39 protein-coding genes and 1 tRNA gene (1 of these 40 running past the window's edge) are annotated in these 46969 nt (G+C 45.5%); 4 read left to right on the top strand and 36 right to left on the bottom strand.

Translation table 11 applies throughout. The annotated features are described in order from the left end of the window. The 6 genes from GPL15_RS04565 to GPL15_RS04540 form a co-directional block, all read right to left on the bottom strand. On the bottom strand, positions 1-1360 hold a 1360-nt coding region (locus tag GPL15_RS04565; protein WP_215696442.1), incomplete at its 3' end, for a hypothetical protein. Positions 1361-2126: 766 nt separating this feature from the next. Further along, positions 2127-3044, bottom strand: a complete 918-nt coding sequence (gene metA, locus GPL15_RS04560) for a homoserine O-succinyltransferase (protein ID WP_215696440.1) — start codon at positions 3042-3044, stop codon at positions 2127-2129. Between the two features lie 50 nt (positions 3045-3094). Further along, positions 3095-5062 (bottom strand): NAD-dependent DNA ligase LigA, encoded by a 1968-nt coding sequence (gene ligA, locus GPL15_RS04555; RefSeq protein ID WP_215696439.1) that lies wholly within the window; start codon positions 5060-5062, stop codon positions 3095-3097. After that, positions 5043-5807, bottom strand: a complete 765-nt coding sequence (rluF, locus tag GPL15_RS04550) for a 23S rRNA pseudouridine(2604) synthase RluF (RefSeq protein ID WP_215696437.1) — start codon at positions 5805-5807, stop codon at positions 5043-5045. The genes ligA and rluF overlap by 20 nt, the downstream gene beginning before the upstream one ends. A 14-nt stretch (positions 5808-5821) precedes the next feature. Continuing rightward, entirely contained in the window at positions 5822-6856 is a 1035-nt protein-coding gene (gene queA / locus GPL15_RS04545; protein ID WP_215696434.1) for a tRNA preQ1(34) S-adenosylmethionine ribosyltransferase-isomerase QueA, read from the bottom strand. 119 nt (positions 6857-6975) lie between these two features. Continuing rightward, positions 6976-7869 carry a hypothetical protein gene (locus tag GPL15_RS04540; RefSeq protein ID WP_215696432.1) on the bottom strand — a complete coding sequence of 298 codons (894 nt, stop codon included), beginning with the start codon at positions 7867-7869 and terminating at the stop codon, positions 6976-6978. Positions 7870-8066: 197 nt separating this feature from the next. Here GPL15_RS04540 and GPL15_RS04535 point away from each other — a divergent pair. Beyond that, positions 8067-8138 (top strand) — tRNA-Arg (locus tag GPL15_RS04535). An 18-nt stretch (positions 8139-8156) separates the two neighbouring features. Here the strand turns inward: GPL15_RS04535 and GPL15_RS04530 are convergent. The 12 genes from GPL15_RS04530 to GPL15_RS04475 form a co-directional block, all read right to left on the bottom strand. Next, positions 8157-8903 (bottom strand): hypothetical protein, encoded by a 747-nt coding sequence (locus tag GPL15_RS04530; RefSeq protein WP_215696430.1) that lies wholly within the window; start codon positions 8901-8903, stop codon positions 8157-8159. Between the two features lie 13 nt (positions 8904-8916). Further along, complete coding sequence (locus tag GPL15_RS04525) at positions 8917-9864, bottom strand: hypothetical protein (protein ID WP_215696428.1); 948 nt, start codon at positions 9862-9864, stop codon at positions 8917-8919. Positions 9865-9876: 12 nt separating this feature from the next. Further along, on the bottom strand, positions 9877-11055 hold the full coding sequence (locus tag GPL15_RS04520) for a hypothetical protein (protein ID WP_215696426.1): 1179 nt from the start codon (positions 11053-11055) through the stop codon (positions 9877-9879). A 300-nt stretch (positions 11056-11355) separates the two neighbouring features. Continuing rightward, positions 11356-12309 carry a (4Fe-4S)-binding protein gene (locus GPL15_RS04515; protein ID WP_215696424.1) on the bottom strand — a complete coding sequence of 318 codons (954 nt, stop codon included), beginning with the start codon at positions 12307-12309 and terminating at the stop codon, positions 11356-11358. Next, positions 12310-13953, bottom strand: coding sequence for an FAD-dependent oxidoreductase (locus tag GPL15_RS04510; protein WP_215696422.1), 1644 nt, complete (start codon positions 13951-13953; stop codon positions 12310-12312). It abuts the gene before it with no gap. Positions 13954-13994: 41 nt separating this feature from the next. Continuing rightward, the gene (locus GPL15_RS04505) at positions 13995-15431 is read right to left on the bottom strand and encodes an aldehyde dehydrogenase family protein (protein WP_215696420.1); all 1437 of its coding nucleotides are present in this window, start codon (positions 15429-15431) and stop codon (positions 13995-13997) included. 21 nt (positions 15432-15452) lie between these two features. Further along, positions 15453-16502 (bottom strand): tripartite tricarboxylate transporter substrate binding protein, encoded by a 1050-nt coding sequence (locus tag GPL15_RS04500; RefSeq protein ID WP_215696418.1) that lies wholly within the window; start codon positions 16500-16502, stop codon positions 15453-15455. 25 nt (positions 16503-16527) lie between these two features. Beyond that, positions 16528-18006, bottom strand: a complete 1479-nt coding sequence (locus GPL15_RS04495; protein WP_215696416.1) for a tripartite tricarboxylate transporter permease — start codon at positions 18004-18006, stop codon at positions 16528-16530. A 23-nt stretch (positions 18007-18029) separates the two neighbouring features. Further along, complete coding sequence (locus GPL15_RS04490; protein WP_215696414.1) at positions 18030-18533, bottom strand: tripartite tricarboxylate transporter TctB family protein; 504 nt, start codon at positions 18531-18533, stop codon at positions 18030-18032. Positions 18534-18551: 18 nt separating this feature from the next. Beyond that, positions 18552-19025: a heme-binding protein gene (locus tag GPL15_RS04485; protein WP_215696413.1), complete on the bottom strand. Its 474-nt coding sequence runs from the start codon at positions 19023-19025 to the stop codon at positions 18552-18554. A gap of 380 nt (positions 19026-19405) precedes the next feature. Continuing rightward, positions 19406-20296, bottom strand: coding sequence for a dihydrodipicolinate synthase family protein (locus GPL15_RS04480; protein ID WP_215696411.1), 891 nt, complete (start codon positions 20294-20296; stop codon positions 19406-19408). Between the two features lie 121 nt (positions 20297-20417). Then, on the bottom strand, positions 20418-21392 hold the full coding sequence (locus GPL15_RS04475; RefSeq protein ID WP_215696409.1) for a sugar kinase: 975 nt from the start codon (positions 21390-21392) through the stop codon (positions 20418-20420). Between the two features lie 245 nt (positions 21393-21637). Between GPL15_RS04475 and GPL15_RS04470 the strand changes: the two genes are divergently transcribed. Further along, positions 21638-22546: a LysR family transcriptional regulator gene (locus tag GPL15_RS04470; RefSeq protein ID WP_215696407.1), complete on the top strand. Its 909-nt coding sequence runs from the start codon at positions 21638-21640 to the stop codon at positions 22544-22546. Positions 22547-22613: 67 nt separating this feature from the next. Here GPL15_RS04470 and GPL15_RS04465 read toward each other — a convergent pair whose 3' ends face one another. Both GPL15_RS04465 and GPL15_RS04460 read right to left on the bottom strand, forming a co-directional pair. Beyond that, entirely contained in the window at positions 22614-24722 is a 2109-nt protein-coding gene (locus GPL15_RS04465; RefSeq protein WP_252198089.1) for a hypothetical protein, read from the bottom strand. Continuing rightward, positions 24703-26862, bottom strand: coding sequence for an MMPL family transporter (locus GPL15_RS04460; protein WP_252198088.1), 2160 nt, complete (start codon positions 26860-26862; stop codon positions 24703-24705). The genes GPL15_RS04465 and GPL15_RS04460 overlap by 20 nt, the downstream gene beginning before the upstream one ends. A gap of 399 nt (positions 26863-27261) precedes the next feature. Here GPL15_RS04460 and GPL15_RS04455 point away from each other — a divergent pair, with 399 nt between their 5' ends. Continuing rightward, positions 27262-28218, top strand: a complete 957-nt coding sequence (locus GPL15_RS04455; protein ID WP_215696403.1) for a DUF5688 family protein — start codon at positions 27262-27264, stop codon at positions 28216-28218. On the opposite strand, the gene GPL15_RS04450 is transcribed toward GPL15_RS04455, so the two are convergent. The 6 genes from GPL15_RS04450 to GPL15_RS04425 form a co-directional block, all read right to left on the bottom strand. After that, on the bottom strand, positions 28181-28600 hold the full coding sequence (locus GPL15_RS04450; RefSeq protein ID WP_215696401.1) for a threonine/serine exporter family protein: 420 nt from the start codon (positions 28598-28600) through the stop codon (positions 28181-28183). The genes GPL15_RS04455 and GPL15_RS04450 overlap by 38 nt on opposite strands. After that, a complete protein-coding gene (locus GPL15_RS04445; RefSeq protein WP_215696399.1) occupies positions 28594-29373 on the bottom strand; it encodes a threonine/serine exporter family protein in 780 nt (259 codons plus the stop codon). The genes GPL15_RS04450 and GPL15_RS04445 overlap by 7 nt, the downstream gene beginning before the upstream one ends. 21 nt (positions 29374-29394) lie before the next feature. Beyond that, positions 29395-31395 carry a ferrous iron transport protein B gene (gene feoB / locus GPL15_RS04440; protein WP_215696397.1) on the bottom strand — a complete coding sequence of 667 codons (2001 nt, stop codon included), beginning with the start codon at positions 31393-31395 and terminating at the stop codon, positions 29395-29397. Then, complete coding sequence (locus tag GPL15_RS04435) at positions 31376-31621, bottom strand: FeoA family protein (protein WP_215696395.1); 246 nt, start codon at positions 31619-31621, stop codon at positions 31376-31378. Before GPL15_RS04435 ends, feoB begins: the two co-directional genes overlap by 20 nt. A 90-nt stretch (positions 31622-31711) precedes the next feature. Beyond that, a complete protein-coding gene (uvrB, locus tag GPL15_RS04430) occupies positions 31712-33697 on the bottom strand; it encodes an excinuclease ABC subunit UvrB (protein WP_346344893.1) in 1986 nt (661 codons plus the stop codon). A gap of 485 nt (positions 33698-34182) precedes the next feature. Further along, complete coding sequence (locus tag GPL15_RS04425; protein ID WP_215696391.1) at positions 34183-36153, bottom strand: bifunctional diguanylate cyclase/phosphodiesterase; 1971 nt, start codon at positions 36151-36153, stop codon at positions 34183-34185. A gap of 275 nt (positions 36154-36428) precedes the next feature. Here GPL15_RS04425 and GPL15_RS04420 point away from each other — a divergent pair, with 275 nt between their 5' ends. Continuing rightward, a complete protein-coding gene (locus GPL15_RS04420; protein WP_215696389.1) occupies positions 36429-37463 on the top strand; it encodes an aminotransferase class I/II-fold pyridoxal phosphate-dependent enzyme in 1035 nt (344 codons plus the stop codon). 182 nt (positions 37464-37645) lie between these two features. On the opposite strand, the gene GPL15_RS04415 is transcribed toward GPL15_RS04420, so the two are convergent. The 10 genes from GPL15_RS04415 to GPL15_RS04370 all read right to left on the bottom strand — a co-directional run. After that, on the bottom strand, positions 37646-38908 hold the full coding sequence (locus tag GPL15_RS04415; protein ID WP_215696387.1) for a S41 family peptidase: 1263 nt from the start codon (positions 38906-38908) through the stop codon (positions 37646-37648). 21 nt (positions 38909-38929) lie between these two features. Continuing rightward, complete coding sequence (locus GPL15_RS04410) at positions 38930-40132, bottom strand: peptidoglycan DD-metalloendopeptidase family protein (RefSeq protein WP_346344892.1); 1203 nt, start codon at positions 40130-40132, stop codon at positions 38930-38932. 11 nt (positions 40133-40143) lie between these two features. Next, a complete protein-coding gene (ftsX, locus tag GPL15_RS04405; RefSeq protein WP_215696385.1) occupies positions 40144-41052 on the bottom strand; it encodes a permease-like cell division protein FtsX in 909 nt (302 codons plus the stop codon). Beyond that, positions 41042-41728, bottom strand: coding sequence for a cell division ATP-binding protein FtsE (gene ftsE / locus GPL15_RS04400; protein ID WP_215696384.1), 687 nt, complete (start codon positions 41726-41728; stop codon positions 41042-41044). Before ftsE ends, ftsX begins: the two co-directional genes overlap by 11 nt. A 12-nt stretch (positions 41729-41740) precedes the next feature. Continuing rightward, entirely contained in the window at positions 41741-42829 is a 1089-nt protein-coding gene (locus tag GPL15_RS04395) for a helix-turn-helix domain-containing protein (protein ID WP_215696382.1), read from the bottom strand. Between the two features lie 107 nt (positions 42830-42936). Then, a complete protein-coding gene (gene ugpC, locus GPL15_RS04390; protein WP_215696380.1) occupies positions 42937-44049 on the bottom strand; it encodes a sn-glycerol-3-phosphate ABC transporter ATP-binding protein UgpC in 1113 nt (370 codons plus the stop codon). A 229-nt stretch (positions 44050-44278) separates the two neighbouring features. Then, positions 44279-45121 (bottom strand): YitT family protein, encoded by an 843-nt coding sequence (locus GPL15_RS04385; RefSeq protein WP_215696378.1) that lies wholly within the window; start codon positions 45119-45121, stop codon positions 44279-44281. A gap of 21 nt (positions 45122-45142) precedes the next feature. Then, entirely contained in the window at positions 45143-45727 is a 585-nt protein-coding gene (locus GPL15_RS04380) for a class I SAM-dependent methyltransferase (RefSeq protein WP_215696377.1), read from the bottom strand. A gap of 10 nt (positions 45728-45737) precedes the next feature. After that, positions 45738-46571 carry a S1-like domain-containing RNA-binding protein gene (locus GPL15_RS04375; protein ID WP_215696375.1) on the bottom strand — a complete coding sequence of 278 codons (834 nt, stop codon included), beginning with the start codon at positions 46569-46571 and terminating at the stop codon, positions 45738-45740. A gap of 13 nt (positions 46572-46584) precedes the next feature. After that, positions 46585-46969: the 3' portion of an acyl-ACP thioesterase domain-containing protein gene (locus GPL15_RS04370; RefSeq protein ID WP_215696374.1), read on the bottom strand. It continues 332 nt past the right edge of the window; the window shows 385 of its 717 coding nt (coding positions 333-717); its start codon lies off the right edge, out of view; the stop codon is at positions 46585-46587.

Below are 46969 nucleotides of genomic sequence, written 5' to 3'. Positions count from 1 at the left end.
TTATGGCTTCAGCAATATATTCTATAACACATTCCATTAGTTTAGATGTAAGTTCAGAGTTAATACTACTTCTATTTGTGGATTGGCTTTCACTTAATCTCAATGTTTCTGGTCTAATTAAATCCATAGAAATATACTTATTGTATACATTTTCAGATACAATATTGTCAATCTTCTTTGTAATCTCATTTGCAATATCGTCAATGGATTTTTTCAATAAGTTATCCGTTGATTTTGTGATATTATCCTTTATCCACCTGCATAAACAGACATTATCCTTTAAAACTGTATGTAACTCAATATATTTACTTTCAATATCCTTTATCTCAGTGTCATACATAGACCTCCATATTTCCCTTGTATCAACACCTTTGTAATATGCCAACACGGCTATTGATTCTGAAATATTATCGTTTTTTAAATTATTCTTGCAATAATCCTCAATAATACTAAGTAAAATATCATTCTGATAGAAATGTTGTGCAGTTTTGAATGTGTCCATATCACACATCCCATATAAAAGAACTTGCTGGTATATGTCAGGATTGTATGGGCAGTTCCTAAACGCTTGAACCAATACGCTCTTTTTATTATCCACTAAAGATAGATTCTTCAATAATTCAGTTGATCTTTTTATATCATATATTTCAACCTTTGAATAATTAAAAATAGAATTCTCTTGTAGCTTAGTAAAAAAAACATGCATTAACTCAGATATAAACATACTAACTGCATCTGCAATATCTGAATATGCTTTTATCATAACTGCCATATCCTTTCGTTCGCGTTCACTGGCAGTTCTTTTAGACATTTCATCCATTGCTCTTTCATATTCTCTATCAGCTTTTTCGCATTGCATTTTGACTGTACTGGTTTCAAAAGCTGCTAATGTCATATGTGCAATGATACTACTGGAATACATAGATATACCGGTTCCTGTAATTTGTGAATAAGCCGATTGTTGAGCATTATCAAAACCTTCCAAAAAACTATCCAATTCATCAATAAGATTTTGTTTTATTTGGGCAAAACACTTTTTATAAACATCTGCATAATAGAGATAACCTTTATTATTATCTACTAAATCACTTTCTGTAATATCAAAGATATTATGTTTTGAAAGCATGGAGATTACCTGCTTTCCTTCTTGTCTCATTTTATCTTTAAATTTAGTTTCTAAATACCCAAGTTGATCTGGTTCATCATTTTCTGACAATATTGGCATTTTCATTGTAACGAGCAGTGAATCAGACAACCTATTATTTATCTTCTCAAACTCATTACAATAATTAATGTATTCCCTCAATTCCTCTGGAAAAATATATTCTTCTCCAAGAAACATTACCTTTTCTTCTGCCATTTTATTAACCTCCCGTAATGATATGATAATATTATACTCCTGATCACAAGCAACAACAATCTCTTTCATATTGCGATTATTACAATAAAAATAAACGCATACCAGAATTAATCCGATATGTCTTCTCATTAAATTTTTTATCTCTATATGCTATTCCATTTTTCAACTATATCTTTAGACTCATGTATCGCATTCCTCGTACGCGACAATTCTTACAACAAATTCTAAAAATATATAGGTTTGAGCACATGTGCAGAAAATGTCATCCTGAGCACTGCCCCACTTAATCTGCCCGGTAAACTCCCGGACACTATGAAGCCCAGCAAATAAATTTGAAAGAGTTCATCTATAAATAGTGATTTAAAGTGCGAAACCTAATTCCTGTAATATTCATAGTATATGTAATTCAGTCGATCGTTCTCTAAATCAAATTTAATCCCTTTAACACCATGCCCATTATTCACGAAAACGCTCGTTATGGGCTGAGTCTAAAAAGCAGATCATCGATTTAAAACAATAAATATATAAGCACAATTTAAAGCACTAAAATAAGCCCATTATCAATCATATTAATAGAACTGATAATGGACTTATTCAGATGTCTTAATAATAAATTTCATTATACTTTTCCTGAATTTCAAACTATTTGACACCAATCAGGCTCCAAATTACTCTAAATCACTCCAAATTATGTCAGCTATATGCCTATATCATTTTTCCGCAAACTGCCTTAAACTCAGGGATGCCCCCGTTTTTACAAGCTTTTTTACTCAGCCACATCCAACAAGTAAGGCGTTACCTGATAAACGTAGAAATTCAGCCAGTTACTGTATAAAGTATTAGACATATTCCTCCAGGTAAGTACCGGTATGGAAAACGGATCATTATCCTCATAATAATTGCAGGGAAGTTCCGGCTGGAGGCCCTTTTTCAAATCCCTGTGATACTCATTATTAAGCGTCATCCTGTCATATTCCGGATGTCCCTGGACAAACACCTGTTTTCCGTCTCTGCTCATCACCAGAAAGATTCCCGCCTCCTTAGATTCCGCCAGAATCATGAGTTCCGGCTGTTTCACCACATCTTCCCTGCGCACTTCCGTATATCTGGAATGAGGAGCCATAATATAGTCGTCCATACTCCGAACCAGCGGTACTTTGCGGTTCAGCACCTTATGGCGGTAAATCCCTGATAACTTGGTTTTTCTTTCATATTTTGGAATGCCGTAATGGTAATACAGGCCGGCCTGGGCCCCCCAGCAGATATGCAGGGTGGAGGTCACATGGGTTTTAGACCATTCCATAATCATGGTCAGTTCATCCCAGTAGTTCACCTCTTCATAGGGCAGATTCTCCACCGGCGCCCCGGTAATGATCATGCCGTCATACTTCTTCTTTTTAATCTCCGAAAATGGCACATAAAATTTATTTAAATGGCTGGCCGAAGTATTTTTAGAAATATGGGTGGAAAGCATTAAAAAGCTGCAGTCCACCTGAAGCGGAGTGTTGGAAAGCGCCCGCAGAAGCTGGGTTTCCGTATCCTCTTTGATCGGCATTAAATTTAAAATCAGGATTTGAAGGGGGCGGATGTCCTGGCTGACCGCCCTGTCCTCATCCATAATAAATATATTCTCTGACTCGAGTATGGCCTTGGCCGGTAAATCTTTCTGTATTTTAATTGGCATATTTTTCTCTCCTGTACTCTATCCCTGCCAGAGTGTATTTGAAAGCAATTTTAAGACACACCCTGGTTCATCATTTTTATAAAATCTTCTTCTGAAATGATCGGCACACCCAGTTCCTTGGCTTTTTTATTCTTGGAAGAATTGGAAGCCGTATCATTGTTAATCAGATATGTGGTTTTCGAAGTGACCGAACCGGTGGCCTTCCCGCCTCTGGCTTCTATTTCCCGCTGAAGCTCTTTGCGGTTGGCAAACTGTTCCACCGAGCCGGTTATGACAAATGTCATGCCGTCAAAGATCTGGTTTTCCGTCTCCACCTGTTCTGCCTCAATATCCAGTTCATCCAGCAGGTGATCCACAATCCTGTTATTCTTTGTATCGGCAAAATAAGCAGTCCAGGCCTCCGCCAGAACCCCGCCGATCCCGTCCACATCAATCAGCTCTTCCGCCCCAGCCCGGCGCATGGCGTCAAAATCATATTTGAACGCCCTGCACAGCATTTTGGCATTAGCTAAACCGATGCCGGTAATTCCAAGGCCATAAATCACCCTGGGCAGCGTGGTGTGGGATGCCGTTTTAATGGCTTCCACCAGGTTATCATAGGACTTCTGGCCAAAGCCGTCCATCTCCACAATCGCTTCTTTATGCTGGTCCAAATGAAAGATGTCCGCATACTCATGGATAAAACCGGAAGCGATGAACTTTTCCAGCGTAGCCTCCGACAATCCGTCGATATTGAGCGCGTCCCGGCTCACCAGCAGGGAAAAGCTTTTGATCTTTTTGGCCTGACAGTCCGGGTTGGTACAGTACAGGGATTTTACATCCACAACCTGGCGGATCTCCGTATTTCCGCCGCATACCGGACAAATCTTAGGAATCTGTACCTTACCGCTCCGGGTCAGATTCTCCGCGATCTGCGGTATGATCATGTTAGCCTTATAAACGGTAATGGAATCGCCTTCCCCCAGCTCCAGCGCCTCCAGGATACTGATATTGTGCACGCTGGCCCGGCTGACCGTGGTCCCCTCCAGTTCCACCGGTTCAAATATGGCCACCGGATTGATCAGCCCTGTTCTGGACGGGCTCCATTCAATCTCTTTCAATGTGGTTTCCCGAATCTCATCCGCCCATTTAAATGCGATGGAATTTCTGGGGAATTTCGCGGTCCGTCCCAGGGATTCACCATATGCGATGTCGTCATAGGTGAGAACCAGCCCGTCGGACGGTATATCGTAATCTTCCACGGCTTTGGCGAATTCGGCAACGGTTTCAGGAAGGGTATCTTTCGTCACTTCTCTGTATTCCACCACATCAAATCCCAGTTTGCGAAGCCACTCAAACTGCTCCTTTCTGGAATTATGGAAATCCACCCCATCCGCGCTCACCAGAGCAAATGCTTCAAAATTTACATTCCTCTGAGCTGTGATCTCGTTGTTAAGCTGGCGGACGGACCCGCTGCAAAGGTTTCTGGGATTTTTGTATTTGGCATCCACATCTCCGATTTCGTCATTGATCCGGTTAAAATCCGAATATTTGATGACAGCCTCGCCCCTTAAAACCAACTGGCCGTCATATGCGATGTTTAAAGGGATATTGGAAAATACTCTGGCATTATTGGTGATCACCTCCCCAATTTCTCCATTTCCCCGGGTAACCGCTTTTGAGAGCGTGCCGTTTTCATAAGTCAGCACAATGGTCAGACCATCCAGCTTCCATGACAAAAGCCCCTTCTGGTCACCGATCCATTCCTGAAGAGCGGACACCTCCTTTGTCTTGTCCAGCGAAAGCATGGGAGAACTGTGGGCCTCTTTGGGCAGTTCGCTGAGTACCTGATATCCCACGTTTTGAGTTGGACTGAGTGACAGCACCACCCCCGTCTCCCTTTCAAGGCTCACCAGCTCATCATATAGTTTATCATATTCGAAGTTGCTCATCAGTTCCCGGCTCTCCTGATAATAGGCTTTGCCGGCCTCTGATAAAATACCAACTAATTCTTTCATTCTAAGAATTTTTTCGTCCATCCTGTTTCTCCTTATAGGGCAGATTCGTGGAATCCTTTATTATTTCCAATAACGTTTCATATTCTGCGGGAGTCACGTTCCGGTAATCCCCTGTTTTTAAATTGCCCAGTTGGATATTCATTATACGCGTCCGCTTTAATTCCAGCACCCGGTATCCCAGATATTCGCACATTCTTCTGATCTGGCGGTTCAGCCCCTGAGTTAAAATAATCCGGAAACGGTCTTTTCCCACGGTTTCCACAAAACAAGGTCTGGTAATTGTACCGAGAACCGGCACTCCCTCTCCCATGGCCTTTATAAACTCCTTTGTAACCGGTTTATTGACCTTAACCAGATACTCTTTTTCGTGTTCATTTCCCGCTCTCATAATCCGGTTGACCAGGTCTCCCTGATTGGTCAGCAGCAGCAGCCCTTCTGAATCCTTATCCAGACGGCCTATGGGATAAATCCGGACCGGATAATTCATAAATTCCACAATATTTTCCGCCCTGTCTTTATCCGATGTGGTACAGACGATGCCCCGGGGCTTATTGACCGCCAGAAGGACCGGTTTGTCCTTCTTTTTTCCCGCCTGTCCTCCGACCACTTTCCCGTCGCAGACCACGGTCTGGCCATCTTCAATTTTCATTCCGGTAACGGCAGCGCGGCCGTCTACCAGCACTTTGCCGCTTTCAATCAGACGGTCTGCCTCCCGGCGGGAGCAGACTCCCATCTCACTCAGATATTTATTCAGTCTAACCGGCATTTATGACCTCCCCGTCATTTCAGATTGGTAAAAAAGCAGGCGTCCCCGAAACTGAAGAACCTGTATTTTTCCTTAATCGCTTCTTCATAAGCATGAAGAACGTGTTCCCGTCCGGCCAGGGCGGAAACCAGCATGACCAGAGTGGACTCAGGCAGGTGGAAATTGGTAATCAGGCAGTCCAGAATTTTAAACTGGTAGCCCGGATAGATGAAGATGTCCGTCCAGCCGCTTCCGGCCTTTAACACACCGTCTTCTCCTGCTGCGGATTCTATGGTACGGCAGCTTGTGGTTCCCACACAGATCACACGTCCGCCGTTTTTCTTGGTATCATTGATCTTTTTTGCCTCTTCTTCTTCCACAATGTAGAACTCAGAATGCATATGATGATCCAGAATATCGTCCACTTTCACAGGCCGGAAGGTTCCCAGTCCCACATGAAGCGTCACATGGGCGATTTTCACCCCCATATCCTCAATTTCTTTTAACAGCTCATTGGTAAAATGAAGGCCGGCGGTGGGGGCAGCGGCCGAACCGTCGTGTTTTGCGTAAACCGTCTGATAACGGTTCTTATCCTTCAACTGATGAGTGATATAAGGCGGCAGCGGCATCTGTCCCAGCCGGTCTAAGATTTCCTCAAAAATGCCTTCGTAATGAAACTGGATCAGACGGTTTCCCTCTTCCACCACATCCACCACAGTTCCTGTCAGCAGGCCGTCTCCAAAGGATAAGACTGTGCCCGGCCTGCACTTTTTCCCCGGTTTTACCAGGGTTTCCCAGATATCGTTTTCCTTCCTTTTCAGGAGCAGCACCTCAATCTTCGCCTGTGTATCCTCTTTCACGCCGAAAAGACGGGCCGGAATCACTTTGGTATCATTGATTACAAGGCAGTCCCCCGGATTTAAATACGATACAATATCACGGAATATTCTGTGTTCTATCTCTCCCGTTTTTTTATCCATAACAAGCAGTCTGGATGCAGAACGATCCTCCAGCGGATCCTGTGCAATCAGCTCCTGGGGCAAATCAAAATAAAAATCTTTAACGTTCATACCTGTCTCCATTCCTCCGCTGCCAGCGGTTTTTTCACAAAAATACTTTTGTATGTAAAGTGCAAAAAGCTTTTCCATCCATAAAGCTGTTTTATGGAAAGAAAAGCATCTGCATGCAGCTATTGCGCTGCTGTAGTTTCGATTTGTATATCCATCTCGGTCACAGGCTCTGTCTGGGCTTCTGTCTCTCCCTCTGTCTCCTGTCCGCCCTCTGCCTGTCCCTCCGGTGCGGAAGTTTCATCTTCTCCCCCGGTTTGGCTTTCCTCCTCAGATGGCGATCCCGATTCAATCCCATTATAAATGCTGTTCAGGGCCGGATCATTGGCAATGGCTTCCTGTACCTGGGCGTCCACCTGGGATGACAGAAGCCGCACATCTTCAGAAACATTGACCTTGGAAATGTAATCGGCCACGGAATCGTCAAAATCCAGTGTCATCACATACTGTCCCTCTGCATTCTTCTGCACATAACACATGGTTAATACAGGAAGGGGCGTCTCAGCATCTTTAAACTTAATCTCATAATAGGGATAGACCACATAGGTATCTTCCGTCAGCCCATTTTTCGTGTAAGAAATTATATTTTCATAACCTTCTACCACCTGGGCTGTCTTTTCCAGTTTGGCCCGCTCCTGCTCTAATTCCTCTGGTGACAGGGTTTGTCCGAAAACTCTGGCCAGGGCTTCCGGGTCACATTCTGTCTTGGCCTGGCAGTACGCCTCAATCAGGGCCTTAATTTCCGGAATTTCGTCCTTTTTCAGTTCGTATTCCTCGAAATTCTGTACATACTCTTTGGTATCCGGTTCTACGGGCTGGGTTGTTTCGTCTGCTGCTGATATGGAAGTTGTGGCGGACTCCGCAGTTGTCTCTTTTTCAGTCTTTGACGATTTGTCAGTTAATACAATGACTATAATTAATAATATAACGATAAACGGAATTATCATGAATTTAAGATACCTGCGCATCTCGTCATCCGATAAGCCCCTGTTTTTCCTGTTTCTTGACCTTCCCATGGCATATCCTCCTGCAAGCTTAGTCTTGCTATATTCTAACAAAAACAAAGGCAAAAAGCAATAACAGGATAAACTTATAAAAGTTTATCGCCCTATGTCTAAAATAACGGCCATTCAGACGGCTAAACTTCCTGACCGATAAAACTGGTCAAAAAGCACTTGCAGTTTTTATAAAAATATAGTAAGATATAGAAGATGCGTCTGTAGCTCAGTGGATAGAGCAGTGGCCTCCGGAGCCGCGTGCGGAGGTTCGATTCCTCTCAGACGCATTCTTTTTTACCCATTTTTCAGCTTTCTGCCTTTGATATCAAGGTCTCAACCAGCTTTTGAAGTTCTTCATCCTCAATCAGATTTCCCTGTTCAGAATAGATTTCTCCATCCGGCCCGATTCCAAGAGACAATTGTAACCGTTGGTCTTCATCATATAATTCCAGTATAAACCGGATCATTTTTTCAGACGCCCCGGCTTCATTTTTCCCAGAAATTCCCTGCAGCAGTTCCATAATCCTGGCGGTTTCATCCTCATTTAAATCATAATCAATTCCGGGATGAAATTCATTTTCCGTGATTTCATAAAGATTTCCGCTCACAATCCTGTCTGATGCGCTGCTGTGCCCCGTTTTCCTCTCCTCAAGTAATCTGGTCACCGCATTCTGTATTTCCTCATCTTCCCAGAACCATTTAAACCTGCAGCGTTCCTCCTTTGAATCTGCGCTCCAGTAAGCTTTCATCGTATAACCGTCTCCCTTCCAGACACGGATATTGGAATATCCGGGCTGGTCCGTGATGATATCTGTGAGTTTTGCCTGTTTTGGATACTTTTGTTTCATATAGCACAGATAATCCGCATAAGCCGGATAATATCTGCTCTCCCGGTCCACCTTCATATCCTGCGCAGCCTCATCATAGTCCGGGGACGGCTGCTCCTTGGCCGCCGTCTCTTGTACCCCTGCTTCCATATTCAAAAGCAGAAAGAATGTCCATGAAAAAAACAACAGTCCTGTTAACACCAAAATTTTTCTCTTTTTACCCATCCCATTCATCCTCTCAGATTTCTGTGATCACAACAACTTCTATATTCAGCGCATTTGAAAGGATTGTTTCCAACTGCTTTCCAACCGAATAAAGGGTACGGATTCGTTTTTGATCCTCTTCTTCATCCGCCAGCATGCCGCTGCCGTCATAATCAGCCATGCTTTTAAGCCCGATCAGAACCGCCGCTCCCCTGACAATCCCTTCTCCATAAACAGATGGATAGATTTCAAACTGCCTGTCCGGGTGCTCACTGCTGACTGCCAAAACCTTCTTAAAAGTCTCTTCCACCAGCCGGGCCGCCGCTCTTATATCCGCCTCTTTTCTATCTGTCACTCTTATGTGTGACGCTCTTATATCCGTCTCTCTTTTTTCAGACGCACACTCATCAGTCTCATACTCATCAGTCTCATGCCCATCAGCCTCACGCTCATCGGTCTCATGCCCATCGGTCTCATACTCATCAGCCTCACTCTCATCGGTCTCATGCTCATCAGCCCCACGCTCATCAGCCTCACTCTCATCAGCCTCACTCTCATCAGCCCCACGCTCACCACTTTCTCCCAGCTCCTGTTCCCTTTTGCCTTCCCCAATCAAAGGCCGCAGCAATTCAATCTGCTCTGTTGTCAAACGTTCAATATGGACATAACTCCTGAGGTAAAGATAATCCATTCCCATATAATCATATCTCTGATAATAGTCCATATCATCTTCCCCGGCTTTTAAAAATCCCCTCTCCTTCAGCCTCTCATCCAGACGTCCCAATCCGCTTTGGGATCTCAGGTAAACGCCGAACAGATACCGGTAAACAGCCTGAAGTTTCAAATACTGGCCTGTAATCTGTCCGGACCGGAAAAGAACCGGATTACCGTTTTTTTCAGCCAGATTCAGTCGTTCCGTTTCCTTTAGAGAAGGCAGGCTGATATTGTCAATCTCATTCCATATTTCAGTTAAAAATTCCATATTTTCACCTCATCAATATTTATAATATTCATAGTGCATCGTCGTAGGCCTGCCGTTTTCATTTACAATCTGGCCGGGGTCAATATAATACTTTTCCCCCCAGGAAGACACGATGTATCTTCCGTCCGAGGTAGTCCCTGTGATCGTCATCGCATGGCCTCCATTGATAAACTGCACCGTATTTCCATTTATATCCTGCAGATTGCCGTCGTGGTAAGATATCACCACATAACCGTCTTTGCATAGGTCATTGACATTTTCAGGGCTGACATCTATGTACTTCGTGATCTTTACATCGACGCCCTTTTCCTTTAAGTATAGCTGTGTCCTGTATTCACGGTCTTCTGTGCTGGTTCCTTTTCCCGAATTGTCCTTGAGATAATCATAATTTGCTTCCGCCCCATCCACTTCTTCCTTGTAATCTTCCATGAAATTAATCGTATCCGAACCGCCGGAAGAATTGTGGTTATCCGTTGCGGAGTACAGGTCAACCAGCATTTCATTGTAGTTCAAATCCCCGTTTTTATACATTGAGAATCCGAAAGTCTTTTCAAAATCGGCCTCCCGCCCTTCATAGGCCGCGAATATGGTATTCATAACCGCTACATACCCGCATCCCTCGCTGTTCAGCTTTTTAAGAAATGTATTGATCTGTTTATCCGTCATATCCGGATAGTACTCTCTTACTATATTATATAAATCTTTCTTCTCAGACCAAAATCCCCATTGGCTTTTCGGGCCTCCCTGGTCGCCGCCGTAGGCGCCGTCCTCATCAAAGACAATGGAATCGATCTCATGTTCTTCTATAGGCGTGCCCCAGCCAAACCACTGCATGAGTTTTGCCCACCAGGACGAATCCTTTACATACTTTCCGTTCTCACTGTTTTCAGCATTCGCTTTTTCTGCCGAATCTGCATGGCCTGTGATTTGATCTTCTGCTTTTTGGTACAGGTCTGTAATCTGTTCCAATGCGCGCCCCATGGCGGAACTGCCGCTTTTCGCATTTTCCGCATCCTTTGCCAGACGCCTCAGGCTGGTTTTAACCCGGTCATAGGATCTGGTATCTTCCAGGCTGCGGGAGGCATTTAATATAATTTCCCTTATGCGCTCCAATTCATCTGCCGTTCTGCTGAAATTACCGGCTGTATTTTTGCACGCGGATAGTTTAATGCTGAAACTGCCGTCACTCATAATCCTGTCTCCTTTATATCAATTTATTCCTCTCCCTTTGTTCAATGCAGCGGTTCCATCGGGTGTCTGAACTGTTGCTGTTTAACCTCATTATACAGCAAAAATGCCGCACTGGCCCTGCATTTCTGATAAACGGCAGCCTGAGTATGACAAATGGCCTTTTTGAATCTGTTATTCACCTTTTTCCTGCAGCCTCCATACAATAAAAAATGCTGTATCCCAGCATTTTTTCTGAAATGTCCGCCTGACAGCGGCATTCAAAAACAGCTCAGCATACAGCATTTTATTACTACTTCCCGGTCAGCAGGTCGCGCCTCCGGTTTCATGCAGTTTCGCATCCAGAATTTCCTGTTTTCTGGCCATAACTGCATCACTTAAAATTTCTTTTTCCACTTGCTCAAAACCGATTCTCTGGATCGTCTGCGCAAAACGTTCCCCTGTCTTCCCCTGTTCCCGGTAAAACAGAATCACTTTTTCAATCGTATCCAGCGCCTCTTCTTCCGACGTGAATATCTTTTTCAGCTCTCTTCCATGCTGGACCCGTTTCCCCCACATACCGCCCAGATAAATCTTGTATCCTGTAATTCCATCTTCAACCGCATCAAAATGGCATGTTCCGATGCATCGGCCGCAGTTATTACACATATCCTGGTCAATGTTCAGCAGATCGCCGGTCAGATTTGCCGCCTGAATCGGGCATGCCTCCTCTACCGAACATTTTAAGCATCCATTGCAGCTTTCCTCATCAAACTTGGGGATTCTCTGTCCAATAATTCCCAGATCATTTAAATTCGGCTTTACACAGTTATTCGGGCATCCTCCCACCGCAATCTTAAATTTGTGGGGTAGTTTTACCTGATTATAGCCTTTATAAAATCTCTTATGGATTTCTTCAGATAAGGCGAACGTATCGATTAATCCATACTGGCAGGTCGTGCCTTTGCAGGATACTACCGGTCGGACCTTAGAACCAGTTCCCCCCGTCTCCAGTCCCGCTTCTGCTATATAGGCGCGGAAATCTTCTATCTTATCATATGCCACCCCCTGGACTTCCAGGGTCAGACGGGTGGTAAATGTAATCGTTCCATTGCCGTATAAACGGGCCGCTTCCGCAATACACTGCTGCTGGTCAGCCGTAATCTTACCGTTTACCGTAATAATTCTGGCCGAAAAATTATCTGTGCCTCTGTTATTTAAAAACCCCAGGGCTTTCACCCTCTTTTCGTCCGCTGCACTCACCGTTAATGTAGCCATTTACGAAACCTCCCGTTTTAATTCATTAAATGTTAATCCGCCTTCCAATACCTTCGTATGCCTATAGCCGTAATATTTCAGACGGTTCTGCAGCATATAGGCCCGCTTGCCTTTTGCGCATACCAGGAGCAGCTTTTCATCCAGACCGAATCCCGTCATAATTCCCGATACTGCTGATAAGTTTACATAATCTGCCCCTTCTATAGAAGGCTGCAGGGATACGTCTATCACCCGGTAACCCGCTGCTTCTCCATCCATGTATCCGGCCGGCGTGATGGTCTCAAATTCCCCCTCCATCTTATTCAGAAGTATATTTACCATATGCTCAAATGGATGAATGGCGGTTGAAAATGGCGGCGCGTAAGCCAGATCCAAATTCGCAGTCTGATCTAAACCGGCATTGAATGAGATGGCGGTTGCAGCGATGTCTGTTATCTTATCCACTGCCCCCTTTCCCAAAACCTGTACTCCCAAAAGCCGTTTCGTATCCCTGTCCGCTGTCATCTTCATGATAAAAAATGACGCGTCAGGATAATAATGGGCCTTATCATCCACCACTCCGATCACGCTCACCGCGTCAAAACCTGCTTTTTCAGCCTGAAGTTCTGTCATACCGGTACGTCCTGCATTTAAATCAGGAAGTCTGCATACAGCAGTTCCTATAACGCCCCCATAACTGCCGTCTTTTCCGGCAATCAGCCTGGCGGCCAGCCTTCCTTCTATGTTGGCTGAAGACCCCATGGGGGACCATTGGGCATAGCCCGTGATTAAATTAACCACACAGGCGCAGTCTCCTACGGCATAGATATCCGGATCATTGGTTTTCATCTGCCTGTCCACTTTAATCGTTTGATCCGGCATCCGTTCAATGCCTGTTCCTTCCAGAAATCCGGTATTGGCCTTAATGCCCACAGAAAGGATCACCGCATCCGCTTTCATAGCCCTTTTTTCAGTCTGAACCTTTTCCACCCGTCCGTTTCCAAGAATCCCTGTCACTTTCGTTCTGGTAAAAGCCATAATTCCCTTATCTGCCAGATGGCGTTCCACATAAGAAGCCATCTCCGGGTCAAACCCCGGCAGGATGTGATCCGCCATTTCCAGAACGGATACACGCACTCCACGGGCGGCCAGATTTTCTGCGGTTTCAAGGCCAATATAACCGCCGCCGACTACCACAGCCCGTTTCATCCCGCCTTCTTCCACAGCATCTTTCAATGCAGCCGCGTCATCCGGCGTCCGCATAAAGTACACCCCAGGCAGATCAATTCCGTCTATGGGCGGCCGGACAGGGGAGGCCCCCGACGCGATCACCAGGTTATCGTATTCGAATGTCCGTCTTTCCCCTGTTTCCACAGATACGGCTTCGATTGATTTCAGTTCCCGGTTCACCGATACGGCTTCCATGCCGGTAAGAACCTTCACCCCGGTCAGGCCGGAAAAGCTTTCAGGAGTATTTACAATCAACTGCTCTTTCCGATGTATAACATCGCCCACATAATAAGGAAGGCCGCATCCGGCATAGGAAATATCTTTTCCTTTCGTTATGATGGTAACTTCGGCGCTTCTGTCCTCTCGTTTCAGTTTTGCCGCCGTTTTGGTTCCGGCGGCTACGCCTCCGATAATTAAAATCCTTTTATTTTTCACAATTATCCCTCTTTCTCACGTCATACCGGAAAAACCGCCCCTTATGGCGTGATGGTAATACGCTTCACATCATAATACTCCATCAGCGAGAAGACAGACCAGTCTTTGCCCACACCGCTCTCCTTCACGCCGCCATGGGCATAGGGCAGCGGCGATCCTCCTCCCCAGACATTGACGATGATTTCACCCGCTTCCAGTTTCTCCGTCAACAAAAACGCGTCATGCAGATTCTGGGTATATGCATAGGCGGAAAGCCCATATTCCGTATCATTTGCGATTTCTACCGCCTCTTCCAGAGTTTTAAATGTAATAACAGGAAGTGCGGGTCCGAAAATCTCTTTTCTGCAGATTTCCATCTGGTTGTTGCAGCCGGTGAGCAGCGCCGGAGTCATATAGTTGCCCGCCGTCTTATCCTTGGGGATTTCTCCCCCACATACCAGTTTTGCACCGTGGGCGACAGCATCGGCAATTAACCCCAGCACCCGGTCCCGGTCTCCCCTTGTGATTAATGGGCCCATGGTAATATCCTCTTCCCGGCCCCATCCCAGCCGGCATGCCTCAAACTGTTTTTTTACCAGTTCAACAAACTCTTCTGCTATATCCTGGTGGACCAGGGCCCGGTTTACACAGGTGCAGATCTGCCCGCAGTTATTCATTTTAAGCCCGGCAAGGAAAGCTGCCGCCTTTTCCAAATCTGCATCCGGCATCACGATGGCAGGGGCATTTCCCCCCAATTCCAGAGAGTAAGACTTAATTGTATTACAGGAATCCCGGATCACCTGTTTCCCTGTTTCCGAGGAACCGATCAGAGTGATGAGCCTGGGAACCGGACTGGAATTCAACACTTCTGCCACGTCATTTACCGGCCCTGTCACGATGTTGAATACTCCCTTTGGAAAATGAATCGATTCCGCAATTTCACCGACTTTCAAAGCTGACAGAGGCGTAAGGGAGGCCGGCTTTAACACGCAGGTACAGCCTGACGCCAGGGCAGGGCCGAGTTTTGCTCCGATATTTAACAGAGGCATGTTCCAGGAAAGGTGGCCGGCCATAACGCCCTTAGGGCGGTACGCATTCATATGATAGGATGCGTTGCAGCTATTATAATCGGGTACTGTCGTTCCATTTAAACGTTTTGCTTCCTCGTAATAATAATCCAGCGCGTCTACCAAAACATTAAACCCTCTGGCAGCAGCAAACAAAGGTTTGCCCGTTTCCATGGACAGGATATCCACCAGTTCCTCTTTTTGGGCATAAAGAGCCTGTTTTAATTTGGTTATCCACTGTCCCCGGTCAGTTAAGGACATGCGGGACCACGTTTTAAATGCTTCCTGGGCCCCGGCAAGGGCTTCCAGCGTCTGTTCTTTGTCGGCGCATCGGATGACTGCGGCCGCCTCTCCGGTACCCGGATTCCAGATAGTCCTCTCCACACCTTTCCCTTCAGCTAACTGCCCGTTAATATACAATTTAAAACTCATATTTCCCACCATCCCTTTTTCTTATTTTGCCAGCCCCGCCTCTTCCAGAATCGGAACATAGATATCCACTTCTTCTTTCATCCATTCCTCATATTCTTTGGCGTCTTTCCACATAATGTTGGACTGCTGGTTCTTTATGAACGCTTGAAACTCATCACTTTCCACCGCTTTTTTAAAAGAAGCTTCCAATACGGCAATCACATCTTCCGGAGTCCCCTTAGGCGCTATAAAACCTCTGGTCGAATATACGGAACAGTCCCATCCCAGTTCCACAGATGTGGGCACATCAGAATAGCTCTCCATACGCGTATCCGTCAACGCTGCGATGGGCACAATTTCGCCGGAATCGATCTGTGAGATACAGTCCACAGGGCTGAATACCGCCACATCGATATCTCCGTTTGCCAATGTCAGTCCAACTCCGGTTCCGCCGCCTGCATTCGGCACCACATTCACTTCAATATCCGCCGCTTTACAGAATTTCAATATGGCCATATGCCACATTCCGCCTGCGGCTCCTGTACCCCAGCTCAGCTCTCCCGGATGGGCTTTCGTGTATTCAACCAGCCCCGGCAAATCGTTAAACCGGTCATCATTGCTGCGGATCATGACGGTGGGCGCATCAAAATTCGCTCCGCATATGGAGGTGAAATCTTCATATGTAAGTTCTGAATAGCCCAGAGACTTCAGCGTTGCCAGATTAGTCATCGTCATGGCGATGGTATATCCATCCGGTTCAGAATCGGCCAGCTGCTGTAAGCCGAGGGAGGTAGAGCCTCCTTCCACATTGGTACATACCACCGGAACACCCAGGTCTTTCTCAACTTGGGCGGCCAGCACACGGGCGATTAAGTCACTTCCTCCGCCCACACCCTGAGGTATGATCAACTCTATTTTGCTTTTCGGATAATCGGATTTTGCCGGTTCTGTCTTTTCCTGAGATGCGGCGGCTGTATTGCCCGCCGTACTGCCTGCTGTGGGAGCGGCTGTCTCCGGAGCCTTAGAACATCCGGACATCAATCCTATTGCCGCTGCCATAAAACCTATTGCTAAACCAATACTTTTCTTCATTTTTTTCCTCCAATGCGCTGTTTTATCACTCTTTTTTTCTGTTTTTCATTGTTTTTTTAATCTTGGGAACCACTACCATGGCTGCTGTCAAAATCCAGAATACCATTGGAATCGGCCGGAAGAAGATCTTATAGCTTCCTTTAGACAAGGTCAGCGCCGACCGGAAATTGACTTCTGCCAGCGATCCCAGCACCTGTCCCAGGATAAATGCGGATGTGGATATACCGGCTTTATCCATCAAAAATCCCAGGATTCCAAAAAAGGTCATAACATAGATATCAAAGACTTTGTTGGAAGATGCAAAAGAACCCACAACACATGCCATCAAAATAATGGGAATCAATATCTTTTTATCGGTGTTGATCAGCCTTGCGAAATATTTGGCGGCCAGCAATCCCACAATCAGCATGAATATATTAGCGATAATTGTATACACGTAAACGCTGTACACGATGTCAGGCGTTTCTTTAAAAATCATCGGCCCAAGGCGCAGGCCGTGAATGGCAAATGCCCCCATAATAATTGCCGTTACGCCGTCCCCTGGAACCCCTAAAGCCAGCATTGGTATCAAGGCCCCTCCAACCGTGGCATTGTTGGCACATTCAGGAGCCGCGATGCCCTCCGGTATGCCCGTACCGTATTTTTCAGGTTCCTTCGAACCGTTCTTTGCGCTGTTATAAGCTACAAAGGCGGCAATTGGTCCCCCCGCTCCCGGAAGTGCGCCGATCAGAGTTCCGATAACGGATGATTTCACCAAAATAAACTTAATCCTTTTTATCACATCCCATCCCGGGAATATTCTGCCGATCTCCTGGTGTTTCACCTCATTTTTCTTCATATTGAACAACTGGTTCAGAATCTCTGAAACTCCGAACAATCCGATCAGCGCCGGAACCATGCCCACTCCGCTGATCAAATTCCTGGATCCCATGGTGAAACGGGTGATGCCGGTCAGATTGTCCATCCCTACAGTTGTAATGAATATTCCCAGTATCGCCCCTAAAAGCCCTTTCAGCAGGGAATCAGAAGACACATTGGATATTACGCACAGGCCGAAGACCGCGATCACAAAGTATTCCGGATAGGAGAATTTGGCGGCCACGCCAGCGATAGCCGAACATCCGATGATCAGGAAAATACAGCTCACAATCCCTCCGAAAAAGGAGGATACCGTGGAGATGCCGATTGCTTTTCCTCCTTCCCCTCTCTTTGCCATCGGATATCCGTCCAAAGCCGTCATAACAGCAGAAGACGTCCCTGGTATTTTCATCAAAATAGCGGAGATGGAACCGCCATAAACGCCGCCCACAAAAATCCCCAGAAGCATGGCTATGGCCTTTGAAGATTCCATGCCGAATGTAAAAGAGGTTAAAACCGCTACCGCCATCGTGGCAGTCAGCCCCGGTATGGAACCTACGACAATTCCCAGCACAACGCCTACAAAGGTCAGGACAATCGTAGAAAATGAGATCGTCGATAAACACATCATTATATTTGCAGCCATAATCGTTTCTCCTTTCTAGGCGTCTATAGAAAGCTGGTAGGGATCGCCACCCTGAGGAATTTAATAAACAGCAGATACACGACAATAATCGCCAAAACGGGAACCAGCAGCAGCCTCTTTAGACTTCTCTCTCCGCATACAATCATACTGGCTGTCAGAAATACAAAGGTGGAGATTTCAAATCCGATACCTCTTAACGAAATTCCGTACAATACCATTAAAACAGGAATCACTGTCATTCTGAAAACGCCGGATATATTATTTATTATGGCTTCTTTTAAATCAACGGCTTTTTTTAACTCCGCCCTGACATAAGTTGTACCACCTGTTTTTACCGTAATGATCTTGTACACTTCCTGTATAATGAGAACCACGGCGGCAAATGTAAAGAATGCGGCGCAGCATTTTGGAAAAAATCCGGGACCTGCCAGCGTCATTCCCCCCAGATTGGGCATCTCCTTACTTTCCGCATAGATAAACCCCGACAAGATCAGCAATAAAACCGATGTGATAAAGTTTCCAATCATTCCGCTACCTCCGTAAACTCACAAACTTCCGGCCAAATATTCTTCTATGCACTCCACAACAAACCGGTGGTCTTCAAAATGGCTCATACCGGAAACACAAATGGTTCCTATCATCCCCGCCTGTTCCACATAAACAGGGACCGCGCCCCCCAGCGCCAGATATTCCATCGGATCCCGCCCCCTGTCCTTAATCGTCAATCCGCTCTCCCGGAGCTCATAAAAAATTTTCAGAGACGGGCAGCGGAACGCTTGGGATACGTTCGATTTTCTGATTACCGCCCGTTCATGATTCAAATCCGTTCCGTCAAAAGCGAAATAAAACAGCATTTTTTGATTCACCTGGATCATCATGGCCAGATCAATCCCTCTGACCTTCGCCTTTTGTACCATCTGATTCCCCAGTTGATAGGCGTCTTCTGCCAGAAACCGTTTAAAATGAATCTTTTCCATCTGTTCCCTTAGCTCAGACAATCTGCCTTCGTATTCTTCCATATCCTTCTCCTCACATCTGACACTGGCTCCGCACACCACTTTTTGTTTATTTTGTACATATTTCATCTTATAAATCTTTATTATTATACATATCGTACTATATATATTCTGAATCTTCCAATACCTAAATGTTATCACCCACATAACCATTCAGTTACCAATCCCGGTTTCTCACTCCCAAACCGGTTTAAAAAAGCCTTGAAGGTTCAGCGTAAATACCTCAAATGACATCATTTGCTGTGGACAGGGTATTCTATGCCAACCTCCAAGGCATTTATAGACGGTTTGCGCTAAGCGCTCACTGCGTCAGCCTCAGATAAAGGTAAAAACAAGGTATATAAATCGATGTGGCCGAAGAACCACGGCTGTTTTGTGATCAGTTATCCAATAATCATCTGAGTTTCAACCAGGGCTTTTCTGATTCTCTCAACTTCTGCTTCACTCCGGGGAAGGAACGGTTTTTTCGGAACTCCTATATCCACTCCCAGCATCGGCAGCACCGCATGATAGAACGGAACCGGAATCCCGTCTCCGGTTACGGAACGAAGGAGGTTGGCCTTTAACTGCATGTCTCTCGCCTTCTGGAAATTTCCGCATTTACAGTTCTCATAAATTTCCTTTATAAATCCGGGAAACGCATTGGATAATCCTGATACCACCCCATGGGCTCCGCCCACTACCGCAGGCACCAAATGGGTCTGGGAACCGATCAGGAACAAAAAGCCTTCATTATCTACCTTTGCCATGTAATCATAGAACAGCGCAATGTCCGCCGAACTGTCTTTCACTCCCTGCAGGCCGATATCCGCCAGCTCCTTCAACAAGTCGCCGGTGATGCAGAAATTGGAGTATTTCGGATTGTTATACGCGATCACCGGAAGGCTGGTGGCTTCGATTAAATCCTTATAATACTGGATGATCACATCCTTTGTATGGCGGTAATAGCAGGGGGTTACCGCAGCTACGGCATCCGCACCGACAGATTCTGCATGTTTCGCCAGCTCTATAGTGCTGTTGGTATCCGTACAGCCGATCATGAAGATCACCGGAACCTTTCCTTTGGCCTCCTTCATGACCGTTTCCGCAACCGTCTTTCTCTCACTCACCGTCATGATGGGACCTGATCCGTATGATCCTCCCACAAACAGCCCGTCCACCTTATCCACAAGATATTTGATGTAGTTGGTAAGTTTCTCTACATCCACCGCGCCTTCTTTCGTAAATGGGGTGATAACCGCCGGGTAAACTCCTGAAAATTTTTTGATATCCATTTCTCTTTTCCTCCTTATATGTTTATTGCATATTGTATTATGTATTCACTTCAAAAAAAAATGTCCTTCACTCATTCCCCCCTTTCTTTCTCCTTAAATGCTCATATTCATTTATATCTTGTTATCGATTAATTCCCGCACTGCCGCTGATAAAATCCTTCACTTCTTTCCTCGTCGGGAATGCCTCAATATTACCCTTCACTGCAACCGTCATCGCGCCCACCGCATTGGCTAATCTCATCCTTTCTCCGATTGTCAGCCCTTCCAGAGTACCTGCCAGAATTCCTGCTGCAAATGCGTCACCGGCCCCAAACGCGTCAACCACCTTTTTTACTTTGAATCCACAGGACATTTCCCTGACGCCGTCTTCATAGCCGATACAGCCGTCAGCTCCAATTTTTACAATAACCGTCTTGACGCCGTAACCCTGGATAATCTCCGCAATCTGATCCGGATCGGAAGTCCCATATAAAAGACTGCCTTCTTCCAATCCCGGAAGCGCAATATCCACATATTTCATCAGCCGGTCAATGGTTTTTCCCGCATCCTCTAAACTCCATACTTTCAACCTGAGATTTGGATCAAATGATACTAAAATATCATTTTCTTTGGCAATCTGCATGGCCCGCTCCACTGTTTTGGCCGCACTTTCGCTGATTGCTGGAGTGATTCCAGTTATATGCATAATTTTCGAACTCTTTATGTAGTCAACGTTCAGTATTTCCGGCGTCATCGTGCTGGCCGCCGAGCCTTTCCGGTAATAGAAGTTTTTACTCTCTCCGTTATCAAGCCTCTGGCGGAAGAAAATGCCGGTCATCGCTTCATCCGTCATCTGAACCTGGCTTACATCCACCCCTTCGCCCCTAATCTGGTTTAAAATCCTGTGACCGAACTCATCTTCTCCTAATCTGCTGATCCATCCGGCAGTATGTCCCAGCCGGGTCAGCGCGACCGCCGTATTGGTTTCAGCTCCGCCGGTATGGCATTCAAAGTTGTAACTGTATCTCAGCCTGCCCGCATTCAGACTGTCGAACACTACCATAGTTTCCCCAATCGTTACTACTTCCGGCATCATCCTGCCTCCTTTTCTTTTCATCTCCGCCTCTCAGCTTATGATTTTATTATAAACACCGGATTGTTCTTTGTAAAATACATAAACCGAATCGGGCTGATAACCAATTGGTTATTAAAGTGAAATTAAATCACTAAAACGAGGGTTTTTTATACAAAATGCTGGTTTTGAATGTTGTTTTTCCATTATTTGCCACCTTGAAAAGCGATATTTATTGTAATATAATTTTTATAATATTTCCCGCCAATCAAATACCAGGAGGTTTTATAATGACAATCCGACACTTTCGTGTTTTCAATGAAGTTTGCAGACATATGAATATGACACAGGCATCGAAAGTCCTTCACGTATCCCAGCCGTCTATCAGCAAAACAATCGGAGAGCTTGAAGACTGGTATGGCGTTAAGCTGTTTGAAAGGCTTGACAAGAAGCTTTATCTGACAGAGGCGGGGAAAACCATTTACCACCACTCCATCTATCTGGTGGATACATACGACAAAATTGATAGTGAAATACGCCATACTGCCACCAATGATTTAATCAGAATTGGAGCCAGCGTTACCGTTGGAACCAGTATATTAAGCGACATCATCTCTTCCTTTAAACTTCTATATCCTGATATTCAATATCGTGTTTATATCGAAAATACCCAGCGCGTACAAAGTCTGTTATTAAATAATGATATCGATATCGCTCTGATCGAGGGCTGTATCGACAATCCGGTCCTGATTACGGAACAGTTTATGGAGGCTGATGTGGTGGCGGTCTACAGCCAAAACCATCCGTTTTACCAACTGGATTCCATTACAGTGAGAGATCTTGAAACAGCAGATTTTATCATCCGCGAGCCGGGAAGCGGTACCAGGATACAATTCGAGAAAGTGACAAAAGAACTGGGGATACACTGGACGCCCACCTGGATCTGCCATAACACACAGGCGATTAAAAATGCAGTGGCCGCAGGCCACGGCGTAGGGGTCCTCTCCAAACTATCTGTCCGGAAAAGGCTGAAAAACGGCGAATTTAAGGCGATTCCATACTTAAATATGAAACAGGATTTTTATATCGTTTACCACAAAGAAAAATTCATGCCAAAGATGCTTCTCACATTTAAAAAACATATTATTAACAGCTTTAATAAGCTGGAACTGGATCTGATAAACCCGGCTGGCAGATAATTGATTCCGTGAATAAAAAGAGGGAGTTATGCTCATGTGAGTCATAACTCCCCGGTATCGTCTCCGCCTAACTGAAAATAGACATAACCGCTTCCCATATCTTCTTAAACACGTTCACAATCTTAGCCCAAATCCCCACTTCCACCTCTGCCGGTTCTATATCAATGGCATTGGTATTTAAGCTCTCTTCCGAGATTTCCTGGGTTCTGAGAATCACCTGTATGCTGTCCGGCGCCGGATTTTTGTCCGATGTAAATGATATCATTTCCTCTTCCACATCCAGATTCAGCAAATTTGTCTCGTCTTCCACCTTGTCGATTTCATTTTTCACGCTGTCTTTCAGCTCATGAGTGGCGTCTTTCACTTTATCCCTGGAAGAAGGTTCCGCCGCCTTCTCAAAGATATCAATCAGGCCGTCCAGGGTCTTATCCGTTCCCGATTCTACCGCTTCCCGGTTATTTTTAGCCGTCTGCTGAACCACACGGAGCGCGTTTACAAGGCTATTGCTGCCTTCACTCATCAGCACAGCCGTCTCTGCCGCGTGGTCGAGCATGGCGTGGAAGCTGTCTTTATTCTCATTTACCGTCTTATTCAGATCATAGACATTGGAAATCAGACTGTCCATATCGTCCAGCACATCGCTCAGCTTTCCCGCCACGCTGCTGGTATCTCCCACCGCCGAACGTCCGCCGGCTTTCACATCTTTTGTGATCTCTTTTACGCGGTCCATCAGATTTCTCGCGCTGCTTATGGCTTCCCGGTACAGGTCGAATATGTCGTTGATCTGGCTGAGATCGCTGGGGATATAATCGGGATCCAGACTTCCAAGCTGGGCCATGATCACGGCCAGCTGGTCCGGATCCACGTAGCCGCCAAGCTGGTCTGAAAGCTGGGCCATAATATCATTCAGCTTTTCCACCGCTTCTCCGGCCGCCGCACCATCTAACTCTTCCCCGCTTCCGGACATGCCTTCCTCAAGCTGGTCCAGGGTATTTTCCAGTTCATCCAGTTTTCCGTTGATGATATCAGCGATGGAATCCGCCTTATCCGAATTGGAATGGCCGATTTCATACTTGAGTTCATCCAGATTCTCGTGAAGGTCATCCAATTGAGCGGATAATCCGCCCACCCCGTCACTGGCATCGGTCAGTGTATCCACCATATGATCCAGGTCGGTACTGATCTGATCTAAGGTTTCCTTACTGTTATTGATGTCAGGGGCCAGCTCTCCGATCTTGCCGCTGAGAGCCTGCAGCTCATCCAGCCCCTGATCCGCATTGGCATAGAAATTATCCTTGGCCGCGTCAAAATTCTCTTTGGCTTTTTTAAGCTCGGCCAGACCCTCTTTCGTCGAATCCATGCCGGAAGTCACCCGGTCCAGTTTATCCAGTATTTCATCCATTCCATCCAGCAGCTCATCGGTGGAATCGGAAACCGTATCCTTGACTTCTTTGATATCTTTGATCTCCTTCATCTGGTCTAATGTTCCCGGAATCATCAGCATGATGATCCCCATGGTTTCAAAATTGCTGGTTCCGATCTCAATATGGAACGTCTTCTCCTGCCCCGGAACCGCCGCAAATATAATGGCTTTATATGTTCCGATGGACTGGGTCTGTGATCCGGGCGCCGAAACGCTGTTCACGTCTTCCATATCCACCAGGGTTCCTACCTGAAGAATCATATTATTCTTATAATAATCGTCTGCGGCTTCATTGGGGATACATTCCACATCGATTTCCACCAATCCGTCCGCGCCCACAAGTTTCTGGGCTTCTATGGGCACGCCGTTCAATTTATATGAAATGTCAAATGTCCAGGGCAGGATCACGCTGTCATTGTCCAACTGGCATTCGTAATAGAAACGCTCCTTTACATCCTGCTCCAGTTCCCAGCTCACCCCATCCTGGGTCACAACCGGCTGGGCGTAATTTGACATGTTGGTCACATCATTATAGGTCCCATAATCGGTAAAGGAACGTATTCCATTTAAACTGCATCCCTTTACAATGCTGGTCTCCTGAGGGCTTCCGTAATAATCCAGGTTTACATATAACGCCTCATCCGTATCCACTGCAGGCGGTCCCGCCAATACTTCCGCCGCCGTTGTGCAGCTAAGAAGCGCGGCGCTGAGTAATGACGCTGCTATCCGTTTTCTATTCTTCCACATTTTCATCCTCTTCTACCTCCTTCTCCTTCAACTGCTTTTTCATTTTAATCTCGCGCATCTCCTCTTTCAGCAGATTCCACCTCTGTTTCAGGCTCTTTTTGGGATGTGCGCTGTCTTTTACGATCCAGCGGTCCGCCAGCGTCAGCAGATAGGGCAGCAAAAACAGCACCATCACCACGCTGATCAAAGCCCCTCTTCCGATCAAATGGCCCAGATCCGCGATGGCGGCAACGGAAGAGATCATATAAAGCCCATATCCCACAATTGTGAGAATGGATCCGGAAGTCAGTATGGACAGGGCGCTTCTGGATACGGTATGTTTTACCGCCCTGCCCTTTTCCTTATATTCCTTACGGCTCTCCACATAATTGTTGGTCATCAGGATGGAATAATCCACCGTCGCTCCAAGCTGCAGGCAGCTCACTATGATATACCCTAAATAGAGCATTTTCTCCCCTTTAAAATAAGGCAGCGCCATATTAAAGAAAATGGCCACTTCAATGGGGATCAGCACGATTAACGGCACCATCACCGATCTGAACGTGATCAGGATCACCACTGCCACACCCAGAATGGACAGGATATTTACAAAATTGTAATCCGCCGTTATGGTCTTTTTTATATCCTGGGTAGACGGGGTAACGCCTGTCACATATGCCCCTTCCGGGTAATATTTTTTAACAATGCTTTCGATTTCATCCGCACATTGAAATGCGAAATCACTCTCATCAGACGTCTTTATGTACATCATAATCCTGCTGTATTGGTCCGTATGCAGCAGGCTGGTTGCGCTTTTGGGAAGAATGCTTTCCGGTATTCCCTCGGGTATGGTCCCTGCCAGAGATGTGACGGATCTCGTATAGTACAAATCATCCAGCTCATCCGTAAGCGCCTTTTCCGTCACCATATTGGTATTGGGCACTATGGCCAGGATCAGATTGCTCTTTCCGAATTTCCCGTTGATTTTCTGCTCATCTTCATATACCTTTGTTCCCGGGCTGGATCCGAGAGCGCTGTTTCCGAATGTAAATGAATTCATATTCTGCGCAGCATACATCGGGATCACTAAAATCACAACGGCTGCCAGCACAACATAGCGCACCCGGTATACAAATGTCCCCAATTGATGAAATGCCGGCATAAAGGAACGGTGGGCGGTTCTCTCCACCAGCTTTCCCCACCGGAGCAGCAGCGCCGGCATCAAAAACATGACGGTCAGAAGGCTGATCACAATTCCCTTAGCCAAAACAAAACCCAAATCCTTTCCAATCGAAAACCGCATCAGCATCAGCACGATAAATCCCACAATCGTGGTAGCTCCGCTGGAGAGAATGGAAGACATGGAACTGCGCAGCGCATTAGCCAAAGCCGGTTCCGGATCAAGCCCTTTATTTTTTTCCTTAATGAAGGAATGCAGAAGAAAAACGGAGTAATCCATGGCGATTGCCAATTGCAGGATCGACGCCACGCTGAAGGTCAAAAATGAGATCCGGCCGATGATAATATTGGTTCCCATATTGATGATGATCGCAATTCCCATAACCATTAAAAACATCACCGGTTCAAACCAGGAGGTGGTAGTCAGGCAGAGGATCACCGCAATCATTACCACCCCTAAAACCATGGCTATGGATATTTCCCGCATCAGGGTCTCGCTTAATGATTTGCTCTGCACCGCCGATCCCATAAAATATCCTTTGTCCCCGGTTATTTTCTTCATCTCATTGATGGCAGACTTGGTCAGGGCGTCGCTGTCCCCTTCCTCAAAGATAATATCCATCACCGCATAGCTGTCCTTATAATAATCCTGGATATTATCATATTTTATAAAAATGTTGGCCCGGTACACATCTGTGGCCGTATCCGCCCACATCACCATATCCACGCCGTCCACATCTGCGATTCTGTCCTTATAGATTTTAGCCTCATACAGGGAAACCGGCCCTACCATCACTCTGGCCGTACCCGGGTATCCGAATTCCTCCTCCATCAGGTTTAATCCCTGCTTCGACGCCACATCATCCGGCAGGTATTCGCTCAGATCATAATTCACCTGTACAAAGCAGGCCGCAATGACAGAAAATATCACCGCCGCCGCAAAAATTTTCTCAATCAGTCTGCCCTTTTTAATAATAAAATCTATCATTCTGTCATCATCCTCTTTTCCATCTCCGCAATATAACATAATACGATTCTATTTCTTTGTAATTATACAAATGCTGCCAGTTGGTTGATTTTTAGACAAAATTGTAAAACTGTCTAAAAAGCAGGATGCGGGATAAGGGGCAACGGCCTTGTTTGTATTGCTTCTGAGGCTATCGTGTTGCATTTCATATTTTTACGAAAATCCTCTTGTAAAAAAGTTTGCCATCAGTTATAATAGCTCTAAATCTTAAATTTTCTATATCCTGATTTCCGTTTCGGAAAATACTCCAATCATTTTATACTATATTTTCTTTTATAATTGTGATCACATCTATTATATTTATATGTTTCTGCGCCCATTGCAGTTTACATAAAAACCATTTCTCAAGGAGGTATACGCATGGTATACACGTCATTTCTAAATGCAGTCAAACAACAGGTGGAAGATGCCCTGGGAGGTTCCTATTCCATTCAGATCCGCCAGGTATCCAAGAATAACGGCCTCGTTCTGGACGGGATCTGTATCAGCCCGCCGGACGGCCAGGTAGCGCCTACCATTTATCTGAATCCCTATTTCCCCCTGTATGAAAAAGGCATGTCTCTCCAGGAGATCGCCCAGGACATCCTGTCCATCTATAAGGATAATTCCAATCTGCCTGTGATCGATACCCAGGCCATGACCGACTTCTCCAAACTGAGTACCAAAGTGATTTATAAATTAGTCCAAACCGCCTCCAACCAGGAATTGTTAAAGGATATACCACATATCCCTTATTTGGATCTTTCCATCGTTTTCTATCTGTTTCTGGAAGAAACCGCTTCCGGGCAGATGACCGCCATGATACACAATGACCACCAGACACTCTGGAATGTAACTACCACCCAGCTCTATGAGCTGGCAAAGGCCAACACCCCAATCCTTCTGCCGCCCACCATCAAAAGCATGCCGGATGTGATGAAGGAGATTGCCGCAGATTGGCTGGGCGACGACTACCAGGAAGAATATATGGAGCAGTTGGAAGAGGAAGACCGGCTTTCGCCTCTCTACGTGCTTTCCAACCGTTCCAATATAAACGGCTCCGCCGCAATCCTGTATCACGGAGTATTAAAAAACTTCGCAGACCGCCTGGGACAGGATTTAATAATCCTGCCTTCCAGCGTCCACGAAGTCCTGCTGCTTCCATATGACAAAACCACGGATATCACTTCACTGAATGAAATGGTCATTTCCATAAACCAGTCGGAAGTCCCTGCTGAAGACCAGCTTTCCAACCAGATCTATCTGTATACACGTTCTGATAATCAAATCTCATTAATCACTAACTCTTCTGTCCCAATCGGAACAAGGAATCCATAATAAACACCGCCATTGCTATGGCTCCCGCTATCTGCAGGGTCTCCATCAGGTAGAAATCGGATAAATCCGACGCGCTCCTGATCATATAATACACGCACCGGTAAATCGACGCGCCGGGTACGGAAGGCAGGATTCCCGCCACCAAAAACACGGTGACCGGAACTTTAAACATCCTGGCAAATATATGGCTGATCAAAGCCACCACCAAAGTGGAGACGAAGGCCGCAAAAATCACCGAATCCGTATAATTCAGTGAGATCATATAGATTGCCCAGCAGACCGCCCCCACAAAACCGGCATGAAAGATATACTTAGGCGGCACTTCCAGAATCAAAGCAAAACTGAGAACAGCGAAAAACGCACCTATCGTTTGAACTACCATACGGAAATCCCTCCTGCAATGCGGCTGAAAAACGCCATGCCGATACCCACGCCTGCTGCTACCGCAAGAGCGATTACAACCGCCTCCAGCATTCTGGCGGCTCCCGCAGAATAATCCCCATTCAGCGTATCCCGGATAGCCGTTGTGAAGATCACGCCCGGCACCAGGGGCATAATACATCCGATTATGATAATATCCCGGTGAAGCTCCGGAACGATCCACTGTTTCAGCACCAAAGCCGCCACTGCGATGGTAAACGCCCCCAGTGAAGTCTGGCAGAAGGCATTTAACCTGATCCTGCCGGATAACCATAGCACACCTGCCAGCAGACCGCCTACAAAGGCCGCAGCCAGACAGTCCGCCAGCCCGCCTCCCAGCAAGATAGCGAAAAACATGGAGGCGCCCACCACCCCTACGTTCTTCAGCCACGGCCTGTACTGCTGCATCGTCTCAGCCTGCCGCAGTTTCTCATAAGCCTCTTCCACAGTGACCTGGCCATTGCAGAACTGCCTGGACACATTATTTACCAAATATACTTTATTCAAATTCGTTGACCGGTCCGTCACCCGTCTGGCAACTGTAATCGGCTCAATCGCCGGATCATTCAATGTTACAAAGATCCCGGTGGACAGTACGATCGCTTCTGAAGTCTGCCTGTCTGCTTTTCTCAGCATACGGTTGATCGTATCTTCCACCCGGTATATTTCTGCTCCGCTCACCAGCATAATCTCACCTGCTAAAACCGCAGTCTCTACAAGCAGTTTATCATTCATCACCAATATCTCCCTGTGACTTTAGAAAATCATGGTTCCCACCTGGAAAACCAGCACAGACATGCTCCATGCCAGTACCAGTTGGAAAACAACCATCCCCATTGTCCATCTCATTGATTTTGTCTCTCTTTTAATCGTGCCGATTGCCGCCACACAAGGGGTATACAGCAGGCAGAAGATCATGAGCGCATAGGCGTTCAGCCCGCCGAATCCGGAAGCGCCCAGCGCCTGGGACAGCGCAGCCATCCCCGCCTGGGAATTAACATTGCTAATTCCATATAGTACGGAAAAGCTGGATACCACCACCTCTTTCGCGGAAAGCCCGGAGATAAGCGCCACCGCAATCTGCCAGCTCCCCAGCCCGGCCGGTTTCAATACCGGAACGACGGCATGGCCGAACATTGATGCAAAGCTCTCCGTCACATCTGTCACAAAGCCCGATGGCCCGGTATTCAGCACAAACCACAATATAATTGACGCCACAAATATGGTAGTCCCTGCTTTTGTAAGATAGTCCTTAACTTTATCCCAGACATAGATGGCCACTGTCCTGCCGTTTGGCGTCTTATATTCCGGAAGCTCAATCAGCAGTGTGTCCTCTTCTGTGGATTTCGAGGTTTTATGTACAACGAATGCTATGATAATCGCCACCGCCAATCCGATGATATAGAGGGAATAGGCCACCATCAAAGCGTGGTTTGGAAAAAACATCTCCGCAAACAGCACATAGATTGGCAGTCTGGCGGAACATGACATAAAAGGGGTGATGAGTATGGTCCTCAGCCGGTCCCTCTGAGTTGCCAGCGCCCTGGCTGCCATAACAGCCGGAACCGTACAGCCAAAGCCCAGCAGCATGGGTAAAAACGCCTTCCCCGACAATCCTACCATGCTCATGGTCTCATTCATCACATAGGCCACCCTGGCCATATACCCGCTGTCCTCCAAAAAGGCCAGCGCCAGAAACAGAATAAAGATATTGGGCAGGAATGTTAGAATTCCTCCCACACCTGCGATAATTCCGTCCACCACCAAAGAGATCATCCAGCCTGACACATTGAGATTGGAAAGCAGCGTAAGCGTGCCCGCCGAAACCCAGTCCAGTCCAATCTGGAAATACTCTTTCAAAAAGTCCCCCACTGTAAATGTAAAGAAAAATACCAAAGCCATAATCCCAAGAAAAATCGGTATTCCCCATACGGGATGGGTCAGAATCTGGTCAACCTTGTCCGTAAACGCTTCCTTTTCCTCTTTATTGAACAGACATTCACGGATCACCTCTTCGATATAATCGTATTTTTCATTGATAATTTGTTTTTCATAATTATGATCAATAATATTAATCAGATTAACAGGATACTCCCTGAACACTTCTTCATCGTATTCCAAAAACTTAATCGCGCACCATCTCAGGTTATGTACCCCGCCGAGACGGGCCTTTAAAACGACTTCTATTTTCTCAATTTTCTCTTCAACCGCTTCACTGTACCGTACTACGATGCCCTGAGGTTCCTCTTCATAATGCTGAATCACAGCATCCATCAAACGATCCAGCCCCGTCCTCTTCCTTGCAGAAACCGGAACCACCGGAATATGCCCCAGCATCTTAGGAAGGCGGTGAAAGTCGATTTTCATTCCTCTGTCTTCCACAATATCCATCATATTGAGGGCCAGGATAACCGGTTTTTTCAGTTCCAGCAGTTGAAGGGTCAGATAAAGATTCCTTTCAAGAGAAGATGCATCCACCACGTTGATGATCACATCCACATCTTTTCCCTCAATACATTTCCTTGTAACGATCTCTTCAATGGTATATGAAGTCAGGCTGTAGATGCCCGGAAGGTCAATGACCTTAATCGGCCTTCCCTGATAACTCATCTGCCCTTCCACCCGCTCAACCGTAACACCGGGCCAGTTGGCTACCTTTAAATTAGCCCCTGTAAACGCATTGAACAGGGTGGTTTTTCCACAGTTGGGATTCCCGACGAATCCGACGGTAATCGGTTTATGGTCTCTGTGCTCCATCTTCCGGCGCCTCCTTTATTTCGATCCCCTCCGCGATTCTTCTTCCTAATGCCAGCCGGGTGCCCCGCACCTTTATAATCACCGTACCGCTGCCTTTTTTATTCATCATTATAATCTTCGTCTGTTCATTAACGCCAAGGGCCTCAAGACGCCTTGTTATCTTATCTTCAACGAGAATACTCCTCACAATGTATGATGTTCCGATCGTCCCCTCATGAAGCTTCATGATTAAATCTCCTTTTCAGAAATTAGCACAAGCTAATTATCCTGATTAAAAGTAATCATACCTTTATTGAGAATTATTGTCAATATGCTATTACTCTAACTCTAAAAGCATTTTCTTCACCTCTACCAGACGGTCCCTGAGAATTGCCGCTTCTTCAAAATTGAGCTCGGCAGCCGCCTGATGCATCTTCTTAGTCAGTTCCTTAATCAGCTTATTAAGCTCCTTGGCATCCATGGATTCCGGATCCTTCTTGAAGGAATCCTCAGAAGCTGAGGCAGCTTTGGATATGGCGATCAGATCACGGACCGCTTTCTTAATGGTAGTTGGTGTGATTCCGTGTTCTTCGTTATATTTTTGCTGTATACTGCGCCTTCTGTTGGTTTCTTCGATGGCCACTCTCATGGAATCTGTAATCTTGTCCGCGTACATGATTACATGCCCCTCTGAGTTTCTGGCCGCACGCCCGATTGTCTGAATGAGGGAAGTCTCCGAACGGAGAAAACCTTCTTTATCCGCGTCCAGAATCGCTACAAGAGTGATTTCCGGAATATCAAGCCCCTCTCTTAAAAGGTTGATACCCACTAAAACATCAAACACATCCAAGCGCATGTCGCGGATGATCTCCGCACGTTCCAGAGTATCAATATCAGAATGGAGATATTTTACCCGGATTCCCACTTCTCGCATGTAGTCGGTCAGGTCTTCCGCCATCCTCTTGGTCAGTGTTGTTATTAACACTTTATGCTTCTGCTCCACCTCTTTATTCACTTCAGAGATCAAATCATCAATTTGCCCTTCCACCGGACGAACAATGACTTCCGGATCCAAAAGCCCTGTAGGGCGGATAATCTGCTCTACCCTCAGCAGTTCGTGTTCCTTCTCATAGACATTAGGCGTCGCTGATACAAACATCATCTGATCAATTTTGCTTTCGAACTCCGCAAAATTAAGGGGACGGTTGTCCAATGCGGAGGGCAGACGGAAACCAAACTCTACCAATGTGGTCTTTCTGGATCTGTCGCCTGCAAACATGCCTCTCACCTGAGGCAGCGTAATATGGGACTCGTCCACAATAATTAAAAATTCTTCCGGAAAATAGTCGATCAGAGTACACGGCGGCTCTCCCGGAGCCGAACCGGTCAGGTGTCTGGAATAGTTTTCAATGCCTGAACAGAATCCAGTTTCTTTCATCATCTCCACATCGAAATTGGTCCTTTCTGATATCCTCTGCGCCTCCAGCAATTTATCCTCACTCTTAAAGTAAGCCACTTGTTCCTTTAATTCCGCTAATATATTCTGGGCTGCCTGTTCCATCTTCTCCTTAGGGACAACATAATGGGACGCCGGATAAAGGGCCACATGTTTAAGCTGAGCCTTGGCTTCACCGGTCAGTGTGTCAATTTCCGTAATCCGGTCCACCTCATCCCCGAAAAATTCAATCCGGTACGCCTCTGAACCTGAATACGCAGGAAATACCTCAATCACATCTCCTCTAACCCGGAACGTGCCCCGGTGAAAATCCATGTCATTTCTTGTATACTGGATATCGATCAGCTTATGAATCACTTCATCCCTGTCTTTTTCCATTCCCGGACGAAGGGAAATCACCATTTCCTGATAATCAATGGGACTTCCCAATCCATAAATACAGGAAACAGACGCCACTATGATCACATCGCTCCGCTCCGACAGCGCCGCTGTGGCGGAATGGCGGAGCTTATCGATTTCATCGTTGATGGCGGAATCTTTTTCTATATAGGTATCAGTGGATGGTACGTAGGCTTCGGGTTGGTAGTAGTCGTAATAGCTCACAAAATACTCCACCGCATTCTCGGGAAAGAATTCTTTGAACTCTCCGTAGAGCTGGGCGGCCAGGGTTTTATTGTGGGCGATGATGAGGGTTGGTTTCTGTAATTGCTGGATGACGTTGGCCATGGTGAAGGTTTTTCCCGAACCTGTAACCCCCAGCAAAGTCTCAAATTGATTGCCTTCCTTGAAGCCTTTGACCAGGGCTTCGATAGCCTGCGGCTGGTCGCCGGTGGGCTGATATTCTGAATGTAGTTTGAATTCCATAATGTGTTTTTACCTCCTTGGTAACCCGATAAAAAGTACATCTATTAGGCAGAAATTCGTAAAATATTTCAAATCAGGTATTCGGGTATCTGCCTAATAGGCGTACTTTCAGATTTCAGAAATTAGCTGCTGATAAAACATATCATTTACTGCTTTAACGTCTCTTCCGTATATAATCCACCAGTTTGATTTTCTCTCTATTCTAAGTTTAATAAAAATTATAGCATAGCTTAAATAAAATGTATAGACACAATCCAGAACATTTGTTCCTGTCATTAAAACCTGCCACTAATAGCATATCCACTGTTTCAATTACTAAAACGAAACATCCCATTATAACAAGAAAGAATCCTGTTCACGGGATTCTCCGCCTGCGGCGGGCCGCTTCAGCGGCATATTTCCTTTCCGCCGTAGTGCGTTCCTGCACGGTGGGCTTTTTATTTCATAGGACGAACTTTCATATGAAATAAAAAATCCGGCACAAACGATTATACATCGTCCATACCGGATAACTCTCTCCCCTCATCTTCCCTATCCTGCACCTGCTGCTCTAAAACCTCCCTCAGCCGCTCCCCTGGCATCGGTTTTGCGTAATAATACCCCTGTATCTGGTCTGCGTCCAGATCCATCAGGCACTCCACCTGTTCTCTGGTCTCCGTTCCTTCCGCTATCACCTGTATCCCCAATCCATGGAACAGCCTAACCAGCCCTTGTATCAATTTGTAACTCTTTTGATCACTCTGAACCACATCAACCAGGCTTTTATCAAGCTTAACGCATTCAAAATTAAACTGTGCAACGGATGAGAAGTTCGAATATCCTGTCCCGAAATCATCCAGATAAAAGCAAAATCCCTCTTTAACCATGCGACGGACCGTCTCTCCAGCCATTGCGGCGTCATCTGAAATTTCTCTCTCAGTGATTTCGAATTTAATCCGCTCAATGGGTATCCCATATCTGTCAATCAGATCCCTCACCTTCTCTAAAAGCCGGGGATCTTCAAACTGAGGCATGGACAAATTAACCGAAATGGATTTAAGAGGCAGGCTTTTATCAGCCTTTAAAAAGCCGCAGACCTCCTCCAACACAAACCAGAATATCCTATCAACCAAACCGATCTCCTCAGCAATCGGAATGAATTCTGACGGGGACACAAACGAACCTTCTTCATCTTTCATTCTCACTAAAGCTTCCGCAGACAAAAAGCGTTGTTCCCTGCGGCTGTATACAGGCTGATACCAGACTTCCAACGCCCCGTCTGCTACCGCTTTTCTGAGGCAATCCGCAACCCGACGGTATCTCAGCAGTTTTTCAGCCACCACATCATCAAACCGGACCCATTTGTGGGCAGAACGCTTTGCCAAAGACATGATATAGTCCAACACCTCGATTACCTGGTTTGCATCAATTCCATTCCTGGAATAGATAAAATCTCCGAACGCAGCCGGAAGCACCTCTACCTTCCCGGCAATCTCCCACGGTTCTTGAAACCGCTTGATCAGGCGCTGTCTGCAGATTTCGGCCTGTTCCCAGCCTGTATAGGGCAGCATAACAGCATAGGTCACCCCTACATACCGGAATGCAGCCGCCTGCTTAAACGTCTTATCCAGCCAGTCCGCCACCGAATACAGGAATTCATCCCCCATCTGATGCCCATACCTGCAGTTAATCACCCCGAAATCAGCAAGTGAGATTAAAATGATCTGAAATTCCTGCCTTCTCTTAATCTTTAAATTCAATTCCGAAAAGAAGCTGTACCTGTTACCCAAACCAGTCACACTGTCCGTATCCCGTTTCTGATTATAAAAACTCACAAACAGGATCACTTCCGTAAACGCTATTATCGTCCCATTTAACAGTGTTTCCGGGTTGCGCAGTTGTATTATAACAATTAATAAAATGACAGGTGGAACGGTCCGCATCACATGCATCATATCTTTACTGACGCTGGCATGGTGTTTAAAATAACAGAACGATAAAAGGGCAAACTCAGCCAGCATAATCCAATATCCAATACCATTGAATATTCCGCGGCAGTAATTCCCCCCTTCATCAAACCAAAACAGAAAACCAGTCTTCAGATTTACAAGAGTGAGCACAAAATAGGAGGAAGTCAGCAAAACCAACAGAAATCTGGCCCGCTTAATACAATGTTTATCATAAACGTGCTCCAGCATCTTCTCAAACAGATACATAGCGATGATACTGCAGGTTAACACGATCAGAATAAAATATCCCGTATTCATAAAAATATTTAATGAACGCGGAACCTGATCTTTGCTCCGCAGCAAAAAGACACAGAGTATATTCCATATAATGGAAATGGCCGCGCTAATAAGCCCCGCCCAAAACCATTTAACAATAGGCGTGAGCGTGCGTTTAGAAAATGAAAGGTTTAAGATAAGTACGAAAATCAATAAAAATGCGACAACTTCCGTAATTATTGACCAGCTAAACATAATTGCGCTCCTTACTTATTTATATTACTATAATAAAATAAGTAACATTAAACCGCAATATGTATTTTATTTTTCGTATTTTGTAACTTTTTTTACATAAACCCTCAAGGGATTTTCGAAAATCCCTTCACCTTTTACTTTAAAGGGCCAAGGCATTTTCGAAAATCCCTTCACCCTTTACTTTAATGCAAAACTAACTTTTCCCTCTATGGACTTTCCCAATATTTTGTTATATGATTATTGTTGATATTGTCAAATTTAGGGAGGATACAGACATGTACAGTTTCAATAATGATTACAGCGAAGGCGCTCATCCAAAAATCCTGGAAGCACTGATCAATTCCAATCTGGTGCAGCACAACGGTTACAGCATGGATGACGAACACAGCCCCCGTGCGAAAGAACTGATAAAAAAAGAAATACAGAGAGATGACGTGGATATCCATTGTATCGTTGGCGGGACGCAGACCAATCTGATTACCATATCAACTGCCCTGCGCCCATACCAGGCTGTTATTTCCGCGGTTACAGGCCATATCAATGTCCATGAAACCGGTGCGATTGAGGCTACCGGCCATAAAGTGATCGCCATGAAGACAGAAGACGGTAAACTGACGCCGGCTTTAATACAAGAAGCAGTTTCCATGCACACAGACGAACACATGGTACAGCCCAAAATGGTATATATTTCCAACAGCACTGAAATCGGCACTCAATACACCAAAGCAGAACTGGAAGCGATTCATCACCTTTGCAGACAAAAGGACTTGTATCTGTTCATGGACGGAGCGCGTATGGGAGCCGCCCTCACAAGCCCTGTCAATGACCTGACTTTAGCAGATATCGCCCGCCTGACCGATGTATTTTATATTGGAGGAACCAAAAACGGAGCCTTATTCGGAGAAGCTCTTGTAATCTGCCATCCTGATTTAAAACCAGATTTCCGCTATATGATCAAACAGAGAGGCGCCATGCTTGCAAAAGGCTGGCTATTGTCCATTCAGTTTGAAGAGCTGTTCCAGAACAACTTATTCTATGACATGGCTGCTCACTCCAATCATATGGCCTCCATCCTGCGAAGCGGCATCTCCCAGTTGGGCTATCCGTTTGCGTCGGCTTCCATGACTAACCAGCTTTTCCCCGTATTCCCGGACAGCCTGATCGATAAATTGAGCCGGAATTACCTGTTCTCCATTCAGGAAAAACTCGATGATTCCCACAGCGTAGTCCGCCTGGTAACCTCATGGGCTACAAAAGAAGAGGCCGTTCATAGTTTTATCAATGATTTAAAAGAGCTGACTGTCAAATAACCTTTAATAATCAAAATACAGCGCGGGCTGCAGGTATTTTCTTCCCCGCAGTCCGCGCTGTATTTTTCTATTACCGCGCTTCTCACGAATTTCGATCACTTTTCCGTTGTTCTTCCAACCTCTACTATCTCTTGATCTGTCAGTCATCTATCGCGCATTTATATTCTTCTTCTAAACTTCCACTATTCTTCCTCATTCAACGCATCAATCGCCGCCTGAAGCTGATTATCCTCCTCCAGAGGAATTACCGCCTTACCTTTTAAAGCTTCATCCACTTCCACCACCACATCCGGCTCTATACCTTTTCCGTGAAGGTCAAAACCATTCGGTGTAAAGTAATGGGAAGTGGTCAGTTTAATGGCGGTTCCGTCTCCCAAAGGAATCAGGTTCTGTACAATGCCTTTTCCAAATGTCTGGGTTCCCACGATGATTGCCCAGTCATGATCCTTAACAGCTCCGGTAAATACCTCAGATGCGCTGGCTGAATTGCCGTTTACCAAAACTGCCATTGGAATATCCAACTGATGCCCATCTTCGGAAGAATATCTATCACCGTCTCCATTCCGGTCTTCCGTATAGACAAGGAGCTGATCATCCGGCAGCACATAATCCATCATTTCCACAACCGCATCCAGCACGCCTCCGGGATTATCCCGTAAATCTACCACTAACTTCTCCATGCCTTTGCTTTCCAGATCGTCAATGGCCTCTTTAAACTGTTTTGCCGTTATGGTATCGAACTGAAGAACATAAATATATCCCACATTGTCTTCCAGCATCTGATGTTCTACCGTAGGAACTTCAACCTGACGGCGTTCCATAGTCAGATCAATCTTATCACCGCTTTCCCCGCGTAAAACCGTGATCTGTACTTCTGTCCCTTCTTCTCCCTTGATGTAAGTTCCCACCAAAAGATCCAGATCCATACCGGTCACTTCTGTGCCGTCTACACTGTACAGGATATCTCCCGGCAGCATCCCGGCCTCAAAACTGGGCGCGCCCTCAAACACCCGGATTGCACTGATAATTCCGGTAGAACGGTTTTGAGATACCATCGCTCCGATCCCGCAGTAGACACCTTCCGTATCTTCCATCAGCTTATCAAAATTTTCCTTGGTATAATAGACAGAATACGGATCATCCAGACCATACATCATACCTGTATAAATGCCGGCTTCCACCTTATCAGGATCTTCGTCAAACAGATAATATTTTTCAATAATCTGTTGAATCAGATCCATCTTATCCTCAATTCTGTCAAAATCAAGATTTCCTTCTTCTGAGGAGCCCCCGGTTTCCACCCTTTGCGTCTGTACCTGGTTATCGATAACCTTTTTTCCAAACAGGAAAATTCCCGCTGAAAACAGAACCACAATCAATCCTGTAAATGCTGTAACAAGCGCGCCGACCAGGGCGCCCTTCCAAAATTTATTCTTGTTTTCCACAACTAGTCTCCTATCTATCCGTTACGGACTTACATAATTAGCCGGATTCACATAAGATCCATTTACCCGGATTCCAAAATGCAGGTGAGGTCCCGTTGAATAACCGGTTGACCCAACTTTTGCTATTACCTGCCCCTGCGTCACTTTATCGCCCTTAGAGGCAAGGAGCTGGGAACAGTGCATGTAAACGGTGTAAACACCTCCGCCATGATTTATCATAATATAATTGCCGGCAGAATAGCTGTATGTAGAAATGATCACTTCACCAGCTGCTGCCGCTATGATATTGCTTCCTGAGGAGGCTCCGATGTCCATTCCCTGATGATTGGACGACGCTCCTTCCGTAGGTGAACTCCTTCCGCCAAAGGGTGAGGTCACACGGCTGCTGGACGGACAGGGCCATATAAACTTAATATTCCCAATACTGACAGTATTATACTTTTTACCTGCCGCTTCCGCCGCTTTCCGGGCTTCCTCCTCTTTCCGCTTGATCTCCGCCTCCATCTTTTTAATCTGATCTTCCTGAGCCTTAATATCCTTTTCGTACTCAGTTAACTCAGTCTCGGCAGAGGCGATTCTGCTTTCATAGCTTTTCAATTCTTTTGTTTTTTCATTCATAAGCTGTTCCACCGATGCCTGCTTCGCCTGGGTGGAAATCTGCATATCTACCAGTTGTTCATGCTCTACTTCCAACTGCTGTTCCTTGGAAGCAATCTCTTCTTTTGTATCCACATACTGATCCAGCATCTTACGGTCATATTCCGAAATTTTACTGATGTATTCCGCCCGGTTTAAAAGCTCCGATAAATCCTCAGCCTGCAAAAGCATGTCAATATAGTTTGTGTCACCTTTCTCATACATATACTTAATCCGCAGTTTCATGGATTCATACTGGCTGCTTTCCACCTCTTTTGCGGTTTCCAGTTGACCCTGTGCAATGGATATGTCGTTTTCCTTTTCAGCGATCTGTCCCTCTAATGCCGTCAATTCCCGGTTTAATGATTCCAGGCTGCTGTCCAGCTTTTTCACATAAGCCGCCGTGTCCGCTTTCAGTCCTTCCAGGTTTTTAAGGGTGCTTTCCACCTTTTTCTTTTCCTCTTCCAGGGAATCCACCTTTTTCTTGGCATCCTCCACCCCGGTTTTCGTCGCATAAACCGGTATCACTGGAGTAACCGCCAGAACTGCAGCCAGGGCGATGCTTATGCAGCGTATCCTAACTCTCAATCCCTTTCCTCCTAAACCTTCAAATGTTTCCTTATTGTGAAAAAGCTAACAAAAAATCCAATGCCCGCGCCCAAAACCAGCGATACTGCCATCATGGACGGCATCAGATCCTCAATCGGTAAAAATACAATTATCCCGGATAAATTCAGGAATTTCTGCTGTACATAAACGATTGCGTTCTTATAAAGATAATACATGCCCGCCAGCGGCAGCGCTGCCCCCGCCAGTCCAATGACCACGCCTTCCACCACAAAAGGCGCGCGGATCATATAATTAGTAGCCCCAATCAGCCGCATAATCTGGTTCTCATGTTTCCTGAATGCAGCCGCCACGGATATCGTATTGCTGATCAGGAACATGGCCACCGCAAGCAGCACTCCAATGATCACAAGCGAAAGCAGTCCGATCATCTTATTAAAACTGGACAGCCCTGCAGCCGCGCTGTTGGAATAATTCACCTTTCTCACCCCCGGAATCGAGCCAATAAAAGTGACCACCTGATCCTGGGTTTCTATGTCATTTAAAAAGATCTTATAAGAGGCGGACCCTGCCAGCGGATTATCATCCGCAAATCCTTCCGCCAAAGATTCCATCCCTGAAAAATACTCATGTTTGAAATCCTCCCAGGCTTTTGCCGCTGATGTAAACTCTATGGTCTTAATCTCCGGCCTTTTCCTGATCTGGTTCCCGATCTCTTCAATCTGTGTCTCTGTTAAATCTTCCTTAAAAAATACGGTAATCCCTACTGTCGTCTCCGCATTGTGCACCACATTCTGTACGTTCATTATAATAGCATAAAACAGGCAGAATAAAAAAATACACGCAGAAATAGTTGCCACTGAAGCCAGCGAAAACCAAATATTCCTGCATATATTAATCACACCCTGTTTCAGGCAATACCAAAATGTACTAATCCTCATTTTTATATCCGCCTTTTTTTCTGTCACTGACCACAGACCCGCGTTCCATGGTAATCACCCTTTTATTCATCTGATCCACAATCTCCTGGCTGTGGGTTACCACCACCACGGTTGTCCCTTTGTGGTTAATCTCCTCCAGAAGTTTCATGATCTCTATGGCATTATGGCTGTCTAAATTTCCCGTCGGTTCATCTGCCAAAAGAACTTCCGGGCGGTTGATCAGCGCCCTGGCAATCGCAACCCTCTGCTGCTCTCCGCCTGAAAGCTGCTGCGGATATGATTTGTATTTTGAAGAAAGACCCACCATCTTTAACATGGCGGGTACGGATTCTCTGATGGTCTTAGTTGACGCCCCGATCACCCGCTGCGCAAATGCCACATTCTCGTATACATTCCGGTCCTTCAGCAAGCGGAAATCCTGAAATACCACGCCTAATTTACGGCGGTATTTGGGCACATATCTTCTCGGCATCTTGCCGAGATTCATATCATTAACCACAATTTTACCGGAAGTAGGCTCTACTTCCTTTAACAAAAGCTTTAACAATGTGGACTTTCCGGAACCGCTCCGTCCCATAATAAACACAAATTCCCCATCGTCAATCGTAATGTTAATGTCCCGCAGAGCCTTATTTCCTGTTTCATACGTCTTATTCACACGAGAAATCTCTATCATCTTATCTCCGGCTTAGTAATCTAAGTTCTCCATGTATTTCATATATTTTACAACCATGAGCGCGATCTTAAATGTGATGGCGTCCTCAAATACACGAAGATCCAGGCCGGTGCTCTTCTGAAGCTTATCCAGACGGTAAACCAGAGTATTCCTATGAATGTAGAGCTGTCTGGATGTCTCAGATACATTCAGGCTGTTTTCAAAGAACTTGTTGATTGTGGTAAGGGTCTCATCATCGAATTCATCCGGTGATTTGCCGTCAAAAATTTCCTTAATAAACATACGGCACAGTGGAAGCGGAAGCTGATAAATCAAACGTCCGATACCCAGATTGCTGTATGCAACCACATTCTTGCTGCTGTAAAAGATCTTTCCTACATCCAGAGCCATCTTAGCTTCTTTATAGGAACGGGAAACTTCCTTGATCTCATTTACAATCGTACCGAATGCCACATGAACTTTCGTCATGGCCTCCGTATTCAGCATATCCAGGATCATGTTGGCGGTTTTTTCCAACTCTCCGTAGCTTTCACCTGGTTTTACTTCCTTTACCAAAATGATGTTCTTCTCATCCACCGCTGTGATGAAATCTTTTGTTTTGGTCGCAAATAAGCTTCTCACAGTTTCAAGAGCGTTCACATCTTTTTCATGTTTGGTTTCAATAATATAAACAACTCTCTTTACATTCGTCTCGATGTGCAGTTTTTTAGCCCGGTTATAGATATCCACTAAAAGCAGGTTATCCAGCAACAGGTTTTTAATAAAGTTGTCCTTATCGAATCTTTCCTTATAAGCAACTAAAAGATTCTGTATCTGGAATGCTGCCAGTTTACCAACCATATAAACATCGTCGCTTCCACCTTTAGCCAACAATATATATTCTAACTGATGCTCGTCAAATACCTTAAAAAACTGATAGCCCTGAATAACCTGGCTGTCTGCCGGAGAATCTACAAAAGCTAAAATCGAACTTTCATAATCTTCTGCATCCGAAAATGTTGTCGCTAAAACTTTCCCTTCTGTATCACAGATGCCAAGATCTATCCTGGTAATTCCCTTTAAACCTTCAATGGTTGTTTGAAGTATTTGGTTTGAAATCATATGTCACTCTCCTTTTGTTCAAATTTACCCTTATTCTATATTAAAGCAAAATATCAAAAAAAGCAAGCGAGTATCATACCCGCCTGCTTATTTTTACTAATATTTGATTAGTTTAATACCACTTTTTCAGTTTCTTTGTCAAATACATGGATCTTTGTTAAGTCAAGACCAAGTTTAACAGTATCTCCAACTCTTGCTGTTGTACGAGGATTTACTCTTGCTGTAAAGTTAGCATCATCAACATCGAAGTATAAGTAAACTTCTGCACCGAGTAATTCATATACTCTGATTGTAGCTTCGATTACGCTCTTAGGAGACATGGAAAGGAAAGCTTCCTCATCATGTAAATCTTCCGGACGGATACCAAGAGTAACAACTTTTCCAATATATCCCTTGTCTTCAAGGATTTTGCCCTTAGCTTCCGGAATAGCGATTGTATGTCCGCCAAATGCCAATGTAACTTCGCCGCCGTTTTTGCCAACAGTAGCGTCAACCAGGTTCATCTGAGGAGCTCCGATAAATCCTGCAACGAACTTGTTCTGTGGCTTGTCGTATAAGTTCTGAGGAGAATCAACCTGCTGGATAATACCGTCTTTCATAACAACGATTCTGGTACCAAGTGTCATAGCCTCTGTCTGGTCATGTGTAACGTAGATGATAGTAGCCTGCAGTCTCTGATGTAATTTGGAGATCTCAATACGCATCTGGCCTCTCAGCTTAGCATCCAGGTTGGATAACGGCTCATCCATAAGGAATACTTTAGGATTACGCACGATAGCACGTCCCATAGCAACACGCTGTCTCTGTCCGCCTGATAAAGCCTTAGGTTTACGGTCAAGCAGATGAGATAAGTCAAGGATTCTTGCTGCTTCCTGAACCAGTTTATCAATTTCATCCTTTGGTGTTTTTCTTAACTTCAAACCAAAAGCCATATTGTCGTATACGGACATATGCGGATACAATGCGTAGTTCTGGAATACCATCGCGATATCTCTGTCTTTTGGTTCAACATCGTTCATCAGTTTTCCGTCGATGTATAATTCACCAGAAGAGATGTCTTCCAAACCAGCGATCATACGAAGAGTTGTTGATTTACCACATCCAGATGGTCCTACGAAGATAACAAATTCTTTGTCTGCAATTTCCAGATTAAAATCCTTAACTGCTACGAATCCGTTTGGATATGCTTTGGTTACGTTCTTCAGTGATAAACTAGCCATGTAAAATTCCTCCTAAAATAGATAAAAGATAGATTTATTTGTTATTATGTAAGGCGCAGCCCCCACAGCTTTGCCTTTCTTGTTTCTGTCATTATCATACACGATAGAGGTTTATTTTGCCATATTGTTATTCACCAAAATGTTTTTTGCGATTTTGTTTAATCTGTATACCAATTTCGAAAAGTGCTTAAAATACCAAATTTATCGTTCCGGGGTCGTGATTTTTCTGTCAATATTCTATAAAGCCCTCGCCAAAAACTTCTCTGGCATCACTTACGATCACAAAAGCCCCCGGGTCAATCTCCCCTACAATCTCTTTTAACTGCACAATTTCCTTCTTGGAAACCACGCAAAACAGCATTTTCTTCTCATTTCCCGAGTACATTCCGACCGCATTGACCGCCGTCACCCCTCTGGCAAGGCGTTCCATGACCACGGAAGCGATTTTTTCGTATTGATCCGAAACAATGAATGCCTGCTTTGAAAATTTAAGACCTTCTATCATTCCATCCGATATTTTGGAAACCGCAAAGATGGCGATTAAAGCATAGAGCGCAAAACGGATGCCGAACACCGTGGCTCCGGCCAGCACAACGATTCCATCCAGCACCTGCATGATCTGGGCAATGGAATAATGCCTTAATTTTCTCTGGATCAGCGCGGCCAGCATATCCGTGCCGCCGGTCGTGGCCTGGCAGATAAACACCATGCCGGCCCCGATTCCGCTGATAATCCCGCCGAATAAAGACGCCAGGAACAGATCGTCGGTCACAAACGGCATGTATGGAATGATATAAAGCGACAGTGAGAGAGCCACTGTCGCCACAAACGTTTTTTTAATGAACTTCCAGCCTTTTATCTTAATGGAAACAAGAAAAAGAGGAATATTTAAAACCGTATTCGTCACCCATAGAGGCACCGAAAAAAGATTTTTAAATATTATGGCGATACCGGATACCCCTCCGGTAACTAAACTGACCGGATCATACATGTTCTTAATTGCAAATCCCATGATAAATGATCCGGCAACGATCATCAGATAATCCACCAACGCCGACCTTCTCCTGTTCATAAACCATCCCGTCCATTCTATTTATTTTTTTCGTGCCAGCACATGAAGCCAGGTAATCCCCCTGTGCGCATCAAACAATTGATCATCCTCCCATATTTTCAGCGTCTGAAACTGCCTGCTGCTTTCCAACAGCCGTTCCAGCTCTTTTTTTGTATAATCACTGAAAAATTGTTTGCCTGAAAAACCTTCTAATTCTCCCTTGCGGAAAGACATATACAAAATTCCGTCTTCCTTCAGGGATTTTGCCAGTTTATCAAGAAGCGGCGGCATCTCATCCTTTGGAATATGGATGAAAGACGCGCTGGCCCAAATACCGTCGAAAACGTCGTCAAACTCCATATCTTCATATGTCATCTGCAGCACTTCCAGACCGGTATGTATTTCAGCGAGTTTGCACATCTCTTCTGCGGCGTCAAGGGGCGTCACGTCATACCCCAATTCGTAAAATGACAGGCTGTCCCTGCCGGAGCCGCATCCTAAATCCAGAATGGTATCCCCTTCTTCCAACAGTTCCAGAAACTGTTCCATGATCTTCCCCATGTCCTGGTTGATCGTGTCTTCATAAACTTTCGCTGCGTACTGGTTATAGTAATCTATCGAATCCAAGTTATTCCTCCTAAACCCGTTCAATGGTCTTTTCAGTTATCTTAATCTTGCCTTCTTTTAACAAATGGCCTACTGCCCTTTTAAAAGCATTTTTACTCATATCAAATTCTCTTTTTATCACTTCCGGAGACGCTTTGTCATTAAATGGAAGAACTCCGTCAAATTCATCAATCACCTTGAGCACCAGTTCCGAATCCGTATCCATCTGGATATATGCCTTTTCCCTGGGGCTCAAATCCAGCTTGCCGTCTTCCCTGACTTTGGTAACCCGGGCTTCGATCACATCTCCTTCATGAACAGAGGACGGAAGTTCACGTTTCGGGATCAAGCCGTAATACTGGTTGTCCACTGCGACAAAAGCGCCCAAATCCTCTTTAATTTCATAAACTGTGCCGATGATTTTATCTTCTTTTTTATAAGGAGACTGGTTGCTCATGTAAGCATAGACACGCATAGTTGCCGCCAGCCTCTGGCTCTTATCGATGTAAAGGGCTACCAGACATTTTTCCCCCTGGCGCACCTTATGATTCTGTTCTTTAAATGGAAGCAGCAGATCCTTTTCCAGCCCCATATCCAAAAATGCGCCGATCTTTGAGATATCTTTCACTTCCAGGACAGCGGTTTCTCCCACCTGAAGCTTGGGCGTTCCTGTAGTGGCAATCAGACGGTCCTCAGAATCCTTGTAGATAAAGACCTCCAGGTCATCGCCGATCTTAGTCCCTTCCGGCACCTGTTTCTTGGGAAGCAGAACGGACATTTCACTTTCAGCCGTCTCTCCTAAATATACCCCAAAATCTTTCATTCTGATCACTTTTAATGTTTGTTTCTTTCCTAATTCTATCATCTTAATCCCTTCCTTATGCCTGCCCACGCAGCCCAATCACCGCATAGGGAGTATCCTGCGTATCACATAGAGCCACAACATATCCATCCTCAGTACGGCTTACATGGGGCATCACCGAATCTCCCAGTACCGCCGCTTTTTTGTATTCCACCCTGACTTCCGACACTTCTAAATGATTCGGCAGCACCTCTCTCGCCATCTCCACATACTGGGCGTTATTCACATGATGATTGGTATCTATATGATGTTTGCCCACAATAATTGGTTCCATTCTCTCACATTCTTTGGGGACCGCAATGCGTCTGGGCGCATAGTCCATCTCCAGTTTCTTTTCTTCTCCCGTCCCATATCCCCGGATGTCCTTTTCCAATACTTTAACCGGCCTTCCGGCTTCCGTA

It is taken from the genome of Clostridium sp. MCC353, from assembly GCF_018785315.1.
GTDB lineage: Bacteria > Bacillota > Clostridia > Lachnospirales > Lachnospiraceae > CHH4-2.
This window is presented reverse-complemented; position numbering and strand designations above follow the sequence as displayed.

Bases quoted from the DNA above. Each gene is read 5' to 3' on its own strand.
- metA (WP_215696440.1), bottom strand. From the start codon at position 3,044: ATGCCAATTAAAATACAGAAAGATTTACCGGCCAAGGCCATACTCGAG.
- ligA (WP_215696439.1), bottom strand. From the start codon at position 5,062: ATGGACGAAAAAATTCTTAGAATGAAAGAATTAGTTGGTATTTTATCA.
- rluF (WP_215696437.1), bottom strand. From the start codon at position 5,807: ATGCCGGTTAGACTGAATAAATATCTGAGTGAGATGGGAGTCTGCTCC.
- queA (WP_215696434.1), bottom strand. From the start codon at position 6,856: ATGAACGTTAAAGATTTTTATTTTGATTTGCCCCAGGAGCTGATTGCA.
- GPL15_RS04540 (WP_215696432.1), bottom strand. From the start codon at position 7,869: ATGGGAAGGTCAAGAAACAGGAAAAACAGGGGCTTATCGGATGACGAG.
- GPL15_RS04530 (WP_215696430.1), bottom strand. From the start codon at position 8,903: ATGGGTAAAAAGAGAAAAATTTTGGTGTTAACAGGACTGTTGTTTTTT.
- GPL15_RS04525 (WP_215696428.1), bottom strand. From the start codon at position 9,864: ATGGAATTTTTAACTGAAATATGGAATGAGATTGACAATATCAGCCTG.
- GPL15_RS04520 (WP_215696426.1), bottom strand. From the start codon at position 11,055: ATGAGTGACGGCAGTTTCAGCATTAAACTATCCGCGTGCAAAAATACA.
- GPL15_RS04515 (WP_215696424.1), bottom strand. From the start codon at position 12,309: ATGGCTACATTAACGGTGAGTGCAGCGGACGAAAAGAGGGTGAAAGCC.
- GPL15_RS04505 (WP_215696420.1), bottom strand. From the start codon at position 15,431: ATGAGTTTTAAATTGTATATTAACGGGCAGTTAGCTGAAGGGAAAGGT.
- GPL15_RS04500 (WP_215696418.1), bottom strand. From the start codon at position 16,502: ATGAAGAAAAGTATTGGTTTAGCAATAGGTTTTATGGCAGCGGCAATA.
- GPL15_RS04495 (WP_215696416.1), bottom strand. From the start codon at position 18,006: ATGGCTGCAAATATAATGATGTGTTTATCGACGATCTCATTTTCTACG.
- GPL15_RS04490 (WP_215696414.1), bottom strand. From the start codon at position 18,533: ATGATTGGAAACTTTATCACATCGGTTTTATTGCTGATCTTGTCGGGG.
- GPL15_RS04485 (WP_215696413.1), bottom strand. From the start codon at position 19,025: ATGGAAGAATACGAAGGCAGATTGTCTGAGCTAAGGGAACAGATGGAA.
- GPL15_RS04480 (WP_215696411.1), bottom strand. From the start codon at position 20,296: ATGGATATCAAAAAATTTTCAGGAGTTTACCCGGCGGTTATCACCCCA.
- GPL15_RS04475 (WP_215696409.1), bottom strand. From the start codon at position 21,392: ATGAAAAGAAAAGGAGGCAGGATGATGCCGGAAGTAGTAACGATTGGG.
- GPL15_RS04470 (WP_215696407.1), top strand. From the start codon at position 21,638: ATGACAATCCGACACTTTCGTGTTTTCAATGAAGTTTGCAGACATATG.
- GPL15_RS04465 (WP_252198089.1), bottom strand. From the start codon at position 24,722: ATGAAAATGTGGAAGAATAGAAAACGGATAGCAGCGTCATTACTCAGC.
- GPL15_RS04460 (WP_252198088.1), bottom strand. From the start codon at position 26,862: ATGATAGATTTTATTATTAAAAAGGGCAGACTGATTGAGAAAATTTTT.
- GPL15_RS04455 (WP_215696403.1), top strand. From the start codon at position 27,262: ATGGTATACACGTCATTTCTAAATGCAGTCAAACAACAGGTGGAAGAT.
- GPL15_RS04450 (WP_215696401.1), bottom strand. From the start codon at position 28,600: ATGGTAGTTCAAACGATAGGTGCGTTTTTCGCTGTTCTCAGTTTTGCT.
- GPL15_RS04445 (WP_215696399.1), bottom strand. From the start codon at position 29,373: ATGAATGATAAACTGCTTGTAGAGACTGCGGTTTTAGCAGGTGAGATT.
- feoB (WP_215696397.1), bottom strand. From the start codon at position 31,395: ATGGAGCACAGAGACCATAAACCGATTACCGTCGGATTCGTCGGGAAT.
- GPL15_RS04435 (WP_215696395.1), bottom strand. From the start codon at position 31,621: ATGAAGCTTCATGAGGGGACGATCGGAACATCATACATTGTGAGGAGT.
- GPL15_RS04425 (WP_215696391.1), bottom strand. From the start codon at position 36,153: ATGTTTAGCTGGTCAATAATTACGGAAGTTGTCGCATTTTTATTGATT.
- GPL15_RS04420 (WP_215696389.1), top strand. From the start codon at position 36,429: ATGTACAGTTTCAATAATGATTACAGCGAAGGCGCTCATCCAAAAATC.
- ftsX (WP_215696385.1), bottom strand. From the start codon at position 41,052: ATGAGGATTAGTACATTTTGGTATTGCCTGAAACAGGGTGTGATTAAT.
- ftsE (WP_215696384.1), bottom strand. From the start codon at position 41,728: ATGATAGAGATTTCTCGTGTGAATAAGACGTATGAAACAGGAAATAAG.
- GPL15_RS04395 (WP_215696382.1), bottom strand. From the start codon at position 42,829: ATGATTTCAAACCAAATACTTCAAACAACCATTGAAGGTTTAAAGGGA.
- ugpC (WP_215696380.1), bottom strand. From the start codon at position 44,049: ATGGCTAGTTTATCACTGAAGAACGTAACCAAAGCATATCCAAACGGA.
- GPL15_RS04385 (WP_215696378.1), bottom strand. From the start codon at position 45,121: ATGAACAGGAGAAGGTCGGCGTTGGTGGATTATCTGATGATCGTTGCC.
- GPL15_RS04375 (WP_215696375.1), bottom strand. From the start codon at position 46,571: ATGATAGAATTAGGAAAGAAACAAACATTAAAAGTGATCAGAATGAAA.